57 protein-coding genes and 1 rRNA gene (1 of these 58 cut by a window edge) are annotated in these 54,808 nt (G+C 71.6%); 34 read left to right on the top strand and 24 right to left on the bottom strand.

Features of this window, described 5'->3' with window-relative positions:
* Positions 1-359: the 5' portion of a nucleopolyhedrovirus P10 family protein gene (locus MB828_RS20510; RefSeq protein ID WP_301649472.1), read on the bottom strand. The gene continues 337 nt to the left of window position 1, outside the view; only the first 359 of its 696 coding nucleotides appear in the window; it begins with the start codon at positions 357-359; its stop codon lies off the left edge, out of view.
* 87 nt (positions 360-446) lie between these two features.
* Here MB828_RS20510 and MB828_RS20505 point away from each other — a divergent pair, with 87 nt between their 5' ends.
* The 5 genes from MB828_RS20505 to amaP are packed head-to-tail and all read left to right on the top strand — an operon-like array spanning position 447 to position 2,666.
* Positions 447-911, top strand: a complete 465-nt coding sequence (locus MB828_RS20505) for an Asp23/Gls24 family envelope stress response protein (protein ID WP_301649471.1) — start codon at positions 447-449, stop codon at positions 909-911.
* A gap of 19 nt (positions 912-930) precedes the next feature.
* The gene (locus MB828_RS20500) at positions 931-1,125 is read left to right on the top strand and encodes a hypothetical protein (RefSeq protein ID WP_133026915.1); all 195 of its coding nucleotides are present in this window, start codon (positions 931-933) and stop codon (positions 1,123-1,125) included.
* Positions 1,122-1,481, top strand: a complete 360-nt coding sequence (locus MB828_RS20495) for an Asp23/Gls24 family envelope stress response protein (RefSeq protein ID WP_301649470.1) — start codon at positions 1,122-1,124, stop codon at positions 1,479-1,481. The genes MB828_RS20500 and MB828_RS20495 overlap by 4 nt, the downstream gene beginning before the upstream one ends.
* The gene (locus MB828_RS20490) at positions 1,481-2,083 is read left to right on the top strand and encodes a DUF6286 domain-containing protein (RefSeq protein ID WP_133026913.1); all 603 of its coding nucleotides are present in this window, start codon (positions 1,481-1,483) and stop codon (positions 2,081-2,083) included. Before MB828_RS20495 ends, MB828_RS20490 begins: the two co-directional genes overlap by 1 nt.
* A gap of 4 nt (positions 2,084-2,087) precedes the next feature.
* A complete protein-coding gene (gene amaP, locus MB828_RS20485; protein ID WP_301649469.1) occupies positions 2,088-2,666 on the top strand; it encodes an alkaline shock response membrane anchor protein AmaP in 579 nt (192 codons plus the stop codon).
* 32 nt (positions 2,667-2,698) lie between these two features.
* Here the strand turns inward: amaP and MB828_RS20480 are convergent, their stop codons facing one another.
* The 5 genes from MB828_RS20480 to MB828_RS20460 all read right to left on the bottom strand — a co-directional run bounded on the left by MB828_RS20480 (position 2,699) and on the right by MB828_RS20460 (position 7,487).
* A complete protein-coding gene (locus MB828_RS20480) occupies positions 2,699-3,454 on the bottom strand; it encodes an SDR family oxidoreductase (protein ID WP_133026911.1) in 756 nt (251 codons plus the stop codon).
* A 5-nt stretch (positions 3,455-3,459) separates the two neighbouring features.
* Positions 3,460-5,244 (bottom strand): glycoside hydrolase family 15 protein, encoded by a 1,785-nt coding sequence (locus MB828_RS20475; RefSeq protein ID WP_133026910.1) that lies wholly within the window; start codon positions 5,242-5,244, stop codon positions 3,460-3,462.
* Positions 5,245-5,336: 92 nt separating this feature from the next.
* The gene (locus tag MB828_RS20470) at positions 5,337-6,131 is read right to left on the bottom strand and encodes an SURF1 family cytochrome oxidase biogenesis protein (RefSeq protein ID WP_301649468.1); all 795 of its coding nucleotides are present in this window, start codon (positions 6,129-6,131) and stop codon (positions 5,337-5,339) included.
* A 49-nt stretch (positions 6,132-6,180) separates the two neighbouring features.
* Entirely contained in the window at positions 6,181-6,414 is a 234-nt protein-coding gene (locus MB828_RS20465) for a hypothetical protein (protein WP_046727968.1), read from the bottom strand.
* A gap of 92 nt (positions 6,415-6,506) precedes the next feature.
* Positions 6,507-7,487, bottom strand: coding sequence for a DEDDh family exonuclease (locus MB828_RS20460; protein ID WP_301649467.1), 981 nt, complete (start codon positions 7,485-7,487; stop codon positions 6,507-6,509).
* Between the two features lie 342 nt (positions 7,488-7,829).
* Here MB828_RS20460 and MB828_RS20455 point away from each other — a divergent pair, with 342 nt between their 5' ends.
* The 8 genes from MB828_RS20455 to MB828_RS20420 all read left to right on the top strand — a co-directional run bounded on the left by MB828_RS20455 (position 7,830) and on the right by MB828_RS20420 (position 15,538).
* Positions 7,830-8,624, top strand: coding sequence for an acetoacetate decarboxylase family protein (locus tag MB828_RS20455; protein ID WP_301649466.1), 795 nt, complete (start codon positions 7,830-7,832; stop codon positions 8,622-8,624).
* The gene (locus MB828_RS20450) at positions 8,624-9,508 is read left to right on the top strand and encodes an SDR family NAD(P)-dependent oxidoreductase (RefSeq protein WP_301649465.1); all 885 of its coding nucleotides are present in this window, start codon (positions 8,624-8,626) and stop codon (positions 9,506-9,508) included. Before MB828_RS20455 ends, MB828_RS20450 begins: the two co-directional genes overlap by 1 nt.
* A gap of 49 nt (positions 9,509-9,557) precedes the next feature.
* Complete coding sequence (locus MB828_RS20445; RefSeq protein WP_301649464.1) at positions 9,558-10,844, top strand: amidohydrolase family protein; 1,287 nt, start codon at positions 9,558-9,560, stop codon at positions 10,842-10,844.
* Positions 10,841-12,067, top strand: a complete 1,227-nt coding sequence (locus MB828_RS20440) for an amidohydrolase family protein (RefSeq protein WP_301649463.1) — start codon at positions 10,841-10,843, stop codon at positions 12,065-12,067. The genes MB828_RS20445 and MB828_RS20440 overlap by 4 nt, the downstream gene beginning before the upstream one ends.
* A 45-nt stretch (positions 12,068-12,112) precedes the next feature.
* Positions 12,113-12,826: a VIT1/CCC1 transporter family protein gene (locus MB828_RS20435; protein ID WP_301649462.1), complete on the top strand. Its 714-nt coding sequence runs from the start codon at positions 12,113-12,115 to the stop codon at positions 12,824-12,826.
* 100 nt (positions 12,827-12,926) lie between these two features.
* A complete protein-coding gene (locus MB828_RS20430; RefSeq protein ID WP_301649461.1) occupies positions 12,927-13,793 on the top strand; it encodes a sterol desaturase family protein in 867 nt (288 codons plus the stop codon).
* Positions 13,790-14,455 (top strand): lysoplasmalogenase, encoded by a 666-nt coding sequence (locus MB828_RS20425; protein WP_301649460.1) that lies wholly within the window; start codon positions 13,790-13,792, stop codon positions 14,453-14,455. Before MB828_RS20430 ends, MB828_RS20425 begins: the two co-directional genes overlap by 4 nt.
* Positions 14,456-14,491: 36 nt before the next feature.
* On the top strand, positions 14,492-15,538 hold the full coding sequence (locus MB828_RS20420) for a zinc-dependent alcohol dehydrogenase family protein (RefSeq protein WP_301649459.1): 1,047 nt from the start codon (positions 14,492-14,494) through the stop codon (positions 15,536-15,538).
* 5 nt (positions 15,539-15,543) lie between these two features.
* On the opposite strand, the gene MB828_RS20415 is transcribed toward MB828_RS20420, so the two are convergent.
* From MB828_RS20415 to MB828_RS20405, 3 genes are all read right to left on the bottom strand, one after another.
* Positions 15,544-17,007 (bottom strand): CoA transferase, encoded by a 1,464-nt coding sequence (locus MB828_RS20415; protein ID WP_301649458.1) that lies wholly within the window; start codon positions 17,005-17,007, stop codon positions 15,544-15,546.
* A gap of 54 nt (positions 17,008-17,061) precedes the next feature.
* Positions 17,062-18,600, bottom strand: a complete 1,539-nt coding sequence (locus MB828_RS20410) for a S8 family peptidase (protein ID WP_301649457.1) — start codon at positions 18,598-18,600, stop codon at positions 17,062-17,064.
* 65 nt (positions 18,601-18,665) lie between these two features.
* Complete coding sequence (locus tag MB828_RS20405) at positions 18,666-20,192, bottom strand: S8 family serine peptidase (protein ID WP_301649456.1); 1,527 nt, start codon at positions 20,190-20,192, stop codon at positions 18,666-18,668.
* A 336-nt stretch (positions 20,193-20,528) separates the two neighbouring features.
* Between MB828_RS20405 and MB828_RS20400 the strand changes: the two genes are divergently transcribed.
* From MB828_RS20400 to moaA, 3 genes are all read left to right on the top strand, one after another.
* Entirely contained in the window at positions 20,529-20,885 is a 357-nt protein-coding gene (locus tag MB828_RS20400; RefSeq protein ID WP_133026897.1) for a DUF485 domain-containing protein, read from the top strand.
* Complete coding sequence (locus tag MB828_RS20395; RefSeq protein WP_301649455.1) at positions 20,882-22,510, top strand: solute symporter family protein; 1,629 nt, start codon at positions 20,882-20,884, stop codon at positions 22,508-22,510. The genes MB828_RS20400 and MB828_RS20395 overlap by 4 nt, the downstream gene beginning before the upstream one ends.
* A gap of 163 nt (positions 22,511-22,673) precedes the next feature.
* The gene (moaA, locus tag MB828_RS20390; protein ID WP_301649454.1) at positions 22,674-23,663 is read left to right on the top strand and encodes a GTP 3',8-cyclase MoaA; all 990 of its coding nucleotides are present in this window, start codon (positions 22,674-22,676) and stop codon (positions 23,661-23,663) included.
* A gap of 6 nt (positions 23,664-23,669) precedes the next feature.
* On the opposite strand, the gene MB828_RS20385 is transcribed toward moaA, so the two are convergent.
* On the bottom strand, positions 23,670-23,903 hold the full coding sequence (locus MB828_RS20385; RefSeq protein ID WP_133026895.1) for a hypothetical protein: 234 nt from the start codon (positions 23,901-23,903) through the stop codon (positions 23,670-23,672).
* A 209-nt stretch (positions 23,904-24,112) separates the two neighbouring features.
* Positions 24,113-24,520, bottom strand: a complete 408-nt coding sequence (locus MB828_RS20380; RefSeq protein WP_430381404.1) for a DUF3099 domain-containing protein — start codon at positions 24,518-24,520, stop codon at positions 24,113-24,115.
* 190 nt (positions 24,521-24,710) lie between these two features.
* Here MB828_RS20380 and MB828_RS20375 point away from each other — a divergent pair, with 190 nt between their 5' ends.
* Positions 24,711-24,989: a GlsB/YeaQ/YmgE family stress response membrane protein gene (locus MB828_RS20375; RefSeq protein ID WP_133026894.1), complete on the top strand. Its 279-nt coding sequence runs from the start codon at positions 24,711-24,713 to the stop codon at positions 24,987-24,989.
* 113 nt (positions 24,990-25,102) lie between these two features.
* Here MB828_RS20375 and tyrS read toward each other — a convergent pair whose 3' ends face one another.
* Genes tyrS through MB828_RS20360 form a run of 3 tightly spaced genes read right to left on the bottom strand, consistent with a single transcriptional unit; the run spans position 25,103 to position 29,382 of the window.
* On the bottom strand, positions 25,103-26,371 hold the full coding sequence (gene tyrS, locus MB828_RS20370; RefSeq protein WP_301649453.1) for a tyrosine--tRNA ligase: 1,269 nt from the start codon (positions 26,369-26,371) through the stop codon (positions 25,103-25,105).
* Between the two features lie 57 nt (positions 26,372-26,428).
* On the bottom strand, positions 26,429-27,823 hold the full coding sequence (locus MB828_RS20365; RefSeq protein ID WP_301649452.1) for a metallopeptidase TldD-related protein: 1,395 nt from the start codon (positions 27,821-27,823) through the stop codon (positions 26,429-26,431).
* Positions 27,820-29,382: a TldD/PmbA family protein gene (locus tag MB828_RS20360; RefSeq protein ID WP_430381403.1), complete on the bottom strand. Its 1,563-nt coding sequence runs from the start codon at positions 29,380-29,382 to the stop codon at positions 27,820-27,822. Before MB828_RS20360 ends, MB828_RS20365 begins: the two co-directional genes overlap by 4 nt.
* Positions 29,383-29,578: 196 nt before the next feature.
* On the opposite strand from MB828_RS20360, the gene fabG reads away from it, so the two are divergent.
* The 3 genes from fabG to MB828_RS20345 all read left to right on the top strand — a co-directional run bounded on the left by fabG (position 29,579) and on the right by MB828_RS20345 (position 31,572).
* Complete coding sequence (fabG, locus tag MB828_RS20355) at positions 29,579-30,283, top strand: 3-oxoacyl-[acyl-carrier-protein] reductase (protein ID WP_301649450.1); 705 nt, start codon at positions 29,579-29,581, stop codon at positions 30,281-30,283.
* 5 nt (positions 30,284-30,288) lie between these two features.
* Positions 30,289-31,056 carry an enoyl-ACP reductase FabI gene (gene fabI, locus MB828_RS20350; protein ID WP_133026879.1) on the top strand — a complete coding sequence of 256 codons (768 nt, stop codon included), beginning with the start codon at positions 30,289-30,291 and terminating at the stop codon, positions 31,054-31,056.
* A 165-nt stretch (positions 31,057-31,221) separates the two neighbouring features.
* Positions 31,222-31,572 carry a hypothetical protein gene (locus MB828_RS20345; protein ID WP_133026878.1) on the top strand — a complete coding sequence of 117 codons (351 nt, stop codon included), beginning with the start codon at positions 31,222-31,224 and terminating at the stop codon, positions 31,570-31,572.
* On the opposite strand, the gene MB828_RS20340 is transcribed toward MB828_RS20345, so the two are convergent.
* Positions 31,550-32,242 (bottom strand): FadR/GntR family transcriptional regulator, encoded by a 693-nt coding sequence (locus MB828_RS20340; protein WP_133026877.1) that lies wholly within the window; start codon positions 32,240-32,242, stop codon positions 31,550-31,552. The two genes, MB828_RS20345 and MB828_RS20340, sit on opposite strands and share 23 nt — an antisense overlap.
* A gap of 190 nt (positions 32,243-32,432) precedes the next feature.
* On the opposite strand from MB828_RS20340, the gene MB828_RS20335 reads away from it, so the two are divergent.
* The 4 genes from MB828_RS20335 to MB828_RS20320 all read left to right on the top strand — a co-directional run bounded on the left by MB828_RS20335 (position 32,433) and on the right by MB828_RS20320 (position 34,889).
* Positions 32,433-33,686: a CynX/NimT family MFS transporter gene (locus MB828_RS20335; protein ID WP_430381402.1), complete on the top strand. Its 1,254-nt coding sequence runs from the start codon at positions 32,433-32,435 to the stop codon at positions 33,684-33,686.
* Positions 33,687-33,797: 111 nt separating this feature from the next.
* A complete protein-coding gene (locus tag MB828_RS20330; protein WP_089107830.1) occupies positions 33,798-33,914 on the top strand; it encodes an SGM_5486 family transporter-associated protein in 117 nt (38 codons plus the stop codon).
* 168 nt (positions 33,915-34,082) lie between these two features.
* On the top strand, positions 34,083-34,289 hold the full coding sequence (locus tag MB828_RS20325; RefSeq protein WP_133026875.1) for a hypothetical protein: 207 nt from the start codon (positions 34,083-34,085) through the stop codon (positions 34,287-34,289).
* 81 nt (positions 34,290-34,370) lie between these two features.
* Positions 34,371-34,889, top strand: coding sequence for a SixA phosphatase family protein (locus tag MB828_RS20320; RefSeq protein WP_301649448.1), 519 nt, complete (start codon positions 34,371-34,373; stop codon positions 34,887-34,889).
* A gap of 182 nt (positions 34,890-35,071) precedes the next feature.
* Here MB828_RS20320 and serB read toward each other — a convergent pair whose 3' ends face one another.
* Positions 35,072-36,280 carry a phosphoserine phosphatase SerB gene (gene serB, locus MB828_RS20315; protein WP_133026873.1) on the bottom strand — a complete coding sequence of 403 codons (1,209 nt, stop codon included), beginning with the start codon at positions 36,278-36,280 and terminating at the stop codon, positions 35,072-35,074.
* A gap of 325 nt (positions 36,281-36,605) precedes the next feature.
* The gene (locus MB828_RS20310) at positions 36,606-38,804 is read right to left on the bottom strand and encodes a streptophobe family protein (protein ID WP_301649447.1); all 2,199 of its coding nucleotides are present in this window, start codon (positions 38,802-38,804) and stop codon (positions 36,606-36,608) included.
* Between the two features lie 233 nt (positions 38,805-39,037).
* Between MB828_RS20310 and MB828_RS20305 the strand changes: the two genes are divergently transcribed.
* On the top strand, positions 39,038-41,596 hold the full coding sequence (locus tag MB828_RS20305; protein ID WP_301649446.1) for an FHA domain-containing protein: 2,559 nt from the start codon (positions 39,038-39,040) through the stop codon (positions 41,594-41,596).
* A gap of 104 nt (positions 41,597-41,700) precedes the next feature.
* Here MB828_RS20305 and MB828_RS20300 read toward each other — a convergent pair whose 3' ends face one another.
* The 3 genes from MB828_RS20300 to MB828_RS20290 form a co-directional block, all read right to left on the bottom strand.
* On the bottom strand, positions 41,701-42,465 hold the full coding sequence (locus MB828_RS20300) for a transglycosylase SLT domain-containing protein (protein ID WP_301649445.1): 765 nt from the start codon (positions 42,463-42,465) through the stop codon (positions 41,701-41,703).
* 298 nt (positions 42,466-42,763) lie between these two features.
* Positions 42,764-43,858: an S-adenosylmethionine:tRNA ribosyltransferase-isomerase gene (locus MB828_RS20295; protein ID WP_301649444.1), complete on the bottom strand. Its 1,095-nt coding sequence runs from the start codon at positions 43,856-43,858 to the stop codon at positions 42,764-42,766.
* Entirely contained in the window at positions 43,855-44,550 is a 696-nt protein-coding gene (locus MB828_RS20290) for an SDR family NAD(P)-dependent oxidoreductase (protein WP_301649443.1), read from the bottom strand. Before MB828_RS20290 ends, MB828_RS20295 begins: the two co-directional genes overlap by 4 nt.
* Before the next feature lie 225 nt (positions 44,551-44,775).
* Between MB828_RS20290 and MB828_RS20285 the strand changes: the two genes are divergently transcribed.
* The 4 genes from MB828_RS20285 to MB828_RS20270 all read left to right on the top strand — a co-directional run bounded on the left by MB828_RS20285 (position 44,776) and on the right by MB828_RS20270 (position 47,469).
* Entirely contained in the window at positions 44,776-45,921 is a 1,146-nt protein-coding gene (locus MB828_RS20285; protein ID WP_301649442.1) for a GAF domain-containing sensor histidine kinase, read from the top strand.
* Complete coding sequence (locus MB828_RS20280) at positions 45,914-46,555, top strand: response regulator (protein ID WP_301649441.1); 642 nt, start codon at positions 45,914-45,916, stop codon at positions 46,553-46,555. The genes MB828_RS20285 and MB828_RS20280 overlap by 8 nt, the downstream gene beginning before the upstream one ends.
* Positions 46,556-46,724: 169 nt before the next feature.
* On the top strand, positions 46,725-46,973 hold the full coding sequence (locus MB828_RS20275; RefSeq protein ID WP_132885979.1) for a chaplin: 249 nt from the start codon (positions 46,725-46,727) through the stop codon (positions 46,971-46,973).
* Between the two features lie 256 nt (positions 46,974-47,229).
* The gene (locus MB828_RS20270) at positions 47,230-47,469 is read left to right on the top strand and encodes a chaplin (protein WP_301649440.1); all 240 of its coding nucleotides are present in this window, start codon (positions 47,230-47,232) and stop codon (positions 47,467-47,469) included.
* Between the two features lie 36 nt (positions 47,470-47,505).
* Here MB828_RS20270 and MB828_RS20265 read toward each other — a convergent pair whose 3' ends face one another.
* On the bottom strand, positions 47,506-48,291 hold the full coding sequence (locus MB828_RS20265; RefSeq protein WP_301649439.1) for a hypothetical protein: 786 nt from the start codon (positions 48,289-48,291) through the stop codon (positions 47,506-47,508).
* Between the two features lie 150 nt (positions 48,292-48,441).
* Between MB828_RS20265 and MB828_RS20260 the strand changes: the two genes are divergently transcribed.
* The 3 genes from MB828_RS20260 (at position 48,442) to MB828_RS20250 (ending at position 50,801) form a co-directional block, all read left to right on the top strand.
* On the top strand, positions 48,442-49,233 hold the full coding sequence (locus tag MB828_RS20260) for an ABC transporter ATP-binding protein (protein WP_301649438.1): 792 nt from the start codon (positions 48,442-48,444) through the stop codon (positions 49,231-49,233).
* Between the two features lie 61 nt (positions 49,234-49,294).
* On the top strand, positions 49,295-49,726 hold the full coding sequence (locus tag MB828_RS20255) for an NfeD family protein (protein WP_046728006.1): 432 nt from the start codon (positions 49,295-49,297) through the stop codon (positions 49,724-49,726).
* A gap of 130 nt (positions 49,727-49,856) precedes the next feature.
* Entirely contained in the window at positions 49,857-50,801 is a 945-nt protein-coding gene (locus tag MB828_RS20250) for an SPFH domain-containing protein (RefSeq protein ID WP_133026863.1), read from the top strand.
* A gap of 114 nt (positions 50,802-50,915) precedes the next feature.
* Here MB828_RS20250 and MB828_RS20245 read toward each other — a convergent pair whose 3' ends face one another.
* The 3 genes from MB828_RS20245 to MB828_RS20235 all read right to left on the bottom strand — a co-directional run bounded on the left by MB828_RS20245 (position 50,916) and on the right by MB828_RS20235 (position 52,978).
* A complete protein-coding gene (locus MB828_RS20245) occupies positions 50,916-51,425 on the bottom strand; it encodes an HNH endonuclease (RefSeq protein WP_133026862.1) in 510 nt (169 codons plus the stop codon).
* A 168-nt stretch (positions 51,426-51,593) separates the two neighbouring features.
* The gene (locus MB828_RS20240; RefSeq protein WP_301649437.1) at positions 51,594-52,133 is read right to left on the bottom strand and encodes a YbhB/YbcL family Raf kinase inhibitor-like protein; all 540 of its coding nucleotides are present in this window, start codon (positions 52,131-52,133) and stop codon (positions 51,594-51,596) included.
* 62 nt (positions 52,134-52,195) lie between these two features.
* Complete coding sequence (locus MB828_RS20235; RefSeq protein WP_133026860.1) at positions 52,196-52,978, bottom strand: sporulation protein; 783 nt, start codon at positions 52,976-52,978, stop codon at positions 52,196-52,198.
* Positions 52,979-53,114: 136 nt separating this feature from the next.
* On the opposite strand from MB828_RS20235, the gene MB828_RS20230 reads away from it, so the two are divergent.
* Together MB828_RS20230 and MB828_RS20225 are read left to right on the top strand one after the other, a co-directional pair.
* Positions 53,115-53,765, top strand: a complete 651-nt coding sequence (locus MB828_RS20230; protein ID WP_301649436.1) for a DNA-3-methyladenine glycosylase — start codon at positions 53,115-53,117, stop codon at positions 53,763-53,765.
* A 525-nt stretch (positions 53,766-54,290) separates the two neighbouring features.
* Positions 54,291-54,808, top strand: a 16S ribosomal RNA gene (locus tag MB828_RS20225); the annotation flags it as partial.

Genomic DNA, 54,808 nt, shown 5'->3' with positions numbered 1-54,808 from the left:
TCGGTCACCACCAGCCCGAGCCGTGCCACGGCCCCCGCCAGCGCCCGGCGCAGCCGGGACGCCGCCGCCGGCAGCGGCTCGGCGGCCGTCGCCGCGAAGTCCGCCGACAGCCGCAGCGGCCCCGGCGGCAGCGCTCCGGGCGGAGCCGGTACGACGGGCTCCGCCACGTCCGCCGGATCCGCCAGGGCGATCCGGACCACGCCCAGCCGCACCCCCGTCACCTCGGCCGCCGCACGCCGCAGCACCGCGTCCGTCGCGGCCTCCGTGAGCCACGCCCCGTCGTGCGCCCCGCCCAGCGGGAGCAGCCTGCCGAAGCCCAGGGGGTGCCGCACCACGTCAGTCCATCGGTCCGCCGTCATTGCTCCAGCCTGCCGCATCACCCGGGCATGACAGGGCATCCGCGCTTACCGTGGTCGCAGGACGACGACGGGAAGGGACGCACGGCGATGACCGAGATGGCGGCGGAGCCCGAGAAGGACCCGACGGTACAGGCCCGGAAGACCGTCAGGCGAGGCGGCGGTGACCCGGCGACGCGGGGGCGGACGACGATCGCCGACGGGGTCGTGGAGAAGATCGCGGGGCTGGCGGCGCGGGACGTGGTCGGCGTGCACGCCATGGGCAGCGGGCTCGCCCGCACCTTCGGCGTGGTGCGGGACCGGGTGCCGGGCGGCTCCAAGTCCGTGAGCCGCGGTGTGAAGGCCGAGGTCGGCGAGGTGCAGACCGCGCTGGACCTGGAGATCGTCGTGGACTACGGCGTGTCCATCGCCGACGTCGCGCGCGCGGTGCGGGAGAACGTGATCGCCGCCGTGGAGCGCATGACCGGGCTCGAAGTGGTCGAGGTCAACATCGCGGTGAGCGACGTGAAGCTGCCCGAGGAAGAGGAAGAGGAACCGGAGTCCCGGCTCCAGTGACCGCTGAGGGGAGCGCAGCATGAACACGGCCGTGATCGGCATGATCGCCGGCATGGCGCTGGGCTTCGCCGGGTACTTCGGCGGGTTCGGCGCCTTCCTCCTGGTGGCGGCACTGGGGGCGATCGGTTTCGTCGTCGGCAGGTTCGCGGAGGGCGACCTGGAACTCGGGGACTTCTTCCGCGCCCGCGACGACCGGCGTGACCGGCGCCGATGACCGCGGCGAGCGACGGAAAACGCGGCGCGCCGACGGTCGTCGCGCCCGGTGAGCGCGGTGCCCTGCGGATCGCGGACCGGGTGGTGGCGAAGATCGCCGCGCAGGCGGCCCGGGAGGTGCTCGGCCCGCTGCCCCGCGACGCCGTCCCCCCGCACGCCACGGTCGTGACGGCGCACGGCACGGCCCGGGTCCGGGTCCACCTCGAACTCGGCTATCCGGCCGACATCGGCGCCCGCTGCGCGGCCGTGCGTCGGCATGTGGTCGAGCGGGTAGGCGCGTTGGTGGACACAGAGGTCCGGGAGGTCGCCGTCCACGTCGAACGGCTGCACCCGGCCCAGGCCCAGGGGAGGGCGTGATGAGCACCGGTCAGACACAGGTCATCGAGAAGCCACCCGCGACCGCGCCGCCGGCCGGCCGCGAGTCCCGTTTCTGGTCCCCGCGCCGCGCTCCCGCGGCCCTGCTCGCCCTGCTGACGCTCGTCGTCGCGGGCGCCTTCCTGTACGACATCGCGGCCGTCCGCGCCCGGCACCCCGCCATGAGCTGGCGCCGCGAGCTGGCACACCAACTGGCCGGGCGGCAACTCGACGACACCTGGGTCCTGGTGGGCGCGGGCGTCGCCGCCGCCCTGGGCCTGTGGCTGCTGGCCCTCGCCGTCACGCCGGGCCTGCGGGACATCCTGCCGATGCGCCGCACCCACCCGGACGTCCGCGCGGGGCTGCGCCGGGACGCGGCGGCCCTGGTGCTGCGCGACCGGGCCATGGAGATCTCGGGCGTACGACGGGTACGGGTACGGCTGCGCCGCGGCCGCGCCCACGTCCTCGCCGTCTCGCACTTCCGGGAACTGGACGAGGTCCGGGCCGACCTGGACGCCGCCCTCGCCGACGCGATCCGTGCCCTGGGCCTGGCCCACGAGCCCAGGCTGTCCCTGCTCGTACTGCGGCCCGGCCGGAAGGGGTGACGTCATGCTCGGCAGCGTCAACCGCGTACTGACCGGTCTCGCCGGTCTGCTGCTGCTCGTGCTGGGCGGCTCGGTCCTGGCCGTCGGTCTGGGCGCGCCGCCCCCGTCCTGGTGGCTCTACCACGGCCGTCACGACGTCCTGCTCACCACCGCCCGGCGCACCCACTGGCGGGACGCCGGCTGGTGGTGGCCGACGGTGCTGGCCGCCCTGGCCGTCGTGGTCCTGCTCGCGCTGTGGTGGCTCACGGCCCAGCTGCGCCGGCACCGTCTGACCGAGGTCGTGGTGGACACCGGGGACGGCGGGAGCGCGCTGCTGCGCGGCCGGGCCCTGGAGACGGTGCTGGCGACCGACGCGGCCCAGCAGGAGGGCGTGGCCCACGCCCAGGCGGTCCTGAAGGGCACGCGCACCGCACCACGGGTACGGGTGTGGCTCCAGCTGGAGCCGGACGTGTCCCCGGGTGCGGCGCTGGACGAACTGACGTCCCGCGCGCTGACCCACGCGCGCGAGTCGGCGGCCTTGCGGAAGCTCCCCGCGGAAGTCCGGCTGACGTCGGTCAGGCACCGCGCGGAAAGGGTCACCTGACAGCGCCGGCCGGCGGAACAGCCGACCTGCCGTCAGAACCCGTGCCGCATCCCGCCGTCCACGGGCAGCATGATCCCCGTCAGGTAGGACGCGGCCGGGGACATCAGGAACGCCGCCGCCCGCCCGAACTCCTCCGCGGTCCCGTACCGGCGCAACGGGATCTTCGACTCGTGCTCCGCCCGGGTCGCCTGCGGGTCCGCGGACATGGCGTCCAGTTCCCGTACCCGGTCCGTGTCGATCCGCGACGGCAGCAGCCCCACCACCCGGATCCCGCGCGGCCCCAGCTCGTCCGCCAGCGACTTGGCGAACCCGGCGAGCCCCGGCCGCAGCCCGTTGGAGATCGTCAGCCCGGGAATCGGCTCGTACACCGACGCGGACAGCACGAACCCGATGACACCGCCCTCCGGCAACTCGGCCGCGGCCGCCCGGGCGAGCCGCACGGCGCCCAGGAACACCGACTCGAACGCGGCCTGCCAGTGTTCGTCCGTGTTGTCGGCGACGAACCCGGCCGGCGGTCCGCCCACGCTCACCAGGATGCCGTCGAAACCGCCGAAGTGGTCACGCGCGGCCGCGATCAGCCGTGCCGGCGCGTCCGGGTCCGCGTTGTCGACGGCCAGTCCGACCGCGTTCGGCCCCAGGGCGGCCGCCGCGTCGGCGACCCCTTGCTCGTCCCGTCCGGTCACCACGACCTTCGCCCCGTCGGCGACCAGTTCGCGCGCTGCCGCGTTGCCCAGCCCCCGGGTCCCTCCGGTGACGACGTACACCCGGTCCTTCAGTCCAAGATCCATGGCCCCTATCCTGCCCGCTCGCCGTCGAAGAGTGTGAGGGCGGTGTTCACCAGCCCGATGTGACTGAACGCCTGCGGGAAGTTGCCCAGCTGACGCCGGGTCTCCGGGTCGTACTCCTCGGCCAGCAGCCCGACGTCGTTGGCGAGCCCCACCAGCCGCTCGAACAGTTCCCTCGCCTCGTCGGTGCGGCCCGTCATGTGCAGCGCGTCGGCCAGCCAGAACGAGCAGGCCAGGAAGGCGCCCTCGCCGCCCGGCATGCCGTCGACGCCGATCGCGTCGGTGTCGTAGCGGCGCACGAAACCACCGTGGCCCAGGTCGTCGCGGATCGCGTCCACCGTGCCGATCACCCGGGGGTCGTCCGCCGGCAGGAAGCCGAGGCGCGGGATCAGCAGCAGCGAGGCGTCCAGTTCGCGGGAACCGTAGTACTGGGTGAAGGTGTTGCGCTCCGGGTCGAACCCCTTCTCGCACACCTCCTGGTGCACCTCGTCCCGGAACGCCCGCCAGCCCTCCAGCTCGCCCTTCAGCTCCGGGTGCTCCTCCAGGGTGCGTACCGCGCGGTCCGCGGCCACCCACACCAGCACCTTGGAGTGCACGAAGTGGCGGCGCCCGCCGCGTACCTCCCACAGGCCCTCGTCGGGCTGCCGCCAGGCCTTCTCCAGGAAGCCCATCAGCGCGCACTGGATGGACCACATGTGCGGCTTGGTGGGCAGTCCGGCGGTGCGGCCCAGCGAGAGCGAGTCCATGACCTCGCCGTACACGTCCAGCTGGAGCTGGTCGACGGCGCCGTTGCCGACGCGGACCGGGGCCGAGTCGCCGAAGCCGCGCAGCCAGTCCAGTTCGAACTCGGGCAGCCGGCGCTCACCCGCCAGGCCGTACATGATCTGTAGGTCCGCCGGGTCGCCGGCGACCGCGCGGACCAGCCAGTCGCGCCAGTTCTCGGCCTCCTTGTGGTAGCCGGCGGAGAGCAGGACGCCGAGGGTGAGCGTGGAGTCGCGCAGCCAGCAGAAGCGGTAGTCCCAGTTGCGCACCCCGCCCATCTCCTCGGGCAGCGAGGTGGTGGCGGCCGCGACGATCCCGCCGGTCGGCGCGTAGGTGAGCGCCTTGAGGGTGATCAGGGAGCGCATCACGGCGTCCCGGTGGGGGCCGTCGTAGGTGCAGCGGGCGGCCCAGCGCCGCCAGTCGGTGACGCTGGACCGCAGTGCGTCGTACGGGTCGACGAGCGGTGGACGCCGCTGGTGCGAGGGGTGCCAGGTGAGCACGAACGCGACCTTCTCGCCCTCCTCGACGGTGAACTCGGAGTGCGTGCCGAAGTCCTCGCCCCAGGTCCGCACGGACGGGTCGCTGCGCAGCCACACCGCGTCGGGTCCGGCCACGGCGACCCGGTGCCCCCCGGAGCGGCGCATCCACGGGGTGATCGAGCCGTAGTCGAAGCGCAGCCGGAGCACGCTCTGCACGGTGACCCGGCCGGCCACCCCCTCGATGACGCGCACGACCTCGGGGACGTGCTCGCGCTGGGGCATGAAGTCGGTGACCCGGACCGTGCCGTCGGCGGTCTCCCACTCGGTGTCCAGGACCAGGGTGTCCCGCCGGTAGGCGCGCCGGGTGCAGGTCGTGGCGCCCCGCGGGGCGATCCGCCAGTGACCGTTGTCCTCGTCGCCCAGAAGCCTGGTGAAGCAGGCGGCGGAGTCGAATCTGGGCAGACAGAGCCAGTCGATGGAGCCGTCCCGCCCGACCAGGGCCGCGGTCTGCTCGTCGCCGATCAGGGCGTAGTCCTCGATGCGTCGATCCACGGGACCCGGTTTCCCGGTCTGCCGGGGGGCCAATCAGGTGGTGAGCCGGGGGAGTGACCAGGCCCGGGCACCACCGATGGATCCCGAACGCCTCAGACGGCGGCCGGTTCCGCTTCTTCGGTCCGCTCCTGTTCGGCCGCCTCCGCGCGGGTCCGTGCCTCGCGGCGCGCCAGCACGAAGAAGCCGTAGGGGACGCCCGCGGCGAACAGCCACCACTGGATCATGTACGCGTAGTTGAGCGGGGCGTCCTCCTTGCCCGGGTCGGAGATCTGCTCCGGGGTGCCGCCCTTGGGCTCGGGCGCCGTCTGCTGGATGTAGCCGCCCAGCACCTGCCTGCCGAGCCGGCGCGCCTGTTCCTCGCTGTTGATCAGCATGATCTGCCGGTCGGGCAGGCCCTTGATGTCCTTGATGCCGCTCGCCGCGGTGGTCTCGTCGGGCATCAGCCGGCCCTGGACGGTGACCCGGCCCGCGGGCGGCGCGGGGATCTTGGGGAAGGCGGTCTGGCTCGGCCCGTCCGCGGGGATCCAGCCCCGGTTGACCAGCAGCACCTTGCCGTCGGCCAGCACGAAGGGGGTGAGCACGTGGTAGCCGACCTCGTCGTCGGCGTTGGTACGACGGCGGACGACGACCTCGTGGGCGGTGTCGAAGGTGCCGGTCGCGGTGACGGTGTGGTACCGCTCCTTGCGGGTCACCGCGTGCCCCGGCTCGGTCACCTGCTCCACCGGCACAGGGTCGGCGTGCAGCGCCTCGGCCACCAGCTGGTTACGGGCGCTGCGCTCCTCGTACCGGTGCTTCTGCCAGAACCCCAGCCGGATCATGGTGGGGATGAGAAGCAGCGAGATGAGGGTGAGGATCACCCACTGCCGGGTCAACAGGAAGCGGTACACCCCACGACCGTACAACTCGGTCGTGGGGTGCGATCGGGCGGGTACCGGGTCACACGCGGTCGACGATGCCCGCCTTCCCGGCCTCGCGGGCGCAGTGGGCACCGCAGAACCACTGGTTCTCGGCCTCGACGCCCTGGCCGATGATCGACACCTTGCAGTGCTCGCAGACCGGGGCCATCCGGTGGATCGCGCAGGAGAAGCAGTCGAAGACGTGGACCGCGCCCTGCGCGTGCACCTCGAAGGTCATTCCGTAGTCATTGCCGCATACTTCACATTTAGCCATGGGCCACAGCGTGGGTGGTCGTCCGCGCGCGGGCGAGCGGGCACCGGGCGAGTCGCACGGCAATCACCCGTCCGTACGGTCCCGCCGGGCGGTCACTTCTCCGTCGCCGGCGCCACGTCCCGCAGCAGCTGCCCGAAGGCCGCCTCGTCGACGACCGGGGTGCCGAACTGGCGGCCCTTGACCACCTTCGAGGTACCCGAGTCCGGATCGTTGGTGACGAGCAGGCTGGTGAGCCGCGAGACGCTCGTGGAGACGTGCAGGCCGGCCTCCGCCGCCCGGTCCTCCAGCAGTTCCCGCTCGACCGAGGTGTCCCCGGAGAACGCCACCCGCATGCCCTGCCGGAGCGGCTTGCCGTCCTCGTACCGCCCCGGGTTCGGGTACGGGCACGCCGGGCGCTTGCGGGACGGGCGCCAGCTGGTGGGCCGGTAGCCGCCGGTCGCCTGCGGCCCGATCCGCGGCGTGTCCGACCACTCCGTCAGCGGCCGGCACTCGAGGAGCGGCAGCCGGACGTTGCCCGCCGCCGCGGCTCGCAGACTGGGCTGGAACGCCTCCGCGAGCACCCGCGCGTCGTCCAGCGCGTGGTGCGCCCGCCGCTGTACGACACCGAAGTGCGCGGCCAGGGTCTCCAGCTTGTGGTTGGGCAGCGGCAGACCCAGCTCCTTGGAGAGCGCGATGGTGCACAGCCGCTGTCGCACCGGCGCCTCGGCCTTCGCGCGCGCGTACTCCCGGGCGATCATCTGCCAGTCGAAGACCGCGTTGTGCGCGACCAGCACCCGGCCGTCCAGCCGGGCCGAGAACTCCTCGGCGACGTCCGTGAAGAGCGGCGCCCCTTCGAGCACCTCGCTCGTCAGGCCGTGGATCCACACCGGGCCCGGATCGCGCTCGGGGTTGACCAGTGTGTACCAGTGGTCCTCGACCTCGCCGCGCTCGTCCAGCCGGTAGACGGCCGCGGAGATTATCCGGTCGTCCCGGGCCAGTCCGGTGGTCTCCACGTCGACGACGGCGTACCCCTTGGGATACGCGGCCGGCCACGGGGTGCCGGGGGACACTGCGGTCGTACGGTCTTCGAGCATGGTCATTGAGGATACGGGCCCCGACCGACAGTCCGGTCCGTCAGGCCGCCCACCGCGCCCGCCCGTTCGCATGTCCTGACCGTGCGTCGCCCGACCGTGTGACTTTGTCCTGATTGCCCGTCGTGTGCCATGGGCTCCTGCCCGGATGGCCGCCGACGCGGGCACGGGCCGTTGCCCGGATCGCCGTTCACGCGGGCGCGCTCCGCTGCCCGGATCGCCTTCGCGCGGCCGCGGACCTTTGTCCGGATTGCCTTTCGCGCGGCTATGGACCTTTTCGGTGCCCGGTGCAAACGTGCACCCCGCCCGGCGCAGACGGCGGCCGACGGAAGGGCGGTACGGCGGATGGCACGCGTACGGTACGGCGCTCGGACCGAGGCGGAGATCAGGGCGGCGCGCACCACGAGACTCCCGGACGTGTGGTCCACCGGGGTGGTGGCCGTCTGGGAGACCGACCCGGACGCGGTCGCGGCGGTGCTGCCACCCCCGCTCAAGCCCACCGGCCGGCCCCTGGCCCGCGTCGGCATCAGCAGGGTCGAACTGCCCGGATACCCGCTCGGCGCGGGCTCGTTCGCGGTCGCCGCATCCCACGGCACGGTCGACGGCTGGTATCCGCTGGTCATGCCGATGACCCACGAGCGGGCCCTCACCGGCGGCCGCGAGGTCTTCGGCGAGCCCAAGAAGCTCGGTGAGGTCACCGTCGAGCGGGAGGGTCCCGCCGTCCGCGCGGCCCTCGCCCGGCACGGGGTCGCCTTCGTCGAGGTGCGTGGCACGGTCGACGGGCCGCTGCCGCTGCCCGAGCCGGCCCCGAAGACCGACTTCTACTTCAAGTTCCTGCCGGCGGTGGACGGTTCGGGTTTCGACGGCGATCCGCTCCTGGTGCACTGCGTCCGCGAGGAGAAGGTCCGCCGACTGGAGCGCGTGACCGGCGAGGTGATCCTCCGTGAGTCGGCCCTCGACCCGGTCGCCGACCTCCCGGTGCTGCGGCTGCTGGACGTCACCCTCGCCGAGAAGACCAGCGACCAGCGCGGCCGGGTCGCCGAACGGGTCGACGCCCAGGCCCTGCTGCCCTATGTGCACCAGCGCTACGACGACCCCCGGCAGGTCCACGACGCGCCCCCGGAAGGGAGCGGCAGCTGATGGAACTGCGTGCCGGACAGGTAGCCGTCGTCACCGGCGCGGCGAGCGGCCTCGGACTCGCGATGGCCCGGCGGTTCGCCGCCGAGGGTCTGAAAGTCGTCCTCGCCGACGTGGAGGCGGCCGCTCTGGAGAAGGCCGCCGACGGTCTGCGCGCGGAGGGTGCCGACGTGCACGCGCGCGTGGTCGACGTCGGCGTGCGCGAACAGGTCATGGAACTGGCCGAGTCGGCCTACGACACCTACGGCGCGGTGCACGTCCTGTGCAACAACGCCGGAGTCGGCTCGGGCGCCGAGGGCCGCATGTGGGAGCACGAACCGAACGACTGGAAGTGGGCGTTCGAGGTCAACGTGTGGGGTGTCTTCCACGGCGTACAGGCTTTCCTGCCGAGGATGATCAAGTCGGGTCAACCCGGTCATGTGGTCAACACGTCCTCCGGGGACGGCGGGATCGCGCCGCTGCCGACGGCCTCCGTGTACGCGGTGACCAAGGCCGCCGTGGTCACGCTCACCGAGTCGCTGTACGCCCACCTGAGGGCGGAGCACGCGCGCGTGGGCGCCTCGGTGCTCTTCCCGGGGCCGCACATGCTGCGCACGGGCCTGTGGGAGTCGCACCGCAACCGGCCCGGCCGCTGGGCCAAGGAACGGCCGCGCCGCACTCCGTACCGCAGCCTCGACCAGTGGGAGGCGGCGATGCGCGAGGCGGGCAAGGAGGTCGTCTTCACGCCCGTCGAGGAGGTCGCCGGGTTCGTGGTGGCCGGCATCCGCGCGGACCGCTTCTGGCTGCTGCCGGAGAGCGCGCACAGCGACGCCCAGATCCGGGCGCGGGCCCGCTCGATGCTGGACCGCACGAACCCGTCGTACCTCGAGACCTTCATCCTGGACTGACGCTTCCGTCCCGGACCGACACTTCATCCCGGACCGACAGGGGGCTGTGGTGACCGCGTACGACGACCCATACCTGATCATCTCCTCCGACTGCCACGCCGGACTGCCCACCGAGGAGTACCGGCCCTATCTGGACACCCGGTTCCACCGGGACTTCGACGAGTTCCTCGCCGGACGCGACCACCGCCGGGAGGAGATGACCCGGCTCGGCATCCGCAACGAGACGTTCGCGGCCAAGTGGTTCCAGGACAACGAGGAGGGGCTGCGCGGCGGCTGGGACACCGCGCAGCGCCTGAAGGAACTGGACGGCGACGGCGTGGCCGCCGAGGTGGTCTTCCCGGACGCCGACGCGGTCGACAGCCGTACCGCGGCACCCTTCGGAGTGGGCCTCGGCCTGTCCGGGGACCACGACCCGGAGCTGGGCATGGCGGGTGCCCGGGCCCACAACCGCTGGCTGGCCGACTTCGTGTCCGAACACCCCGAACGGCACTGCGGGGTCGCCCTGTTGCCCGTGACGGCCCCGACGGAGCAGGTGGTCGCCGAGGTGCGCCGGGCGAAGGAGTCGGGCCTCGGCGCCCTGATGATCCCGGCCATGTGGGTCGACAAGGAGCCCTACCACGACCGCCGTTACGACCCTGTCTGGGCGGCCGCCGCCGACTGCGGGATGCCGGTCCTCACCCACTCGGGCGCGGCTCCGCGCCACGAGTACGGCGAGCACCTGGGCATCTACGTCAGCGAGGTGACCTGGTGGCCGGCCCGTCCGCTGTGGTTCCTGCTCTGGTCCGGTGTCTTCGAACGCCACCCGGGGCTGCGCTTCGGCGTCGCCGAGTCGGGCTGCTGGTGGCTGCCGAACCTGCTGTGGTTCATGGACCGCCTCTACCTCGGCGCGCACGGCGGCAAGAAACTCTCCCCCTTCGCGGAACTGCGACGCCCGCCGCACGAGTACCTGGACCGGCAGGTCTTCGTCTGCGCCACCAACACCAAACGCCGGGAACTCGCCCAGCGCTACGAGATCGGCGTCGACAACATCCTGTGGGGCAGCGACTTCCCGCACCCCGAGGGCACCTGGCCCGACACCCGCGGGTGGCTGCGCCGCACCTTCCACGACATCCCGGTGACCGAGACCCGCCGGATGCTCGGCCTCGCGGCGGCCGAGGCCTTCGGCTTCGACGTGGACCGCCTCACCCCGCTGGCCCGCCGTATCGGCCCCACCCCCGCCGACCTCGGCCAGCAGGCCGACCAGGCGGCGGTGGAGGCCTCCTGGGCCCGCTCCCGCGAAGTGGGCCGGCACTGGCTGACGGACAACGACTTCCCGACCCTGGGGGTGACGCGGTGAACGACCGCTACACGGTGATCTCGGCCGACTGCCACGCGGGCGCCGACCTCCTCGACTACAAGCCCTACCTGGAGAAGCGCCACCACGACGACTTCGACGTCTGGGCGGCCACCTACGTCAACCCGTACGAGGACCTGCTCGCCGACTCGGCCGACCGGAACTGGAACTCCGACCGGCGGCTCGCGGAGCTGGAGCAGGACGGGATCGTCGCGGAGGTGATCTTCCCGAACACCATCCCGCCGTTCTTCCCGTCCGGTTCGCTGATGGCGCCCGCGCCGACGGCTGCCGAGTTCGAACGGCGCTGGGCCGGGCTGCGCGCCCACAACCGCTGGCTGGCCGACTTCTGCGCCGCCGCGCCCGGCCGCCGCGCGGGCGTCTTCCAGATCCTCCTCAACGACGTGGAGGAGGCCGTCAAGGAGATCCGCTGGTCGGTGACGGCGGGCCTGAAAGGCGGGCTCCTGCTGCCCGGCACCCCGCCCGGTTCCGGGCTTCCCGAACTCCACGCGCGCGTGTACGACCCGATCTGGGCCGTGTGCGCGGAACTCGGCGTGCCCGTCAACCACCACGCGGGCTCCGCGTCCCCGCCGCTCGGTGACGAACCCGCCGCCCGCGCGGTCTTCATGGTCGAGACGACCTGGTTCTCGCACCGGGCGCTGTGGCACCTGATCTTCGGCGGTGCCTTCCGCCGCCACCCGGAGCTGAGACTGGTGCTGACCGAACAGGGATCCGGCTGGATCCCCGGCGTCCTGGCCATGCTGGACTACTACCACGGCCGCATGCTGGCGGCGGCCACCAGGACGGCGACCGCGGAGTCGAAGTTCGGAGCCGGCCTGGCGGACTCGATGGGCGAACCGCCGTCCTCGGTCTGGCGGGACAACTGCTTCGTCGGCGCCAGCTTCATGCGCCCCCACGAGGTGCCGCTGCGCGACCGCATCGGCCTCGACAAGATCATGTGGGGCAGCGACTTCCCGCACGACGAGGGGACGTTCCCGTACACCCGGGAGGGCCTGCGCTTCGCCTTCGCCGGCGTCCCGCGTGACGAACTGACGGCGATGCTCGGCGGCAACGCGGCCCGCGTCTACGGCTTCGACCTGGACCTCCTGGACCCGATCGCGGCGAAGGTGGGGCCGACGGTGGCGGAGATCGCGGAGCCGCTGCCGGCGCCCCCGGCGGACGCGACGAGCCCGGTGTTCGCGCGGGGGGCCTCGGTACGGGTCTGGTGACGTCGGTACGGCGCTCACGGGCCCCGGGGTGCGATCCTCCCTGCTGTGACGGAACCCACGCACGACAACGAGGCCCACGGGGGCGCGCTCGGCTCCCGGCTGAACTGGCTGCGGGCGGCCGTACTGGGCGCGAACGACGGCATCGTGTCGACGGCGGGCATCGTCGTCGGCGTCGCGGGTGCCACGGCCGACCGGAACGCGCTGCTGACGGCGGGCCTGGCCGGCCTGCTCGCCGGATCCATGTCGATGGCGGCGGGGGAGTACGTCTCGGTGTCCACCCAGCGCGACTCGGAGCTCGCCGCCCTGGCGCAGGAGAAGCGGGAGCTGAAGGAGCAGCCCGAGGAGGAACTGGAGGAACTGACCGAACTGCTGGAGCGCCGCGGCCTGTCCCGGGAGGTGGCCCGCGAGGCGGCGGTCCAGCTGACGGAACGCGACGCCCTGCGGGCCCACGCGAGGGTGGAACTGGGCATCGACCCCGACGAGCTGACCAGCCCCTGGAACGCGGCGCTCGCCAGCTTCCTGGCCTTCACGGTGGGGGCCCTGCTCCCCCTCCTGGCGATCGTCCTGCCGCCCTCGGCCTGGCGGCTCCCGGTGACGGTGGGCTCGGTGCTGGCGGCACTGGTACTGACCGGCTGGGCCAGCGCCCGCCTGGGAGCGGCCGCACCCGGCCCGGCCGTGCTGCGGAACGTCCTCGGCGGGGCGCTGGCGATGGCGGTCACGTACGCGGCGGGGAGCCTGCTGGGGGCGGCCGGGGTCTAGCGCTTTGGCGGAGATCGCCAACAAGCAAGCGCGTACCGCTGGTGATACTTGTGGGTAACAACGTCTAGCCGCAGGCGACCAGCGGTTCTACGGTGCCCCCATGCCGAACCTGCCCGATGTCGTGCTGTGGTCGATACCCGCCTTCGTGCTGCTCACCGTGATCGAGGTGATCAGCTACCGCATCCATCCCGACGACGATGCCGGCGGGTACGAGACCAAGGACGCGGCCACCAGCATCGGCATGGGGCTCGGGTCGCTCGTGTTCGACTTCGTCTGGAAGATCCCGATCGTCGCCGTCTACTCGGCCGTGTACGCGCTCACCCCGCTGCGCGTCCCGGTCCTGTGGTGGACGGTCCCGCTGATGCTGCTCGGGCAGGACTTCTTCTACTACTGGTCCCACCGCGGCCACCACGTCATCCGCATCCTGTGGGCCTGCCACGTCGTCCACCACTCCAGCAAGAAGTTCAACCTGAGCACCGCGCTGCGCCAGCCGTGGACCTCGCTGACCGTGTGGCCGTTCTACGTCCCGCTCGTCGCCGTCGGCGTGCACCCGGCCGCGCTCGCCTTCTGCTCCTCCGCGAACCTCGTCTACCAGTTCTGGATCCACACCGAACGCATCGACAAGATGCCCCGCTGGTTCGAGTTCGTGTTCAACACGCCGTCCCACCACCGCGTGCACCACGCCTCCCAGGGCGGCTACCTGGACCGCAACTTCGGCGGCATCCTCATCGTCTGGGACCGGCTGTTCGGATCCTGGGTGCCTGAGGTCGAGCGCCCCGTGTACGGGTTGACCAAGAACATCAACACGTTCAACCCGATCAAGGTGGCGACGCACGAGTACCTGGCCATCGGCAGGGACCTGAAGGCGGCCCGCAGCTGGCGGGAGCGGGCCGGGCGGGTGTTCCGGGGGCCTGGCTGGGCGCCCGCGCCCGCCGTGGCACAGCCGGAGGAGTCCGTGGCCGCGTGAGAGCGACGCGCGCGCTGCTCACCGCCTTCGTCCTCACCGTCGTCACCGACCTCGGCTGCCTCGCCGCCGGCTTCCGTCCGGGGCATCTGGCCGCCAAGCCGCTGCTGATGCTCCTGCTCGCCGCGTACGCCGCCCGCTCGGGCGGCCCGCGGCCGCTCGTCGCCGCCCTGCTGTGCGGCTGGGCCGGCGACGTCCTGCTGCTCTCCGGCGCCGACCCCGCGTTCATGGCAGGCATGGCCTGTTTCGCCGCCGGACACGTCTGCTACCTGGTTTTGTTCCGCCGTCTCGGGCGGCCCCACGCGCGTGCGGGTCTGCTCGCCGCCGGCTACGCGGTGGCCCTCGTCATCCTGGTCGTCCTGCTCTGGCCCGGCCTGCCGGCCGGCCTCCGCGTCCCCGTCGCCGGCTACAGCGCCCTCCTCACCGCCATGGCGTACACCGCCGCCACCCGGCGGGGGCCGGTCGCCGGGCTCGGCGGCGCGCTCTTCATGCTCTCCGACACCCTCATCGCCACCGGCGTCGCCCACTGGCCGCAACCGCCCCGGCCCGACTTCTGGATCATGCTCACCTACGCGGCCGCGCAGTTCCTGCTGGTACGAGGCACCCTCGACGCGCGGCCCGCACCGGCCACGACGTACCGTGAGATGCGCTCGGCCACCCCCTGAGCGCAGCCACGACACCGCACGAGAAGGACCCTCGCCATGCGCGCCACCACCATCCACGCCCCGTACGACATGCGCGTGGAGGACGTGCCCGAGCCCGTGGTGCAGCTGCCCACCGACGCCGTCGTACGGGTGCTGCGCGCCTGCATCTGCGGCAGCGACCTGTGGGCGTACCGCGGCGAGGCGGCCCGGCAGCCGGGCCAGCGCATCGGGCACGAGTTCCTCGGTGTCGTCGAGGAGACCGGCTCCGAGGTGGCCACCGTGCGGCGCGGCGACCTGGTGGTGGCCCCCTTCATGTGGTCCGACGGCGTCTGCGACTACTGCCGCGAGGGCCTCACCACATCCTGCGAGCACGGCGGTTTCTGGGGGTCCGTGGGCTACGACGGCGGCCAGGGCGAGGCGGTCCGCGTGCCGTTCGCCGACGGCACCCTGGTCCAGCTGCCCAAGGACGCGGCCTCCGACGAGCACCTGCTGTCCGCCCTGCTCACCCTCTCCGACGTGCTCGGCACCGGCCACCACGCGGCCCTGGGCGCCGGTGTCCGTCCCGGCGCCACGGTGGCCGTCGTCGGGGACGGCGCGGTCGGCCTGTGCGCCGTGCTGGCCGCCAGGCGGCTGGGTGCCGAGCGGATCATCGCGCTCGGCCGGCACGAGGTCCGCACCGACATCGCGCGCCGCTTCGGCGCCACCGACGTGGTCGCCGAACGCGGGGACGCCGCCGTGGCGGCCGTCCGCGAACGCACCCGCGGCCAGGGCGCGCACGCCGTCGTCGAGGCCGTCGGCACCGAGCAGTCCATGCGGACGGCCGTCGAGATCACCCGCGACGGCGGCGCCATCGGCTTCGTGGGCGTACCGCACGGCAGCGGCACCGGACTGGACCTCGGTGTCATGTTCGACCGGAACATCGCGCTGCGCGGCGGTGTCGCCCCGGTCCGCGCCTACATCCCCGACCTGCTGCCGGACGTCCTCGACGGCACGGTCGACCCGTCGCCGGTCTTCGACCTGACCGTCGGCATCGAGGGCGTGCCCGACGGCTACAAGGCGATGGACGAGCGCACCGCGCTGAAGGTGCTCGTCACCAACGGCTGACGCGGTCATGCCCAGCGGGCGGCGTCCGAACCCCACGGCACCGGCGGCCGTGCCCAGTCGGCCGGGCCGCCCGCGAAGGACAACGGCGGTCGTGCGTACCGCAGTCGGCCCAGCGCGCTGTCCCTCTCCGCGAGCCAGGCGTCCGGCCCCTCGTACGCCTCACCGGCCTCACGGGCCTCACCGACTTCACCTGTCCCACCGGTCCCACCGGCTTCACCGGTCCCATCGGTCTGGACCGCCTCGTCGGCCTCCGCGCCCGGCTCCGGTCCCGGCTCCGCCATGAGCCACCGGGCGGTGCGTGCCAGGGCCAGCCGTACGAACCTGCCGCCGCCGTCGTACGACTGCTCGGTCAGGGCTCGCAGCACCCCGGCCGCCAGCAGGTACCCGCTGCCGTGGTCCAGCGCCTGCGCGGGCAGCGCGCCCGGACGGTCCGCGGACCCCTCGGCCCAGGCGATGCCGGTGGCGGCCTGCACCAGGCTGTCGAAGCCGCGCCGGCCGCCCCACGGCCCGTACCCGCCCCACGCCGAGACCTGGGCCACGACCAGCCCGGGCCGCCGTTCCGCCAGCGCCTCGGGTGCGAGTCCGAACCGGTCCAGGGCGCCCGGCCGGTATCCGGTGACCACGACGTCGGCCGAGGCCAGCAACTCCTCGAAGGCCGCCCGGTCCGTCGTCAGGTCGAGCCTCGCCGAGCGCTTTCCGAAGCCGGTGTCGGCGTGCTGGTCGGGGAGTTCGGGCAGCCACGGCGCGTCCAGGCGCAGCACGTCCGCGCCCAGCAGAGCCAGGGTGCGGGTCACGACCGGGCCGGCCAGCACCCGGGTCAGGTCCAGGACGCGGACCCCGGCCGCCGGCAGCAGGGGGGAGGTGCCGGCGGCGAGCGGCGCGAGCACGCGCGCGTCCGCACCGTCCAGGCGGCCTCGTTCGACCAGCGGCCGCGCGGCCACCTCTGCGGCCTGCTCGTGCGCCGCCCACTCCTCGGGGGAGCGCAGGGCCACGGCGAGTCCGCCCGCGGCGTGGACGGCGTCCTCCACCGCCACCGCGGTCCGTTCGGCGACCCGCGCCGCGACGTCCTCCGGGGAGGCGTTCTCCGGCAGCCCCAGCGCGGTCAGCAGCCGGGCCCTGTGATGCGGGTAGTTGGCGTGCGTGCGCACCCAGCCGTCGGCCGTGCGCCAGAACCGCGACAGCGGGGCGAACGGAACCGGCGCCCGCCCGTCGACCAGCAGCCGCCGCTCGCTCGTGAACGCCGCCGCCACCGCCCCGTCGTCCACCCGGACCGCGGGCACCTCAGCCCTTCCGGTCCGCCGCGCCCCCAGCTCGGCGGCGGCCAGCGCGCACGCGCCCACGCACGCGCGGGCCAGCCGTCGTACGGGCAGACGGGCCGGGAGCGTGCCCGCGCGGGCCACGGTCGTGACCCGCGCGAGCAGTGCCGGGTCGCCGCCCAGCACAGACCATGCATAGTTGATCGATGTCATGACTGCACTATGCATGATTGATTGAATCAATATGAGTCGGCCGGGCCGACGGAGCTACCTGCTCACCGCCGCCAGCGCGTCGGCGATGCCCCACCCGTAGAAGCCGTTGCGGTTCTTCGAGCCCTCGCACACCGCGTCGACCTTGCCGTCGCCGTTGATGTCGTACGGGTCGGTGCACGGGGTGGCGGTCGCCTCGGCGTACAGCAGGGCCTTCACCAGGGCGGGGGAGGCGTGCGGATGGGTTGACTTGATCAATGCGGCGACGCCGACGACATGCGGGGTCGCCATCGAGGTGCCGGCCATGTAGCCCCACCGGCCGCCCGGCAGCGGGCCCAGGATCAAGCCACTGGTGGCCGGAGGCTGCGGCGCCTGGTAGGCCGTGGAGTCGCCACCCGGGGCCGCGATGTCGATGACCCCGAGGCCGTAGTTGGAGAACGACGACTTGAGGCCCTTGGCCCCGGTCGCCGCGACCGTGACGACACCCGGCAGCTGGGTCGGGATGTCGAAGCACTTGTGCGGGTCGATCACCCGGTCGCTGGGGGTGCCGTCGTTCGGTGAGACCGGGTCGGTGATCGAGTCGGCGGCCAGGTCGTAGCTCTCGTTGCCGGCCGCGGCCACATTGACGGTGCCCTTGTGCTCCGCGAACCGGGAGGCCCGCGTGATGGCGTCGACGAGCGCCTTCTGGTCCGGGTCGTCGGTGCAGTTGAAGTACCAGGGGTCGGTGTAATAGCTGTTGTTGGTGACGTCGATGTGGTGCTCGGCCGCCCACACGAAGCCGCACACCACGGCCTCCGTGTAGAAGTACCCCTGCGAAGTGGCGACCTTGATGCCCGCCACCTTGACGCCCGGTGCCACACCGGTGATGCCGATGCCGTTCTTCGCGCCCGCGATCTCACCCGCCACGTGTGTTCCGTGCGGGCTCTCCGCCGCACTCGGCCGCCAGGCGCCGTACGTGGTGTCCGGCTTGCCCGAGACGCAGTTGGTCGACTGCGCGGCGGAGAAGTTCGGGGCGATGTCCGGGTGGGTGTCGTCGACGCCGGTGTCGATGACGGCGACGGTCACCTTGGAGCTGCCCAGGGTCTTCTCGTGCGCCTTGTCGGCCTTGATGGCGGGCAGGTCCCACTGCAACGGCTCCAGCGGGTCCTGACCGTCGGTCGCCTGCGCGTCCGCCTGGGCCACCTGCTCGGAGCTGAGCACCTGGGGGGTGCCGACGTCGGTGGTCGACTGGGCGGGGAGCGGCGCGTTGCGGGTGGCCCCGGCCGAGTCCACGCCCGGCACCTTGCGGATGGCCGTGGCGAAGTCGGCGTTCGACGAGTGGACGACGATCACGCCGATCTCGTCGTACGCGATCACCACCGAACCGCCGGCCCGTTCGACCGCCTTCTGGACCCGCTCCGAAGTGCCGTGTCCGGGGCGGACGTTGACGACGTAGCTGAGGGAGGGTCCGTCAGCGGCGGCGGCGCTGAGGGAGGTGGTGCCACCGGTGTCGGCCGCCGACGCCGACACGTCGGGCAGGAACGCGAGGGCGGTGGCCATCGCCATGCCGAGCGGGACGGCGAGGACGCGGCGGTGACGCGGCTGGAACACAGTCATGCGGAAGAGCCTCCGGTTCGTTCGCGGAACGGACGTGCCGTGCGGGAAGTCCTGGCGGCCGGTGGTCACTTGACCGCGCGCAGCGCGTCGACGACACCGGAGCCGTAGAAACCGTTGACGTGCTTGCCGCCCACGCAGACGGCGTCCACGACACCGTCGCCGTTTCCGTCGTAGGGGCCCGCCGGGCAGCCCGGGTTGTCCGCCTCGGCCTTGAGCAGGGCCTGCAACCGGGCCGGAGTGGCGTGCGGATGGGCGGACTTCAGCAGCGCGGCCACCGCGGCCACGTGCGGGGACGCCATCGAGGTGCCCTGGAGGAAGCCGTACTGGCCGTTCGGCAGGGTGGACAGGATGCGGCCGTTCTTCGACGGCGTGTCCGGGATCTGGTACTTGTCGCCGCCCGGCGCCGCCACGTCGACCACGCCCAGGCCGTAGCTGGAGTAGTACGACTTGGTGTTGCCGACGCCCACGGCGCTCACGGTGACCACGCCGGGCAGCTGGGTCGGCACGTCGAAGCACTCGTGCGGGTCGACCGTACGGGTCGTGGCCGTCGAGTCGTCGGGGCTGGAGGCGTCCGTCAGGGCGTGCGCGTCGAGGTCGGCGTTGGAGTTGCCCGCGGCGGCCACATTGAGTGTGCCCTTGCGCTGGGCGTACAGCTGCGCCCTGTTGACCGCGTCGACGATGGCACGTTGATCGGGGTCGTCCATGCAGTTGTACAGCCACGGATCAACGTAGTAGCTGTTGTTGGTGATCTCCACGCCGTGGTCGGCGGCGAACACGAAGGCGCAGACGACGCTCTCGGGGTAGAACAGCTGTGTCGAGTCGGGCTGGGCCACGGTGATGCCGGCCACCTTCACGCCCGGTGCCACACCGGCCACGCCGATGCCGTTCCGGGCGGCGGCTATCTCACCGGCGACGTGCGTGCCGTGGTAGTGGTCGGCGTCCGCCGGCCGCCAGGCGCCGTACGTGGTGTCCGCCCTGCCGCTCACGCAGTTGGCGGACTGCGCGGCGGAGAAGTTCGGGGCGATGTCCGGGTGGGTGTCGTCGACGCCCGTGTCGATGACGGCCACCGTCACCGAGCGGCTCCCCGGATCGATCGCGGCTGCCTTGTCGGCGCCGATCGCCCGCAGGTCCCACTGGTCGGCCTCCAGGGGCTCCTGGCCGGCCGCCGCGCTCTTCTCGGCCTTCGCCGCCTCGGCCTTCGACAGGACCTGCACGGCGCCCTCGTCCGTGGTCCCGGTGGCGCTCAGCGGGGCCGTCCGGGTGGCGCCCGCCGACTGCACCCCGCGCACCGCGCGCATCGCCGTGCCGAAGTCCGGGTCCGCCGAGTGCGCGACGATCACGCCGATCCTGTCGTACGAGGCGACGACCGTGCCGCCGTCGCGGGCGATCGCCCGTCGTACCGACTCGATCGTGCCGTGGTCCGTCCTGGTGTTGACGACGTAGGCCAGGTTCGGGCCGTCCGCCGCCCGCGTCACCGACGCCGTCAACGGGGTCGCGGCAGCCGCCGCCGGCAGCAGGCCGAGCGAGGCGGTCAGCGACAGGACGGCCGGTACGGCCAGCGCCGCCGTGCGTCTGGAACGCAGATGAGCCATGGGGTCTCCACATCATCCGGAACATCAACCGAGAACGGGCCCGCCCGGACGGCGGACAGGCCGCTTGGGCAGGTACATGACGGGTGGTGCAGGGTGAAGCTATCTCCCGCACTGACCGGCCAGCAATGACCGGAGACGAGCCGTGCGATCGACTTCCGAAAGAACCCGGGCGAGTTGAACCCGGCCACGCGTGGCGCCGTGACCTTGGACAGGGAGCCGCAGCAGGATCGAGGCCCCCTGTCGGACTCACCCACCGAAGTCTTCCCGTCACTCCCGGTGGTTGATCCACATGTCTGTGAGGTCAGAATCCGCATGTCCGTATCGCGAGGAGAGCCCGTGGCCACCGAGACACCACCGCCCTCGAACACAGAGACCCGGCACCCTTCCGGCGAGGAGTTCGCCGAGGTGCAGCAGAGTCCGGAGTTCGCCGAACTGCGGCACTCCCACCGCTCCTTCGCCTTCCCGCTGACCTTCGCCTTCATCGCCTGGTACCTGCTGTACGTCCTGCTCTCCAGCTACGCGGACGGGTTCATGGGCACCAAGGTCGTCGGCAACATCAACGTGGCCCTGGTGCTCGGCCTCGCCCAGTTCCTCACCACGTTCCTCATCGCCTGGTGGTACGCCCGGCACGCCGCCGCCAAGCTCGACCCCAAGGCCGAGGCCATCAAGACCCGGATGGAGGGCGGCGCATGAGCCCCGCACGGCACACCACCCTGCTCGCGGCCGGCGAGGCGAGCCAGCACCGGACGCTGATCATCACCCTGTTCGCGGTGTTCGTCGCCGCGACCCTGGTCATCACCGTCTGGGCCGGCCGCCAGACCAAGGACACCGCCGACTTCTACGCGGGCGGCCGCCAGTTCACCGGCTTCCAGAACGGCCTCGCCGTCTCCGGCGACTACATGTCGGCCGCGTCCTTCCTCGGCATCGCGGGCGCCATCGCCCTCTTCGGCTACGACGGCTTCCTCTACTCGATCGGCTTCCTGGTCGCCTGGCTCGTGGCGCTCCTCCTGGTCGCCGAACCGCTGCGCAACTCGGGCCGCTACACCATGGGCGACGTGCTCGCCTACCGGATGCGCCAGCGCCCGGTCCGCACGGCGGCCGGCACCTCCACGATCGTCGTGTCGATCTTCTACCTGCTGGCCCAGATGGCCGGAGCGGGCGTCCTCGTCTCCCTTCTCCTCGGCATCACCAGCGACGGCGGCAAGATCGGCATCGTCGCGCTGGTCGGCGTCCTGATGATCGTCTACGTCACCATCGGCGGCATGAAGGGCACCACCTGGGTGCAGATGGTCAAGGCCGTCCTGCTGATCGCGGGCGCCCTGCTGCTGACCTTCATGGTGCTGGCCAAGTTCAACTTCAACATCTCCGACCTGCTCGGCAAGGCCGCCGACAACAGCGCCAAGGGCTCGGCCTTCCTGGAGCCCGGCCTCAAGTACGGCGCCACCGGCACCAGCAAGCTGGACTTCCTCTCCCTCGGCATCGCCCTGGTCCTCGGCACCGCGGGCCTGCCGCACATCCTGATCCGCTTCTACACCGTGCCCACCGCGAAGGCCGCCCGGAAGTCGGTGCTCTGGGCGATCGGCCTGATCGGCGCCTTCTACCTGATGACCCTCGCCCTCGGCTTCGGCGCGGCCGCGCTGATCAAACCGGACGAGATCATCGCCTCCAACAAGTCCGGCAACACCGCCGCCCCCCTGCTCGCCCTGCACCTGGGCGGCGTCGACTCCAACTGGGGCGCGATCCTGCTGGCCACCATCTCGGCGGTGGCCTTCGCGACGATCCTCGCGGTGGTCGCCGGCCTCACCCTGGCCTCGTCCTCCTCCTTCGCCCACGACATCTACGCCAACGTCATCAAGAAGGGGCAGGCCACCGAGAAGCAGGAGCTGGGCGCGGCCCGCTGGGCCACCGTCGGCATCGGCGCGGTCTCGATCGTCCTCGGTGCCCTCGCCCGCGACCTGAACGTCGCGGGCCTGGTCGCCCTCGCCTTCGCGGTCGCCGCCTCCGCCAACCTGCCGACCATCCTCTACAGCCTCTTCTGGAAGCGGTTCACCACCGCCGGAGCCCTCTGGTCGATCTACGGCGGCCTGGTCACCGCGGTCGGCCTGGTGCTCTTCTCGCCGGTGGTGTCCGGCAAGGAGACGTCGATGTTCCCGGACGTCGACTTCCACTGGTTCCCGCTGGAGAACCCGGGCATCATCTCGATCCCGGTCGGATTCCTCCTCGGCGTCGTGGGCACTCTGCTGTCCAAGGAGGTCCCGGACGCCACCAAGTACGCGGAGCTGGAGGTGCGGTCCCTGACCGGCACCGGAGCGCACTGAGCCTTCGTACGACCGGCCGCGTCGACGGGATCGTAGGGTCCTACGACGCGGCCTCGTCGTACCTCGTGGCATCGGGCCCCTCACGATGTCAGTGCCGTCACGTAGGCTCACAGGTGACGGCGGAGAACTGGTCCGGAAAGAGGGAAAGAGGGAGGGGGCCCACGTGCTCGTCGACACCTACGGCCGAGTGGCCACCGACCTGCGAGTGTCGCTGACCGACCGGTGCAATCTGCGCTGCACGTACTGCATGCCCGAGGAGGGCCTGCAGTGGCTGGCCAAGCCCGACCTGCTCACGGACGACGAGATCGTCCGCCTGGTCGACATCGCCGTGCGCCTGCTGGGCGTCGAGGAGGTCCGCTTCACCGGCGGCGAGCCGCTGCTGCGCCCGGGCCTGGTCGGCATCGTGGAGCGGGTGGCCGCGCTGCGCCCCCGCCCCCGGATGTCCCTGACGACCAACGGCATCGGCCTGCGGCGCACCGCGTCGGCCCTGAAGGCGGCCGGCCTCGACCGGGTCAACGTCTCCCTGGACACCCTCCGAGCGGACGTCTTCAAGACCCTCACCCGCCGCGACCGCCACCAGGACGTCCTCGACGGCCTGCGCGCGGCCCACGACGCCGGCCTCACCCCGGTCAAGGTCAACACGGTCCTGATGCCCGGTCTGAACGAGGACGAGGCCCCCGACCTGCTGGCCTGGGCGGTGGCACACGACTACGAACTGCGCTTCATCGAACAGATGCCGCTGGACGCCCAGCACGGCTGGAAGCGGGACCGCATGGTGACGGCCGGCGACATCCTCGCCTCGCTCCGCACCCGCTTCGAGCTCACCCCCGAGGGCGCCGACGACCGCGGCTCGGCCCCGGCGGAGCGCTGGCTGGTGGACGGCGGGCCGCACCGCGTCGGCGTCATCGCCTCCGTCACCCGGCCGTTCTGCGCGGCCTGCGACCGCACCCGTCTCACCGCCGACGGCCAGATACGGACCTGTCTGTTCGCGCGGGAGGAGACCGACCTGCGCGGCGCGCTCCGCTCCGGCGCGCCGGACGAGGAGATCGCCCGCCGCTGGCGGCTGGCGATGTGGGGCAAGAAGGCGGGAGCGGGTCTTGACGACCCCGCGTTCATCCAGCCCGACCGGCCCATGTCCGCGATCGGCGGCTAGGGCCGGCTACTCGGCCGACTCCCACTCGGGCAACGGCACGACGTCCTTGAGGAAGCCCCGCACCCCCAGGAACTGCGACAGGTGCTCCCGGTGCTCCTCACAGGCGAGCCAGGTCTTCCGGCGCTCGGGCGTGTGGATCTTCGGGTTGTTCCAGGCCAGCACCCACACCGCTGCGGCACGGCAGCCCTTCGCGGAGCAGACGGGGGAGCCGGGTTCAGAGGCAGGGGCGTTCGGGATCACATCGACGACCCTAACCCCTCAAAAGGCGACGCCGAGCAGCCACGGGGGGAGCTGCCCGGCGTCGGTCTGTCGCTCCGACGGGGGATGCGGAGCGCGTACGAAGTATGTCATGGGTCACCCTCGACCCGGCACTGGAACAGCACGATTGATCTGAGCTTTTCTTGAGCTTTGTGGGTGGTGGCCGTCCGGTTGTGCGGCGTTCCCGATGCTCAGACCGACTCCGGGCGCTCCTGGGTGTCATGGCTGTCCTCGGCCCGCGGCGGCGTGATCATCAGCCGGGTGGGTGCGACGCCGAACGTCGACGGCAGCGACGGCGGCCTCTCTCGTCCCGCGTTGGCGATGACGACCGCCACATAGGGGAGCAACGCGCCGAGCACCAGCGCCACGACGGCCACATACCGTTCGACGTTCCACAACGTGGCCGCGAGGATCACGGACAGGGTGCGGATCGTCATCGAGATGACGTACCTCCGCTGCCGGCCGCGCACGTCCTCCGCGAGGCCCGTACGGGCCCCGGTGATCCGGAACACCTGGACGTTGCCGTCCCCGCGCTGTTTCCGCGTCACAATCCACCATCCGCCCGCATCGGACTCTCCCCGCCCGTTCCCCGTCCGCACCCGCTCGGGGAACCGGGCCAGGACACTCTCCACGGTACGCCGCGCCTGCGCCGCCTTCGAGACCGGGGCGCCCACCTGCCTGCGTGAACGCCCTGCGCCGTACCGCGTACGGGGGCACCGACATGCGCCGTACGGCCCCCGGGCCGAAACTTGGCGTAATGCTCACGTCGAGCCGTACGAGGAGGCAGCCATGGGCTGGTTGTGGGCGATCATCGTGGGATTCGTGCTGGGTCTGATAGCGAAGGCGATCATCCCCGGCAAGCAGCACAGCCCCCTCTGGCTGACGACGATCTTCGGCATCCTCGGGGCCATCGCGGGCAACGCGATCGCCCGGGCCTTCGGGGTCGCGGCGACGCCGGGCATCGACTGGACCCGTCACCTCTTCCAACTGGTCGCCGCGATCATCATCGTGGCGCTCGGCGACATGGCGTACATGGCGACCCTGGGCAAGCGAAAGTACCGCGCCTGAGAAGCGCCCCGTCAGGGGCGCTGGGGGTACCCCCAGCCGGAGGCTGGGGGAGGAACTGCGCGACCAGCCACGACCGACCGGCACTCCACAGCGCACCCGCACCCCCAGGGCGCTCACGAACCCACGACCTCCACGGCCGCCAGGTTCTTCTTGCCCCGCCGCAGCACCAGCCACCGCCCGTGCAGCAGCTCGGCCTCAGCGGGAACCGCGTCCTCGGCGGTCACCTTCACGTTGTTCACGTAGGCGCCGCCCTCCTTCACGGTCCGCCGCGCGGCGGACTTGCTGGCCACCAGCCCGACCTCGGCGAACAGGTCGACCACCGGACCGAGCCCGGCCACCCGGATGTGCGGGACCTCGGACAGCGCCGCCGACAGCGTCCGGTCGTCCAGCTCCGCCAGCTCGCCCTGCCCGAACAGCGCCCGGGACGCGGCGATCACCGAGGCCGTCTGCTCGGCCCCGTGGACCAGCGTGGTCAGCTCCTCGGCCAGCGCCCGCTGCGCGGCCCGCGCCTGCGGACGCTCCTCGGTCTGCTTCTCCAGGTCCTCGATCTCCTCGTGCGACCTGAAGCTGAAGATCCGCAGGAACTTGGAGACGTCCCGGTCGTCAGCGTTCAGCCAGAACTGGTAGAAGGCGTAGGGCGTGGTCATCTCCGGGTCGAGCCAGACCGTGCCGGACTCCGTCTTGCCGAACTTGGTGCCGTCGGCCTTGGTGATCAGCGGTGTGCCCAGCGCGTGCACCTCGGCGTCGGGCTCGACCTTGTGGATCAGATCGGTGCCCGAGGTGAGGTTGCCCCACTGGTCGCTGCCGCCCGTCTGCAGCGTGCAGCCGTACCGCCGGTACAGCTGGAGGAAGTCCATGCCCTGGAGGATCTGGTAGCTGAACTCCGTGTAGCTGATGCCCTCCTGGGACTCGAGGCGTCGGGCCACGGCCTCCTTCGCGATCATCTTGTTCACGCGGAAGTGCTTGCCGATGTCCCGCAGGAACTCGATGGCCGACAGGCCCTGCGTCCAGTCCAGGTTGTTGACCATGACTGCCGCGTTCGGACCCTCGAAGTCCAGCAGCGGAGCGATCTGGGCGCGCAGCCGCTCGACCCACTGGGCGACGATCTCGGGGGCGTTCAGCGTGCGCTCGGAGTTCGGCTTCGGGTCACCGATCAGGCCGGTGGCGCCCCCGACCAGGCCCAGCGGGCGGTTCCCCGCCTGCTGGATCCGGCGCATCGTCAGGATCTGCACGAGGTTGCCGAGGTGCAGACTGGGCGCGGTCGGGTCGAAGCCGCAATAGAACGTGACGGGACCGTCCGCGAACGCCTTGCGCAATGCGTCCTCGTCGGTGGAGAGGGCGATGAGCCCCCGCCACTTCAGCTCGTCGACGATGTCCGTCACGGTTCTCGTATCTCCTTGGACGATGTTCGGGCGGTCGTGCGACCACCGGCTACGAGGTTATACGCCCTGGCTGACAGAGCTCATATTGAAGTCGGGCACCCGCAGCGCGGGCATCGCAGCCCTAGTGAACCAGTCGCCCCACTCCCGCGGCAGCGTCTTTTCCGTGCGCCCGGCCTCCGTGGCCCGGCCGAGCAGGTCCACCGGCGACTCGTTGAACCGGAAGTTGTTCACCTGCCCCGTGACCTGGCCGTTCTCCACCAGGTACACGCCGTCCCGGGTCAGGCCGGTGAGCAGCAGCGTCGCCGGGTCGACCTCGCGGATGTACCAGAGGCAGGTCAGCAGCAGCCCGCGCCCGGTGTCCGCGACCATCTCCTCCAGGGAGCGGTCCGTGCCACCGTCCAGGATCAGGTTGCCGCCCGCCGGCGCGACCGGCAGCCCGGTGAGGCCCGCGGTGTGCCGGGTGGTCGTCAGGTTCCTCAGCTCGCCGCCCGCGATCCACTCCGTGGAGCCGACCGGCAGCCCGTTGTCGAAGACGGACTGGTCGCCGCCGGAGGAGTGCGCGACGACGAACGGCGCGGACTCCAGACCCGGCTCGTTCGGGTCGCTGCGCAGGGTCAGCGGCAGCTCGCTCAGCCTCTCGCCGATCCGGGTGCCGCCGCCCGGCTTGGAGAACACCGTCCGCCCCTCGGCCGCGTCCCGCCCGGACGCCGACCACAGCTGGTAGATCAGCAGGTCGGCCACGGCGGTCGGCGGCAGCAGCGTCTCGTAACGGCCCGCCGGCAGCTCCACCCGGCGCTCGGCCCAGCCGAGCCGTACGGCCAGCTCCGCGTCGAGCGCGCCCGGGTCGACGTCCTTGAAGTCCCGCGTGGACCGGCCGGCCCAGGCCGACCGGGTACGGTCCGGCGACTTGGCGTTCAGCTCGAGGGTGCCGTTCGGCTGGTCGTGCCGCAGCCGCAGTCCCGTCGAGGTGCCCACATAGGTCGACACCAGCTCGTGGTTGGCGAAGCCGTACAGCTCGCGGCCACCGGCACGCGCGCGTGCGAAGGCCTCGCCGAGCGCCGGGGCGAAGTCCGCGAACACCGCGGAGGAGGTCTCGGCGGGCGCGTCCGTGAAGTCCGGCGCCTCCGGTACACCCGTGACCAGCGGCTGAGCGTCCTCGGCGGGCCCGGCTCCGCGCGCGGCGGCCTCCGCGGCCCGGACCAGCGGCTCCAGGTCCTCCGGCGTCACGGCCGACCGGGACACCACACCGGAGGCGGTGCCCTCCTTGCCGTCCACGGTCGCCACCACGGTGAGCGAACGCCCGCGGGTGACACCGTTCGTGGTGAGCGCGTTGCCGGCCCAGCGCAGGTTGGCGGTGGAGTGCTCGTCGGCGATGACCACACAGCCGTCGGCCCGGGACAGCTCGAGAGCGCGCTCGACGATCTCGTGCGGCTTGGTGCTACGGGCGCTCATCGACCGGCCTCCTGCGTGGTGTTGAGGATGTTGACGCCCTTGAAGAGGGCCGACGGGCAGCCGTGGGACACGGCGGCGACCTGCCCCGGCTGGGCCTTGCCGCAGTTGAAGGCGCCACCGAGGACGTACGTCCCCGGGCCGCCGACGGCCGCCATGGAACCCCAGAAGTCGGTGGTCGTCGCCTGGTAGGCGACGTCACGCAGCTGCCCGGTGATCCGCCCGTTCTCGATCCTGAAGAACCGCTGGCCGGTGAACTGGAAGTTGTAGCGCTGCATGTCGATGGACCAGGAGCGGTCGCCGACCACGTAGATCCCGCGGTCGACCCCGCCGATCAGGTCCTCCGTGGCCAGGCCCGCCGGGTCCGGCCGCAGCGACACGTTGGCCATGCGCTGGACGGGCACATGCCCGGGGGAGTCGGCGTACGCGCACCCGTTGGAGCGGTCGAAGCCGGTCAGCCTCGCGATCCGGCGGTCCAGCTGGTAGCCGACGAGCGTGCCGTCCTTGACCAGGTCCCAGGACTGGCCCGCGACGCCCTCGTCGTCGTAGCCGATGGTGGCGAGGCCGTGCTCGGCGGTGCGGTCGCCGGTGACGTTCATCAGCTCGGAGCCGTACTTCAACTTGCCGAGCTGGTCGAAGGTGGCGAAGGAGGTGCCGGCGTAGGCGGCCTCGTAACCGAGCGCGCGGTCCAGTTCGGTGGCGTGGCCGATCGACTCGTGGATGGTCAGCCACAGGTTGGACGGGTCGACCACGAGGTCGTAGAGCCCCGCCTCGACGCTCGGCGCCCGCATCTTCTCGGCCAGCAGCTCCGGGATCTGCTCCAGCTCGGTGTCCCAGTCCCAGCCGGTACCGGTGAGGTACTCCCAGCCGCGGCCGACCGGCGGCGCGATGGTCCGCATCGAGTCGAACTCGCCGCTCGACCCGTCCACGGACACGGCGGTCAGCTGCGGGTGCAGCCGCACCCGCTGCTGGGTGGTCACGGTCCCCGCCGTATCGGCGTAGAACTTGTTCTCGTGCACGGTGAGCAGCGAGGCGTCGACGTGGTTGACCCCCTTCGCCGCCAGCAGCCGCGCGCTCCACTCGGCGAGCAGCGCCGACTTCTCCTCGTCGGGCACGGTGAACGGATCGATCTCGTACGACGAGACCCACGTCCGGTCCGGGTGCACCGGCTCGTCGGCCAGCTCCACCCGCTCGTCCGAGCCCGCCGCCTTGATCACCTGGGCGGACAGCTTCGCCATGGCCACCGCCTGCGACGCGACCCTGGCCGCGGCGTCGAGGCTCAGGTCCACCCCGGAAGCGAAGCCCCAGGTGCCACCGTGCACCACTCGCACCGCGTACCCGAGGTCGGTGCTGTCCGAGGACCCGGCGGGCTTGGCGTCCCGCAGCCGCCAGGACGCGCTGCGCACCCGCTCGAACCGGAAGTCCGCGTGCTCGGCCCCCAGCGCCCGCGCCCGCGCCAGCGCGGCGTCGGCCAGGGGCCGTAGCGGAAGTGCCGTGAAGGTCTCGTCGATGGTATGGGGCACCGAGGTCTCCCTGCTGTTGTGGCCTGTCCGTCCGATCATGTCGCGTCCGCGGCCGTACGGACCACAGGTTTCGGGGCGGCGCCGGACCTTTCTGTAGGGACCCGACAGCGACACCCCCGAGCCACTGTCGGTGCCCGCTTGCCCGTCGGGATGGCCGGACCGATAGGTTTTCGATGAAGCCGCCTGTCACGCAGCTGTCCGGGCGGGTGGTCAGACCGAACGAAAGGGTGATCTGTTGAGCCGCTCGGTTCTCGTCACTGGAGGCAACCGGGGCATCGGCCTCGCCATCGCCCGTGCTTTCGCCGACGCAGGCGACAAGGTGGCCGTCACGTACCGCTCGGGCGAGCCGCCGGCCGGCTTCCTGGCCGTCAAGTGCGACATCACCGACTCCGAGCAGGTGGAGCAGGCCTACAAGGAGATCGAGGACGCGCACGGCCCGGTCGAGGTACTGATCGCCAACGCCGGCATCACCAAGGACACGCTCCTGATGCGGATGTCCGAGGAGGACTTCACCTCGGTCATCGACACCAACCTCACCGGCACCTTCCGGGTGGTCAAGCGTGCCAACCGCGGCATGCTGCGGGCCAAGAAGGGCCGCGTCGTCCTCATCTCCTCGGTCGTCGGCCTCTACGGCGGCCCCGGCCAGGCCAACTACGCCGCCTCCAAGGCCGCCCTGGTCGGCTTCGCCCGGTCGCTCGCCCGGGAACTGGGCTCGCGCAACATCACCTTCAACGTCGTCGCGCCCGGCTTCGTCGACACCGACATGACCAAGGTGCTCACCGACGAGCAGCGCGCCGGCATCGTGGCGCAGGTGCCGCTCGGCCGGTACGCGCAGCCCGAGGAGGTCGCCGCGACGGTGCGGTTCCTGGCCTCGGACGACGCCTCGTACATCACTGGAGCCGTCATCCCTGTTGACGGCGGACTGGGAATGGGTCACTGATCACCATGAGTGGAATCCTCGAGGGCAAGCGCATCCTGATCACGGGTGTGCTGATGGAGTCCTCCATCGCCTTCCACGCGGCCAAGCTGGCCCAGGAGCAGGGCGCGGAGATCATCCTCACCGCGTTCCCGCGGCCCACGCTGACCGAGCGCATCGCCAAGAAGCTCCCCAGGCCCACCAAGGTCATCGAGCTCGACGTCACCAACGACGAGCACCTCGGCCGCCTTGCCGACCTGGTCGGCGAGGAGCTCGGCGGCCTCGACGGCGTCGTGCACTCCATCGGCTTCGCCCCGCAGGACGCGCTCGGCGGCAACTTCCTGAACACGCCGTTCGAGTCCGTGGCCACCGCCATGCACGTCTCGGCGTACTCCCTGAAGTCGCTGACCATGGCCTGCCTGCCGCTGATGCAGAACGGCGGCTCGGTCGTCGGCCTCACCTTCGACGCCCAGTACGCCTGGCCGCAGTACGACTGGATGGGCCCGGCCAAGGCCGCCCTGGAGGCCACCAGCCGCTACGTCGCCCGCGACCTGGGCAAGCAGAACATCCGCTGCAACCTCATCTCCGCGGGCCCGCTCGCCTCCATGGCCGCCAAGTCCATCCCGGGCTTCAGCGACCTGGCCGCGGTCTGGGACCACCGCTCCCCGCTGGAGTGGGACCTCAAGGACCCGGAGCCGGCCGGCAAGGGCATCGTCGCCCTGCTGAGCGACTGGTTCCCGAAGACCACCGGCGAGATCATCCACGTGGACGGCGGTCTGCACGCCATCGGCGCCTGACCGGCGGCGTCACAGGGGCCCGTCTTCCCGCGAGGGGGAGGCGGGCCTCACCCGTCCGGCCCACCGGCCGGGCCGCCGCCGCCCGCTCGGCGCACCCTGGAATCGCGTCGGATCACGCGTCCACCCCGCGATGACCCTCCCCAGCCCGGCCGAGGAGGTCCCCTTGTGCGCCTGTCCCGCAGCCTGGCCCCGGCGGCCGCGGCCCTCGCCCTGGTGCTCGCCCTGCCGTACGACGCCGCTTCCCACGCGCGCGTGCCGAGCGGTCACCCACCCGCCCCGCAGCTGTTCGGCGCGTCCTGCCGGACGACCGTCCAGGGCTCCCGTGTGGTGGCCTACTGCCACAACCCCTACGTCGCCACCGACCGGGTGCAGCTGCACATCGAGTGCGCCGAGTGGTGGGACATCGACACCGACGGCGCCCCCGCCGACGCCGGCCCGGCGAGCACCGTACGGCTCTCCGGACGCTGCTGGAAGGACGTCCGCGCGGTGTGGATCAGCCACCTTCAGGTGAGCTGAACCGGCCCGGACGGCACTGGAACGGGTAGCTCCCCGCCTCCTTCGCCGCCGCGTCCGCGTCGCCCGCGCGGATCGCCTCGACCAGCCGGGCGTGGTCCATGTACGTCTCCGGTGTCAGCTCGGCACCGACGTCCGCGCGCAGCCAGTCCCGCAGCACCTCGCCCAGGTCGGCGTACATCGCCGTCATCACGTCGTTGTGCGAGGCGGCCACCACGGCGAGGTGGAAGGTCGCGTCGGCCGTCACGAACGCCTCCGTCTCGCCCGACTCCCAGGCCCGCTCCCGGCGCACCAGCAGCGCGTCCAGCTGCCTGAGGTCCTTGTCGGTGCGCCGGGCGGCGGCCAGCCGGGCCGCCGACGACTCCAGCGTGGAGCGCAGCTCGGCGATGTGCCGGGGGTCGGCGTCGGCGAACCGGCGGTGCATCACACCCGCCAGCTCACTGGTGGCCACGACGTACGTGCCGGAGCCCTGGCGGATGTCCAGCAGCCCGTTGTGCGCCAGCGCGCGGACGGCCTCCCGGACGGTGTTGCGGGCCACTCCCAGCTGCTCGACCAGTTCCGGCTCGGTGGGGATGCGCGAGCCGACCGGCCACTCGCCGGAGGCGATCTGGTTCCGCAGCTCGGCGATGACCTGCTCGGACAGCGCCGACCGGCGCGGATGGCTCAGAGGCATGGCACACCTTCGCACGCGAGGACCGGGCGAGGGCGGTCGGGCCTGCCCGGAGGTGGACAACCAATCATCCCATGATTCTATGATGGGTCTCATGGCAGGCGAGGAATCCCGGACGACAACACCAGCCCCGACACCCCCGGCACGCACGACACCCCCGGCACGCACGACACCCGCGACATCCGCAGCACCCATGACCACAGGCCCCACGGCGCCCGACCGGAGCCCCGCTCGCTCCACGCGCGCGTGGACCACACGGCTCTTCGTGGTCGGCATCCTGCTGGCCGCGGTCAACCTCCGCCCCGCCATCACCAGCCTCGGCGCGCTCTTGGCGGATGTCCGCGACGGGCTCGGCATGAGCGGCAGCGTGGCCGGACTGCTCACCTCCGTCCCCCCGCTCTGCTTCGCCGTCTTCGGGGTCATGGCCCCCCGGCTGGCCCGCCGCTTCGGACCGCCCGCGGTGGTCTGCGCCGGCATGGTGGCCATCACGGCCGGCCTGCTGATACGGCCGTACGCCGGAGGCACGGCCGGGTTCCTGGCCGGCAGCGCGCTCGCGCTCATGGGCATCGCGGTCAGCAACGTGCTGATGCCGGTCATCGTCAAGCGCTGGTTCCCCGACCGGGTCGGCTCCATGACCGGCCTGTACTCGATGGCGCTCGCCGCCGGCACCGCGATCGCCGCCGCGGTGACCGTGCCCATGACCGACGCGCTGGGCGGCGGCTGGCAGACCGGCCTGGTCGTCTGGGCGGCCCTCGCGGCGGCCGCCGTGCTGCCATGGGTGCCGCTGGTGCGCGACCGGGGCCCGGCCGCGCCGGCCGACGGGACCCGCGCGCGTGCGGAGCAGGAGCGGCCCGCGCTGCGGATCACCCGGAGTCGTACCGCCTGGGCGCTCGCCGTGTTCTTCGGGCTCCAGGCCACCGCCGCCTACATCACGATGGGCTGGATGGCCCAGATCTTCCGGGACGCCGGAGTGTCCGCCGGCACGGCCGGGCTGCTGCTGGCCGTCACCATGGTGATGGGCGTGCCGCTGGCCTTCGTCATCCCGCGGGTGGCCACCCGGCTGCCGCACCAGGGCCCGATCGTGATCGTGCTGGGCGTCTGCGGCCTCGCCGGATACGCGGGTCTGTACCTCGCGCCCGCCGCCGGCGCCTGGGCCTGGGCGCTGCTGCTCGGCGTCTCCAACTGTGCCTTCCCGCTGGCCCTCACCATGGTCGGGATGCGCTCCAGGACCGGCGCGGGGGTGGCCCAGCTGTCCGCCTTCGCCCAGAGCACCGGCTACCTCATCTCCATCCCCGGCCCGCTGCTGGTGGGCGTGCTCTACCAGAGCAGCGGCGGCTGGGGCGTGCCGATCCTGCTCATGGTCGTACTGATGGTCCCGCAGATGGCCGTCGGCTGGCTGGCGGGCCGCGACCGCACGGTGGAGGACGAGGTGAGCCCGCCGGCCTGACGATGCGCCGTGGGGGTGGCCTCTGAGCCCGCCGGCCTGACGATCCGCCGTCGGGGTGGCCCCTGGCACCCCGCGCGGCCCGCGTCCTCCGGCAGGTGCCAGACTGGGCCCATGCCAGTGCTCGACCCGAACCCCCAGAACGGCCAGAAGAAGATGCTGATCGTCTTTGGCTCGTTCTTCGCCATCTTCATCGTCATCGCCGTCATCGCGACCCTCGCGTCCCCCTGACCGCCGCCCCGCCCGGCGACGGTGGGGCTAGCCCCACCATCCCCTAGGGGGTGAGGGTCAGGGTGAAGTGGGTGGGTCACCGGATGGGTCGGCGACCGCGGATTCCGTAGTTTCGAGGTGTGGCCGCGAGGGGCGGTCACCCGAGGACGGAGACCAGCGGAGGCGACCATGCCCGCCCGAACGCACACCCGGCCCCACCCGGCCACCCCGGGCAGCGTCGACATCAGGCTTCCCTGGTGGGCGCTCGCCCTGCCCGCGCTCGCCTTCGTCTCCCTGCTGCTGCTGATACTGAACCCGGCGGACGCCCACGCGGCCACCGGCGACCCGGCCGTCACCCACCTCGTCGAGCGAGTCCGGGAGATCGTCTCCCGTTAGCGCGCCCGCGCTGCCGGACAGGGCGAAGCCGCATGTCAACTCCCTGCGCCCGATGGCCTGTTTCATGCGAAGCTGGGTGTCATGAGCGTCGCAGAATCCCGCAGGATCGTCTTCTTCCGCCATGCGAAAGCCGACTGGCCACAGGTGACCGACCACGAGCGACCGCTCGCTGACCGGGGCCGCACGGACGCCGCCGTCGCCGGACGCAAGCTGGCGGACAGCGGCATCACCTTCGACCTGGCCCTCTGCTCCACCTCCGTGCGCACCCGGGAGACCTGGAAGCTAGCCGTCCACGAGCTCGCGCACCGGCCGAAAACCGTCTACGAGGAGCGGGTGTACGAGGCCGCGCCAGGCGAGCTGATCGCCGTGCTCAACGAGGTGCCCGACGACGTACAGAACGTGATCCTCATCGGCCACAACCCCGGCGTGCACGGGGTGACCGAGATCCTGGCCGGCACGGCCGAGAGCGACGCCCGCGAGCGGATGAACCGCCGGGGTTTCCCCGCCGCCGCCTTCGCCGTCGTCACGTTCGAGGGCTCCTGGAAGGCCCTGGAGCCCGGTGCGGCCGCGCTCACGGACTACTGGGCGCCGTCCGAATGAGACCGGCTCCCCGCCGCCGTACGACCACCTGAAGCCGACGCGACACGGTCGGGGCCCGGCACCGGACCGCGACAAGGGCAGGGCCCGGTACCCCGGTACCGGGCCGCGACAAGGTCAAGGGCCCGGCACCGGATCCCCGGTGCCGGGCCCCTTCGTCCCTCGTGCCCTGCTCGGCCGGCCGATCAGTCCTCGTCCTGGGTGTCCGCCGCCTCGACCTCTTCGCGGGTGACGCCCAGCAGATACAGGACCGTGTCCAGGAACGGGAAGTTCACCGCCGTGTGCGCGGCCTCGCGCACCACCGGCTTGGCGTTGAAGGCGACCCCGAGCCCCGCCGCGTTCAGCATGTCCAGGTCGTTCGCACCGTCACCGATGGCCACCGTCTGCGACAGCGGCACACCCGCCTCGGCCGCGAACCGGCGCAGCAGCCGCGCCTTGCCCGCCCGGTCCACGATCTCGCCGGTCACCCGGCCGGTCAGCTTCCCGTCGACGATCTCCAGCGTGTTGGCCTGGGCGAAGTCCAGCCCCAGCCGCTCCCGCAGATCGTCGGTGACCTGGGTGAAACCGCCCGAGACCACGCCGACTTGGTAGCCGAGCCGCTTCAGCGTACGGATCAGGGTCCGCGCACCGGGGGTCAGCCGCACCTCGGCGCGCACCTTCTGCACGACCGACTGGTCCAGCCCCTTCAGCAGCGCCACGCGCGCGTGCAGAGACTGTTCGAAGTCCAGCTCGCCGCGCATCGCGGCCGCCGTCACCTCGGCGACCTTGTCCTCACAGCCGGCATGCGCGGCGAAGAGCTCGATCACCTCGTCCTGGATGAGCGTCGAGTCCACGTCCATGACGACCAGCCGCTGGGCCCGCCGGTGCAGGCCCGCCGCGACGACCGCGATGTCCACACCGAGTTCGGCCGCGTCGGAGGCCAGGGCGGTGCGCAGCGGCTCGGTCTCCACGCCGGACACCGCGAACTCGACCGCCGTCACCGGGTACTTGGCGAGCCGGAAGATACGGTCGATGTTGCCGCCGGTCTTGGCGATCCGGGCCGCGATGGCGGCCGTCGACTCGGCGGTCAGGGGGTGGCCGAGGACGGTGACCAGGGAACGGCCGAGACCACGCGGGCGGTTGTCGCCGCGGCCGGAGATGATCTCCGCCTGCATCTTCATCGACTCGGCCCAGCTGTGCACGGTCGCCCTGAGGTCGCCCTCAAGACCCGCTGGGGGCTGGGTCACGAGCGCGCACAGCACCAGGCGGCCTCGCGTCACGACCTGCTCGATGTCGACCACGTCGACCATGTACGCGGCAAGAGTGTCGAAGAGGCCGGCCGTGATGCCCGGCCTGTCCTTGCCGAAAATCTTGACGAGGAGAGTGGGGACCTCGGAGGTCTGCGGATCGCTCATGGTGTGACAACCGTAACCGGCACGCAGTGCCTGTGGCGCAGGTGGTCCGCCTGACGGACACGGAACAATAGGTGTCGGGCCGGTGTCGGACGCTTTGCTTCCGGGCGACGGGCGAACGTGCGTGCGATGACCGAGCGGCCGGGGCCCACCGTGCTCGTCGCGCCGTCGCCCACGGTTTCCGGCCCGGTTGCGCGGTTGCGCGCAGTACGGACACCGCGTGCGCGCCGCGCACGAGCTCCCGCCCGAGCTCCCGCCCGAGCCGCCCGCGCCCTCGCGTCCCGCCCGCGCTCCCTGGGCGCCCCCGGGTGCCTCGCGCACGCCGGCCTCATCGTTTCGGCCGCCTGGGCGGCGGCGGGGGAGGGGGCGGAGGAGGTGGCGGCGGTCCGGTGTTCGGGCCGTCCGGGGCGCCGTCGCCCCGGCGCGGCGCCGGACGGGCCCGTGGGGAGCGGGGCGGAGGACCGAGCGGCCGGGCCATCGTGGGGGCGCCGTACACGTCGTCCGAGCCGGGCGGTACCTCGGAGGAGTCCCCGCCGGTCCCCGGCCGCGTCTCCTCCGAGGACCGGTGGCTGCCCGCCTGCGGGCCGTCGGCCGGTTCCGGTGCGGCGGGCGATCCCCGGCGCCCTGGCGCGGCCGGGGCATCCGGGGCATCCGGGGACGCCGCTCCCGGCTCAGGGCCCCGGCCTCCAGGCGCCGGACGATCGTAGGGGCCGGGTACGCGCGGTTCCCGCGCGGCGCCGTACCCCGGCCCGGCCCCCGCTCCCTGCTCCGGCCTGCGAGGCGCCCGCTGCCATTCGGGCCAGGCCCCCCAGCCGTCTCCGCTCTCCCGCAGCCCGTCCGGCATACGGAGGTAGGGGTTGGTGCCCGGATTCGGCGGCCGGTAGGGGCTGCCCGGCGCATACGGCCCCGCCGTCCCGCCGCCGGGCCCGCCCGGAGCCCCCGCCGCCCCCGGGTACGCCGTCCCGCCCGGGGCCCCCGCCGTCTCCGGGTACGCCGGCCCGCCGGCCCGGCCCGTTCCGCCGGGCTCCGCGTTCCCCAGAGCCAGCGGTGCCGCCCGCGACCCCGCCGCCCCGGTCGCCCACGCCAGCAGCCCTCCCGCCGCTCCCGCGGCCGCGCCCCAGGCCGCCCCGAGGAGCAGTGCCATCCCCGACTGCCCGTGCAGTTCGATCCCCGCACCGAACGCGTCGAAGCCCAGCACCGACAGCGAGGCGTCCACCGAGACGCCCGTCAGCCAGGCCAGCAGCGGGAGCGTCAGCGCGGTCGCGATCCCCAGCCGCACGGCACACCGCCCGGCGAACCCGAGGGCACCCCGGCCGGCACCTCCCCCCGACCCCGCGGCGCCCCCCTGCTCCGCGCCCCCTCGCCCCACGGCATCCCGCCCGGCCCGTGTCCGCCCCACCGGTGTCCGTACCGCCGTGAAGACCCCCGCCAGCAGCATCAGCAGTGCCGCCGCGACCCCCAGCAGCCATACCCGGCCGTCCAGTTCGGCCAGGTGTCCCAGGGTCACCGACCGGTCGGAGCCCGAGGTGAGGAAGTCGTCCAGGGGATGGGGCAGGAACGCGGTCAGGACGCCCGTCGCCCTGCCGTCGAAGGGGACGAGGAGGCCGATCGGGAGGCCGAGCCAGACGCCGTTCGGGGCGCCGAGCAGGGCCGCTCCCGCGACGCGCGCCGGATGCGGGTCGCCGACGGCCGCGTAGGCCGCCGCCGCCCACCCCGCCGCCACGGCCACCAGCAGGACCGTCACCAGCGCCGAGGCGGCCGGACGTACCACCCTGTGCACGCCCTCCCAGCCGCGGGGCAGCGGAGTCCGGCGCGACGCCAGCAGGGCGATCAGCAGGATGCCGGCGCACCACGCGAGGCCCCCGGCCAGCGTCGCCGCCGTGTCCACGCGGAACCCGACCGCCGCGTCGGCCTTCACCAGGTCGCCGAGGCGGTCCGGGAGCAGCCCGCCGACATCCCCGATGCCGGGGATGTTCAGACCGCCTCCGCCGCCCCCTCCGCCTCCGCCCGCCCCCGTCAGCCCGTCCAGCCCGAGTGCGCCGCCGTCGATGGTCACGACCGAGTGCCCCGCCCACGCCAGTCCGCCCAGCGTCGCCACGAAGAGCACGACCACCGAGCCCGCGCGGGCCAGCAGTTCGGCGGGCGCGACGACAACTCCGGCCGTGCGCAGGGACCGTAAGAAGAACCATGACAAAAGGAGCGCACCGACCAGGCTCACGCCCAGTGGCGTGATCTCGATGGCTGTCGTCGCTTTGGCACCCTTCAGTCCGAAAGCGGACAGATCTCCGTTCGGTGTGACCGAACCACCCGCCCCGAGTGCCACAACCGCCGCTGTCATCGGGCCCAGGGAGCCCGCCGCGTCGGCCCGCAGCAGGTGCAGACCGAGCGCCGCCGTGCCCGCCATGCCGATCAACGCCCAGCTCACGGCGGCGATCGCGGACAGCAGGATGTCGACCCACGGCAGCCGCGCGCCGCCGCGCGCGCTCTCGACTCCGGTGCCGGACGTACCGGACGTGCCAGAACCCATGGCAGACCCCCCGATCCGCGGAACGCCCCGGGCTGCCCCGTCGCGCTTGTCCTCCTCGCGTGGATTACCACTCTCCGGCCCGTTTTCAACCCCGTCAACGGAAAGAGTCGAAGCGCTCGTACGAGGCCCCCACAGGGCCCGACTTTCGGTCAGAGGGCGGAGCCTGAAATAGTTCCCGACGATGTTCGACATCCCTAGACTCCCTGTGATGGGGGTAACTCGGGGGACTACTCATGGGGCTTGGCGTGCCGGAACTCGTACTGGAATCAAACGGACGTACCTGGACGCTCGAACCGTCCAGGTCATACACCCTCGGACGCGATCCGCAGGGGGACATCGTGTTCGACGACGCCAGGGTCTCCTGGCGGCACGCCACGATCAGCTTCGACGGCCGTAGTTGGGTCATCGAGGACCACGGCAGTACCAACGGCACCTTCGTGCAGAGCCAGCGCGTCCAGCGCATGGAGATCGGCCCGGGCTCCGCCGTGCACCTCGGCAACGCGAACGACGGACCGCGCCTGGGACTCTCCGGCGCCGCGACCGCCGTCGCACCGCCGCAGCAGCAGGCCGCGCCGCAGGCCGCCGCGCCGGCGGCGCAGCCGTACGCGGCGCAGGGCGCGGGCGGCGCGGGCTGGTCCCAGCCGCCCGCGCCACGGCAGGAAGCGGCACAACAGGGCTGGCAGCAGGCCTCGTCGGGGATCCCGCAGCAGCAGGGCGCCCCGGCCGCGGCCTCCGGTGGTGGCGTGGGGGCGCCGCCGGCCTACGGCGACCGCAGCCCGACCACGTTCCACCAGTTCTCCATCGGCCGGGTGATGCGCATCGGCCGTGCCCTGGAGAACGAACTCGTGGTGTCCGACCTCCAGGTCTCCCGCCACCACGCCGAGTTCCACTCCACGCCCGACGGCCGTATGGAGATCCGCGACCTCGGCTCGCACAACGGCACGTACGTCAACGGTCAGCCGATCGCCAAGGGCGGCAGCGCCCTGCTCGGCCCGAACGACATCGTCGGCGTCGGCCACTCCACGTTCCGGATCGTCGGCGACCGGCTGGAGGAGTTCGTCGACACCGGCGAAGTCTCGTTCTCCGCACGCCACTTGACCGTCACCGTCGACGGCGGCAAGCAGATCCTCAAGGACGTCTCCTTCGGTGTCCCGGAGAAGTCCCTGATCGCGGTCATCGGTCCGTCGGGCTCCGGCAAGTCGACCCTGCTGAAGGCGCTCACCGGCTACCGGCCCGCCAACGAGGGCGAGGTGCTGTACGACAACCGCAACCTGTACAAGCAGTTCGCCGAGCTGCGCCAGCGCATCGGTCTGGTCCCGCAGGACGACATCCTGCACAAGGAGCTGACCGTCAAGAGGGCCCTCAAGTACGCGGCCAAGCTGCGTTTCCCCGCCGACACCACCGGCCAGGAGCGCGACGACCGCATCGAGGAGGTGCTGCGCGAGCTGAAGCTCGACATCCACAAGGACAAGAAGGTCACCTCCCTGTCCGGCGGCCAGCGCAAGCGGGTCTCGGTCGCCCTGGAGCTGCTCACCAAGCCGTCGCTGATCTTCCTCGACGAGCCCACCTCGGGCCTCGACCCGGGCATGGACCGCGATGTCATGCAGCTGCTGCGCGGCCTCGCCGACGACGGCCGCACGGTCCTCGTGGTCACCCACTCGGTGGCCGAGCTGGCGCTGTGCGACAAGCTGCTGGTGATGGCGCCGGGCGGTGCCGTCGCCTACTTCGGCCCGCCCGAGGAGGCGCTGAACTTCTTCGGCTACGACTCCTGGGCCGACGTCTTCTCCGCCTTCGAGAACTACCGCGACTACGACTGGGCGGGACGCTGGAAGGGCTCCCAGCACTACCAGATGTACGCCGCGGACATCGACGCCATAGCCCCGCAGGCCGTACAGATGCCGCCGATGCAGGTGATGAAGCCGAAGAAGCCGCAGAGCTGGGGTTCGCAGCTGCTGACCCTGGTGCGGCGGTACGCGGCGGTCATCGCCTCCGACAAGGGCTTCCTGGCGCTGACGGTGATCCTGCCGGCGGTGCTCGGCGCGGTCAGCCTGCTGATCGACAGCGACAAGACCCTGCTGGTGAACCCGGTCAACCACAAGACCGGCATCCCCGTGCCGAACGGCACGGCGACCACGGTCCTGCTGATCCTCGCGGTCGGCGCCTGTTTCGCGGGCGCCGCGAACTCCGTCCGTGAGCTGATCAAGGAACGGGTCATCTACGAGCGGGAGCGCGCGGTCGGCCTGTCCCGGTCGGCGTACCTGATGTCCAAGGTGGTCGTGCTCGGCGTGATCACCGTGCTGCAGGGCCTGATGGTCGGCCTGATCGGGTTCTCCAGCCGCACGATCCCCGACCAGGGCGTGGTCCTCGGCCACTCCGTCCTGTTCGAGCTGTGCATCCCGATCATGGGGCTCGGCTTCACCTCGATGATGTTCGGCCTGGTCATCTCCTCGCTGGTGAAGACGTCCGAGAAGACCATGCCGCTGCTGGTGATGTTCGCGATCATCCAGGTGGTGTTCACCGGCTGCCTGTTCACCCTGAACGGCGCGGTCGGGGCCAACCAGCTCTCGTTCCTGATGCCGTCCCGCTGGGCGGTGGGTGCCGCCGGCGCCACGCTGGACTTCAACAACATCGCGCCCAACACCGACGACCCGACCAGCAAGGACCCGCTGTGGGCGCACACGGCCGGCGCCTGGGGCATGGACATGGTCGTGCTGCTCGTCCTCGGCGTGGTCTGCGGCTTCCTGGTCGCCCGCTTCCTGCGCCGCCACGAGCCCGAGGTCATGCGCAAGTAGGGCCGCACCGGTCGCGCGGCGGCCCCCGCGTGCGACGCCGAAGGGCGGCACCCCACAGTGGGGTGCCGCCCTTCGGCGCGCCGGTGCTGAGGTCCGCGCCTGCCTCAGTACGCGCTGTTGACGTTGTCGATCGAGCCGTACCGGTGGGCCGCGTAGTTGGCGGCGGCGGTGATGTTGGCGACCGGGTTGTAGATGTCCCAGGACGTGCCCGCCACGTGGTAGGCGCTGAAGGTCGGCGGGATCACCTGGAGCAGGCCCTTGGAGGGGATGCCGTTGATGGCGTTGATGTCCCAGTTGTTGATGGCCATCGGGTTGCCGGAGGACTCCCGCATGATGTTGCGGTGCAGGCCGCTGTAGGAGCCCGGGATGCCCTTGGCCTTCATGATGTCGAGGGCCTGGCGGATCCAGCCGTCGAGGTTGTTGCTGTAGGTCTTCGCGACGACCTGCTGGACCTGCGGGCGCTGCGCGGCCCGGCTCACGGCCTGCTGGGCGGCGCGCGCCTTGGCGGCCTTCGTCGCGGCGGCCTGCTTCGCCACCTGGGCGGCGACGTGCTTCACGTGGGCCGCGTGGGCCTGCTTCACGTGGGCGACGTGCAGGGTGTGGGCGCTGGCCGCCTTCTGCTTGGCGGCGATGGCCTCGACCTTGAGGTTCTGGAGGGCGAGCTGGTCGGTGACCGAGCCCTTGACGTCCTTGATCTGCTCGGTGCCGTAGACCACCTTGGCCGCGGTCTCGGGGGACCCGGTCACGGTCGTGTCCGCGCTGCTGGGCACGGCGGAGAAGGCGATGGAGGCGGCGCCGAGGGCGGCGACACCGGCGAGCGCGATCTTGTGATGCTTGGTCAGCGCGGGACTGTGGGTGTTCTTGGGCATGGCAGTGGACCTCTTCGAATAGCGCGGAGGTCGCTCGTTGTCCGCGGGAGGAGACCGGCTCCTCCTGCACGAACACCGCGGGGGGAACCCGCGGTGCTGAGCGACGGCAGCCATTCTTAGCGGCCGCAAAATCCCGAGGCAAAGGTGTGACGTACGACCCCGGGTAGTAGGGCCCGTAAGGGCAAAACGGGACAGACTGGGCCGTCTGTCCCGTTCGTGCGGGGGCTGTTTATCTCCTATGTCCGTTCGTACGTGATGTGCGCCCTATGTGCGGCCTCACATCGGACCTACAGGTTTCTCACGATGAGTTGCTGTCGCAATGCTCTGTGTGAGGCCTCTCCTCCGGCAGGATGAGGTGCACGTCCCCGAACTCGTGCCACAGGTAGAGCCCGCGCAGCGCCTCCTCGTAGCTGCGGTCGACCGCCGGCCGCCCCGCCACCGCCTCCAGCATCAGCAGATGCGAGGCCTCCGGCTCGTGCAGCCCGGTCAGCAGCCCGTCCACCACCCGCACCCCGCGCTCCGGCGTCACGACGAGCTCCGTCCACCCCTCGGCCGCCCGCACCGCCCCGTCCGCCCCGGCGGCCGACTCCACGGCCCGTACGGCGGTCGTCCCGACCGCCACCACCCGCCCCGCGCCCGCCTTCACCGCGTTGATCAGCCGGGCCGACTCCGCCGGCACGGCGAACCGCTCCGCGTACGGCGGCTCGTGCGCCTCCGCCGACGACACCCCCGTGTGCAGCGTGACCGGCGCGAACTGCACCCCCCGGCTCACCAGCTCCGCCACCGTCCGGGCGGTGAAGGGCCGCGCCGCGCTCGGCATCTCCGCACTCCCCGCCCCGTCGGCCGACGGCAGCGCGAACACCGTCTGGTAGACGGACAGCGGCTGGTCCCGCTCCGTGTAGGAGTACCGGACGGGCCGCCCGTGCTCCCGCAGCACCCCTCGTACGTCCGCCGTCGTCCGCGCCCACCACAGCCGCTCGCCCCGTGCGCTCAGCGGTTCCTCCAGGACCAGCAGCCCGCCGCCCGGCAGCCGTACCTCGCTCCCCGCGTGCGTACCCGTACGCGCGCGCGTGGTCCCTCTCCCGTCCGGCTCCCGCAGTTCGACCGCCCACCGGCCGTCCCCGTGCGCCGCGTCCCCGCGCGTGGAGAAGTGCACCACCACGCGCGCGTGCCCGACCCGCCCGTCCACGGCGGCCGCCAGCGTCGGCGAGGTGTTCACCACCAGCAGGTCCCCGGCCCGCAGCAGACCGGGCAGCTCGGCGAAGCCGTGGTGCGACACCGCCGTGCCACGCGACACCAGCAGCCGTACGGCGTCCCGGTCGAGCCCCGGCCCCCGCTGCTCGGCCGGCACCCGCGCGGACAGCTCCTCCGGCACCCTCAGCACGGTCGTCATCGCCCCGCCACCAGCGCGGGCGCCCCGTACCGCCCACTGGCGGGCCGCTCGTCGAGCAGCCGCAGGAACGCCGGTACGACCGACTCCGGCGCCGGCCGCGGACCGTCGTCGTCCGGTACGGCCGCCGTGTACAGCTCCGTCGCCATGTCCCCGGGATCCACCGCCCACACCCGCAGCCCCGGCTCCTCCACACCGAGCACCGCCGCCAGCTGGTCCAGGGCCGCCTTCGAGGCGCCGTAGCCGCCCCAGGTCTCGTACGCCTCGGAACCCGCGTCCGAGCTGACCGCGACCACCGCGCCCACCGGTGACTCCCGCAGCAGCGGCAGCGCCTCCTGGACCAGGCCCAGCGCCGCCACCACGTTCACCTCCAGCGCCCGCCGCAGTCCCTCCAGGGGCAGCTCACCGAGGCGTACCAGGGGCTCGGCGCCCAGCGCGCTGGCGTTGCTCACCAGCAGGTCCGCCCCGCCCAGCGCCCGCGCGGCGGCCACCAGCTCCGCCCGGTGCCCGGCGTCCGTGACGTCCCCGGGCAGCGGCGCCACCCGCACCCCGTGCCCCGCCAGGGCCTCCGCCGCCTCCTTCAGGTGCCCGGCACCCCTGGCGTCGAGCACCAGGTCCCAGCCCCGCGCCGCCAGCGCCTCGGCCAGCGCCCGCCCCAGCCCCTTCGAGGCCCCCGTGATGATCGCTACCGGCATGACAACCGTCCCCTCGGCTCCGTCCGCCCTGGTCGGCGGTGACCCCAACGTAGGAACCGGCCCGCCCCGGCCGCCTCGGACGCGGGCCGCAACCGCACGGGGTCCTTCGGACTAAGCCGACGGTCGGGGCCCCGGGCCCTAGGACCCCGGGCCTACGCCCACCGGCCCCGGCGCTGCCCCCAGCGCCCGATCCCCGGTGTCGGAGCCCGCCGGTACCGTGAGGGCATGAGTCACGGTCCCCGGTCCGGCCTCGCCGCGGTCAGTGCCGCGCTGCTGGCCATGAGCAGGCATCTGGAGGTGCGCGACGTCCTCAAGACGATCGTCGCCTCCGCCCGCGAGCTGCTCGACGCGCAGTACGCCGCCCTGGGGGTCCCCGACGACCACGGCGGCTTCGCCCAGTTCGTCGTCGACGGCGTCACCGACGCCCAGTGGAAGGCCATCGGCCCGCTCCCGCGCCAGCACGGCATCCTCGCCGCCATGCTCCACGAGGCGAAGGTCGAGCGGCTGGCCGACGTCCGCGAGGATCCCCGCTTCGAGGGCTGGCCCTCCGCCCACCCCGAGATGTCCGACTTCCTGGGACTGCCGATCCGCGACGGCGAAGAGGTCATCGGCGCGCTGTTCCTCGCCAACAAGAACTGTCAGAAGCCCGAGGGCGGCTGCGGCTTCACCGCCGAGGACGAGGAACTGCTCTCCATCCTCGCCCAGCACGCGGCCATCGCCCTCACCAACGCCCGGCTCTACGAGCGCAGCCGCGAACTGACCATCGCCGAGGAGCGCTCCCGGCTCGCCCACGAACTCCATGACGCGGTCAGCCAGAAGCTGTTCTCCCTGCGCCTCACCGCGCAGGCCGCCGCCGCCCTGGTCGACCGCGATCCGGGCCGCGCCAAGGGCGAGTTGCAGCAGGTGGCCGCGCTGGCCGCCGAGGCCGCCGACGAACTGCGCGCCGCCGTCGTCGAGTTGCGGCCCGCCGCCCTCGACGAGGACGGCCTGATCGCCACCCTGCGCACCCAGGTCCAGGTCCTCGACCGCGCCCACACCGCGCGCGTGACCTTCGCCGCGAGCGGCTTCCGCGCCCTGCCCGCCGCGCAGGAGGAGGCCCTGCTCCGGGTGGCCCAGGAGGCACTGCACAACGCACTGCGGCACTCCGGCGCCGAGCACGTCGACGTGACCGTGAACCGGCGCGGCGGCGGCGCCGTGCTGCGGGTCACGGACGACGGCACCGGCTTCGACCCGCACCTCACCCGCCGTGCCGGACGCCACCTGGGCCTGGTCTCCATGCGGGACCGCGCGGACGGCGTCGGCGGCACCCTGACCGTGGAGTCGGCGCCCGGCAAGGGCACCGAGATCGAGCTGGAGGTCCCCGGTGGCTGACGCAATCAGGGTGCTCCTGGTCGACGACCACCAGGTCGTCCGACGGGGCCTGCGCACCTTCCTGGAGGTGCAGGACGACATCGAGGTCGTGGGCGAGGCGGCCGACGGCGCCGAAGGGGTCGAACGCGCGCAGGAACTGGCCCCCGACGTCGTCCTCATGGACATCAAGATGCCCGGCATGGACGGCGTGGACGCCCTGCGCAGGCTCCGCGAACTCGACAACCACGCGCGCGTGCTGATAGTCACCAGCTTCACCGAACAGCGCACGGTGGTCCCGGCCCTGCGCGCCGGCGCCGCCGGGTACGTCTACAAGGACGTCGATCCCGACGCGCTCGCCACCGCCATCCGCTCGGTGCACGCCGGGCACGTCCTGCTCCAGCCGGAGGTGGCCGGCGCCCTGCTCTCCCAGGAGGAGGCCCACTCCGGCCAGGGCCGGGGCGGCTCGCTCACCGAGCGGGAGCGCGAGGTGCTCGGGCTGATCGCCGACGGCCGCTCCAACCGGGAGATAGCCCGTGCGCTGGTGCTGTCCGAGAAGACCGTCAAGACGCACGTCTCGAACATCCTGATGAAACTCGACCTCGCCGACCGCACCCAGGCCGCCCTCTGGGCCGTTCGCCATGGCGTGACCGGCTGAGACGCCCTCCGCAACGCTTCACCGACGGCAACATGGAGGGTCGTCCTCCGGGCTGAGATTCATACCGTCGTGGGAATGTCACCCGGACGGCGCATCCTCTCCCGGCCGCCGCCGTTCTTCAGTGCGTGCCGCGGCGACCGCCGTGGCGATCGCCAAGGAGGCTCAAGAAGTGAAGAACCTGAAGAAGGCAGCGGCCGTGACGATGGTGGCCGGCGGGATCGTGGCCGCGGGCGCGGGGATGGCCTCCGCCCACACCGGCGGCGCCCACGCCGACGGCCGCGCCCAGGGCTCTCCCGGCGTCGTCTCCGGCAACGTCATCCAGGCCCCGGTGCACGTGCCCGTCAACGTCGTCGGCAACAGCGTGAACGTCATCGGCGTGCTGAACCCCGCCTTCGGCAACCTCGGCCTCAACCACTGAGACCGCGCCGCATCCGCGGCATCGACCTCCGGCCTCTCCGGGCGCTCCCGGGGAGGCCGGTCGGCTTTTCCACCCGGTGATCTGTCCACCTGGTGATCTGTCCACCGGGTGATCTCTCCGCCCGGTGATCTTTTCGGTCCAATGATCCGAACGGGCAGTCACGCGCCCCGGTCCGTGCCACCGGCGGGCCCACCGGCGTTGATCAGGCACGGCCCACGGTCGGGCCGGACACGCACACGCAGGAGGAACCCTTCCCATGAACATCGCCAAGAAGGCCGCCGTCGCCATGACCGTCGCCGGTATCGCAGCGGGTGCCTCCGCCGGTGCCGCCTTCGCCGACGCCACCGCCACCGGCGACGCCGCGAACTCCCCGGGCGTCGTCTCCGGCAACGTCATCCAGGTCCCGGTCAACGTCCCGGTCAACGCCAGCGGCCTCTCCGTCAACGTGATCGGCCTGCTGAACCCGGCGTTCGGCAACCACGCCACCAACAAGTAGCGCGGGAAGGTCCGGGGGCGCCGGCCCCCGGACCGCCTAGCGGCCCCGCTCCCGCTCCTCCACGACGGAGTCGTACGCCGCGACCAGGGCCCGCCGGGCCGTCCGCTCCACCGGCCGCAACGCGGCACCCCGCGCCGCCATCTCCGAGGCGCTCACCGCACCCCCGTGCCCGTTCTCGTACGCCAGCGAGACCAGCAGCCCCACCCGCTGCGCCAGCTCCAGCACCCGCACCGCCCGCGGCGGATACCCCGGCGCCAGCACCTCCCGGCCGCGCTCCGCACGCGCCCGGTACGCGTCGATCGCCGCCTCCGCCACCGGCCCCGACCCGGCGACGTCCAGCTTCGACAGCACCTCGGTCGCGTCCCGCAGCGCCTCCGCAAGCTCCCGCTCCGCCTCCCCCAGCGACGGCACGTCGGCCGGCGGCGCCTCCCGCACCGGCAGAACGTGCCAGACCACCTCGACATGCACGTCACCGGCCGGCCCGGCCTCGTGCACCTCGGGCACCAAGCCGAACGCGGCGCCGTGGCAGACCACCGCCTCCTCCGCCTCCAGCGCCCGCGCGTTGAACTCCGGCGGCCCGCTCAGCCCCAGCGGATGCCCAGGGGCCGGCAGCGCGACCCGCAGCGCGGTCGCCCCGAGCGCCCGCAGCCGCCCCAGCGCGAGGGTGAGCCCGACCGGAGCCGGCTCACCCGGCAGCCCCTCCACCCGGTGCACCGCGTCCTCGCCGACGATGGCGAGCACGGCTTCATCCGGAGAGACAAGTCCGGCCAATAGGGCATTTCCCCAAGCGGCGAGGCGTCCTGAACGCGGTTCCGTGAGCATGCCCCCACCCTAAGGACCGGACCGATGGATTGGAGCGCCGCACTCGTGGCGTAGATTTCATAAGGGCTGCGCCCACCCGTGCCGCCGCCCGAGCCACAGGCGTACGCGACAGCCGAGACCGGCCACACTGCAAGGGGAGACAACGCGCTCATGAGCGATGTTCTGGAGCTTCAGGACGTATCCGTGGTCCGGGAGGGCCGGGCTCTGGTGGACCAGGTCTCCTGGTCGGTGAAGGAGGGCGAGCGCTGGGTCATCCTCGGCCCCAACGGCGCCGGCAAGACCACCCTCCTGAACATCGCCTCCAGCTACCTCTACCCCAGCAAGGGCACCGCCACCATCCTCGGCGACACCCTCGGCAGGGTCGACGTCTTCGACCTGCGCCCCCGCATCGGCGTGGCCGGCATCGCGATGGCCGAGAAGCTCCCCAAGCGCCAGACCGTCCTGGAGACCGTGCTCACCGCCGCCTACGGCATGACCGCCCACTGGCAGGAGGAGTACGACGAGGTCGACGAGCAGCGCGCCCGCGCCTTCCTCGACCGCCTCGGCATGACCGACTACATCGACCGGAAGTTCGGCACCCTCTCCGAGGGCGAGCGCAAGCGCACCCTGATCGCCCGCGCCCTGATGACCGACCCCGAACTGCTGCTCCTCGACGAGCCCGCCGCGGGCCTCGACCTCGGCGGCCGCGAGGACCTGGTCCGCCGCCTCGGCCGGCTCGCCCGTGACCCGATCGCCCCCTCCATGATCATGGTCACCCACCATGTCGAGGAGATCGCCCCCGGCTTCACCCACGTCCTGATGATCCGCCAGGGCAAGGTGCTCACCGCCGGCCCGCTGGAGCTCGAGCTGACCTCCCGCAACCTCTCCCTCTGCTTCGGCCTCCCGCTCGTCGTCGAACAGCTCGGCGACCGCTGGACCGCCCACGGACTGCCCCTGTCCTGACGGGCGTTGACGCGGCAAAGCACCCTGTCGGGTTCGGTACCCCCGGCCCTACCATGACGATGTGAACAACATCGACGCATGGGTGTGGTGGCTCGTCGTCGCAGCCGCGCTCGGCATCCCGCTCGTGGTGACCGCGATGCCGGAGTTCGGCATGTTCGCGGTCGGCGCCGTGGCCGCCGCAGGCACCGCAGGACTCGGCGCGGGCGTCGTGCTCCAGGTACTCGTCTTCGTCGTCGTCTCCGTCGCCCTGATCGCCGTCGTACGGCCCATCGCGAACCGGCACGCCCTCCAGCGCCCCGGACTCGCCACCGGCGTGGACGCGCTGAAGGGCAAACAGGCCGTCGTCCTCGAACGCGTCGACGGCGCGGACGGACGGATCAAGCTCGCCGGCGAGATCTGGTCGGCCCGCTCCCTCCACCCGGACCGTGCCTACGAAGTGGGACAGGAAGTGGACGTCGTGGAGATCGAGGGGGCCACGGCGATAGTCATCTGACCTCGTAAGACTCAACTGAACAGAAGAGTCCCCGAGTTGCGCGTGCGTCTGTCAGACTCATCCAGCAAGATCTTCAACAACCATAAGATCTGCCGAAGCGCCGAGGCGGAGAAGGGTACGGGGAGCGACGATGGAACCGGTCATCATCGTCCTGGTCATTCTGGTGGTGTTGGTCTTCATCGCCTTGATCAAGACGATCCAAGTCATCCCACAGGCGAGCGCCGCCATCGTGGAGCGCTTCGGCCGCTACACGCGGACTCTGAACGCCGGCCTGAACATCGTGGTCCCGTTCATAGACACCATCCGCAACCGCATCGACCTGCGTGAACAGGTCGTACCGTTCCCGCCGCAGCCGGTGATCACCCAGGACAACCTGGTCGTGAACATCGACACGGTCATCTACTACCAGGTCACCGACGCCCGCGCGGCCACCTACGAGGTCGCCAGCTACATCCAGGCCATCGAGCAGCTGACCGTCACCACGCTCCGCAACATCATCGGCGGCATGGACCTGGAACGCACGCTGACCTCCCGTGAGGAGATCAACGCGGCCCTGCGCGGCGTCCTCGACGAGGCCACCGGCAAGTGGGGCATCCGCGTCAACCGCGTCGAACTCAAGGCGATCGAGCCGCCGACCTCCATCCAGGACTCGATGGAGAAGCAGATGCGCGCCGACCGTGACAAGCGCGCCGCGATCCTCACCGCGGAAGGCACCCGCCAGGCCGCCATCCTCACCGCCGAGGGCGAGAAGCAGTCCCAGATCCTGCGCGCCGAGGGTGAGGCCAAGGCGGCGGCACTCCGCGCGGAGGGCGAGGCCCAGGCGGTCCGTACGGTCTTCGAGGCGATCCACGCCGGCGACCCGGACCAGAAGCTCCTCTCCTACCAGTACCTCCAGATGCTCCCGAAGATCGCCGAGGGCGACGCCAACAAGCTCTGGATCGTCCCCAGCGAGATCGGCGACGCCCTCAAGGGCCTCTCCGGCGCCATGGGCAACTTCGGCCCCCTGGGCGGCGGCTCGGGCGGCGGCGGCAACATCCCGGCCCAGGAACGCCGCGAAAAGCCGAACATCGACTAGGGCGCCTCAAAACAGACGTTCCCCGCGCCCACGTAAGGGGCGCGGGGAACTGCGCGACAAGCCACGACGCAGCCGCAGCCGCAGCCGCGAGACGGCGATCCACCCGGCAGAGGACTAGGCGGCCACATCCCCCGCCAACCACTCAGGCAACGCCGCGTAGTCCTCGGCCCCCATCGCCAGCAGCATCGCATCCCGCGGCGTGGGCTCGAACGGCAGCCGCAGCAACGGCATCCCCGCCTCCTCGGGCGTCCGGTCCGCCTTCCGGTGATTGTCCTCCGCGCACGAGGCCACCGTGTTCAGCCACGAGTCGGTGCCGCCCTGCGCCCGGGGCACCACATGGTCCACGGTCGTCGCCCGCCGCCCGCAGTAGGCGCATCTGTGCCGGTCCCTGACCAGCACTCCCCGTCGCGACCAGGGCGCCTGTCTCCGGAACGGCACCCGTACGTACCGGCACAGCCTGATCACCCGCGGCGCAGGTATGTCCACGTCCGCACCGCGCATGCGCAGTTCGGGGTGGGCCTGCTCGACGACGGCCTTGTCCTGCAACACCAGGACAACGGCGCGGTTCAACGTCACCGTGGACAGCGGCTCGAAACTCGCGTTCAGAACCAGCGTGTCACGCATCCAGCCCACCTCCCATGTGCACCGTGCCCACCCCCGGCGGGCTTGGATCAACTTTGGACGGGCGCGCCGAGATGGACAACGCAATAAAAACTGCCCGCCTCTGATCACTTCCAAGACCAGAGGCGGGCAAACGTTCAATGAACGCTCGACTGATTTTCGCGAGCCGGGTCAGCCCTCGGCGGGAACCGCGTACTCGCCGACCAGCTGCGCACGCGCGATCGCGTGGAACCGCAGATTGAACCCGACGACGGCGGGCGACACGTCGGCATCCGGACCGAGCTTCTCCTGGTCCACCGCGTACACCGTGAAGACGTACCGGTGCGGTCCGTCCCCGGGCGGCGGCGCGGCACCACCGAAGTCCTTCGACCCGTAGTCGTTGCGCACCTGCACCGCGCCCTCGGGCAGCCCCTCGAACTTGCCACTGCCCGCACCCGCCGGCAGCTCGGTCACCGAGGCCGGGATGTCGAACACGGACCAGTGCCAGAATCCACTGCCCGTCGGCGCGTCCGGGTCGTAGCAGGTCACGGCGAAGCTCTTGGTCCCGGCCGGGAAGCCCTCCCACCGCAGCTGCGGCGAGGTGTTGCCCTTGGCGTAGACCTGAGCGTCCTTGAGCGCCGCCCCTTCCTCGACGTCTTCGCTCGTCACCCTGAACGACGGCACGGGCGGGTGGAAGTCATGGGGGAGAGGTCGCCGCTTGAGCTCGGTCACCTCGGTACCTCCTGATCCATAGGGTCGATGCGGATCGAGTACGGAATCCGTGGTTCCCGAGCCTAGAACCAGTTGCGCTTGCTGCCGACCTCGGACAGCCACTGGTTGAGATACGCCGCCCAGTCGGTCCCGTGGAAGTCGTGCAGACCCACCTGGAAGGACCGGAAGGTGTCGCTGCCCTCGCTGAACAGGCCGGGCTTCTTGTCCATTTCGAGGACGACGTCCATGGCGTGCCCGTCCGCGACGAAGCTCAGCTCCACCTGGTTCAGACCCCGGTACTGGGACGGCGGGTGGAACTCCACCTCCTGGTAGAAGGGGAGCGTCTGCCGGGTACCCCGGATGTGCCCCTTCTCCAGGTCCGCGTTCTTGAAGCGGAAGCCCAGCTGGATGAAGGCGTCCAGGATCGCCTTCTGCGCCGGCAGCGGATGCACGTTGACCGGGTCGAGGTCACCCGAGTCGACCGCCCGCGCGATCTCCAGCTCGGTCGTCACCCCGATGTGCATCCCGCGCAGCGCCTGCCCGTCGATCATCGTGACGGGCGTCTCCCACGGGATCTCCAGCCCGAACGGCACCGCGTGCACCGCCCCCGCCTGGAGCTCGAAGGCACCACCGAGCCGCACCTTGCCGAAGTCGATGTTCTGCTTGTACTCCTCGTCGCCGTGCTCCACCTCGACCCGGGCCTGGAGTCCCACGGACAGCCCCTGGATCTCCTGGTTCACCGACCCGCCCTGGATCCGCACCTCGCCCTGGACAACGCCGCCCGGTACGACGTTGCTCTCGGTGAGCACCGTCTCGACGGACGCCCCACCGGCACCCAGGCTCGCGAGCAGCTTCTTGAAGCCCATGACTCTCCCTTTACGTACGGACCTTTGATCCCTACAAACGCGATCCGGTCGCGACCGGTTCCGGCCCACACCCTGGCAAGCGGACGATTCCTTGACCAGCCCTTGGAATCCGCGGCCTGGACTAGGCTCGGACGCCATGATCGTGCCCCCGGACCGTACGCCACTCCCCAGGAGCTTCTTCGACCGCCCTGTACTGGAGGTCGCCCCCGATCTCCTCGGCCGCACCCTCGTCCGCACCACCCCGGAGGGACCGATCGCGGTGCGCCTCACAGAGGTGGAGGCGTACGACGGCCCGAACGACCCGGGATCGCACGCCTACCGTGGCCGCACCCCCCGTAACGAGGTGATGTTCGGTCCGCCCGGACACGTGTACGTCTACTTCACCTACGGCATGTGGTTCTGCATGAACCTGGTGTGCGGACCGGAGAGCAGGGCGAGCGCCGTCCTGCTCCGGGCCGGCGAGGTCCTGGAGGGGGCCGAGCTCGCGCGCAAACGTCGACTTTCGGCCCGATACGACCGCGAACTGGCCAAAGGCCCGGCCCGCCTGGCCACCGCTCTGGACGTCACCCGCGCCCTGGACGGCGTGGACGCGTGTGCCGCCGGTGAGACACCGCTGCGGATGCTGACCGGCACCCCCGTCCACTCCGACCAGGTACGGAACGGTCCCCGGACCGGAGTCGCCGGCGAAGGAGGGAACGGGGACGCCCACCCTTGGCGGTTCTGGATCGCCAACGACCCGACGGTGAGCCCCTATCGGGCCCATGTACCCCGCCGCCGCTCAAGTTGACGCGGCTCTGGAAGGTGCGTAATGTATCCCGAGCCGCTGAACCGGGTACGGCAATCGCCAGCAGTCGGAAGCGGCCACCCACTACCTACGACTTCCCCCTGACGGGGTCGAATTCTGCATGCCCGCATGCCCGAATTCGAACTCGCGGAGCTCGATTATGAGTCTCGACGGGAATCGGCTAACGTAGTGAATGTCGAAAGGCCGACGGGCGAGAGCCGGAAAGCCCCAGACAATCCCGCCGACCGGGAATCGGACGCCGAAAGGATCTGATAGAGTCGGAAACGCAAGACCGAAGGGAAGCCCGGAGGAAAGCCCGAGAGGGTGAGTACAAAGGAAGCGACCGTTCCTTGAGAACTCAACAGCGTGCCAAAAGTCAACGCCAGATATGTTGATACCCCGTCTCCGGCCGACATCGGCTGGGACGTGGTTCCTTTGAAGAAAAAACACAGCGAGGACGCTGTGAACGGTCGGATCATTCCTCCGATCGTTCCGCTCTCGTGGTGTCGTCCCGATTACGGGAAAACATTCACGGAGAGTTTGATCCTGGCTCAGGACGAACGCTGGCGGCGTGCTTAACACATGCAAGTCGAACGATGAACCACTTCGGTGGGGATTAGTGGCGAACGGGTGAGTAACACGTGGGCAATCTGCCCTTCACTCTGGGACAAGCCCTGGAAACGGGGTCTAATACCGGATAACACTCTTGCAGGCATCTGTGAGGGTTAAAAGCTCCGGCGGTGAAGGATGAGCCCGCGGCCTATCAGCTTGTTGGTGAGGTAGTGGCTCACCAAGGCGACGACGGGTAGCCGGCCTGAGAGGGCGACCGGCCACACTGGGACTGAGACACGGCCCAGACTCCTACGGGAGGCAGCAGTGGGGAATATTGCACAATGGGCGAAAGCCTGATGCAGCGACGCCGCGTGAGGGATGACGGCCTTCGGGTTGTAAACCTCTTTCAGCAGGGAAGAAGCGAAAGTGACGGTACCTGCAGAAGAAGCGCCGGCTAACTACGTGCCAGCAGCCGCGGTAATACGTAGGGCGCA

The organism is Streptomyces arenae (genome assembly GCF_022343545.1).
GTDB lineage: Bacteria > Actinomycetota > Actinomycetes > Streptomycetales > Streptomycetaceae > Streptomyces > Streptomyces humi.
This window is presented reverse-complemented; position numbering and strand designations above follow the sequence as displayed.

What these genes read in the sequence shown, in the direction of transcription:
- MB828_RS20505 (WP_301649471.1), top strand. Translation starts at nt 447, where the DNA reads ATGACCGAGATGGCGGCGGAGCCCGAGAAGGACCCGACGGTACAGGCC.
- MB828_RS20500 (WP_133026915.1), top strand. Translation starts at nt 931, where the DNA reads ATGAACACGGCCGTGATCGGCATGATCGCCGGCATGGCGCTGGGCTTC.
- MB828_RS20495 (WP_301649470.1), top strand. Translation starts at nt 1,122, where the DNA reads ATGACCGCGGCGAGCGACGGAAAACGCGGCGCGCCGACGGTCGTCGCG.
- MB828_RS20490 (WP_133026913.1), top strand. Translation starts at nt 1,481, where the DNA reads ATGAGCACCGGTCAGACACAGGTCATCGAGAAGCCACCCGCGACCGCG.
- amaP (WP_301649469.1), top strand. Translation starts at nt 2,088, where the DNA reads ATGCTCGGCAGCGTCAACCGCGTACTGACCGGTCTCGCCGGTCTGCTG.
- MB828_RS20480 (WP_133026911.1), bottom strand. Translation starts at nt 3,454, where the DNA reads ATGGATCTTGGACTGAAGGACCGGGTGTACGTCGTCACCGGAGGGACC.
- MB828_RS20465 (WP_046727968.1), bottom strand. Translation starts at nt 6,414, where the DNA reads ATGGCTAAATGTGAAGTATGCGGCAATGACTACGGAATGACCTTCGAG.
- MB828_RS20460 (WP_301649467.1), bottom strand. Translation starts at nt 7,487, where the DNA reads ATGCTCGAAGACCGTACGACCGCAGTGTCCCCCGGCACCCCGTGGCCG.
- MB828_RS20455 (WP_301649466.1), top strand. Translation starts at nt 7,830, where the DNA reads ATGGCACGCGTACGGTACGGCGCTCGGACCGAGGCGGAGATCAGGGCG.
- MB828_RS20450 (WP_301649465.1), top strand. Translation starts at nt 8,624, where the DNA reads ATGGAACTGCGTGCCGGACAGGTAGCCGTCGTCACCGGCGCGGCGAGC.
- MB828_RS20430 (WP_301649461.1), top strand. Translation starts at nt 12,927, where the DNA reads ATGCCGAACCTGCCCGATGTCGTGCTGTGGTCGATACCCGCCTTCGTG.
- MB828_RS20420 (WP_301649459.1), top strand. Translation starts at nt 14,492, where the DNA reads ATGCGCGCCACCACCATCCACGCCCCGTACGACATGCGCGTGGAGGAC.
- MB828_RS20415 (WP_301649458.1), bottom strand. Translation starts at nt 17,007, where the DNA reads ATGACATCGATCAACTATGCATGGTCTGTGCTGGGCGGCGACCCGGCA.
- MB828_RS20410 (WP_301649457.1), bottom strand. Translation starts at nt 18,600, where the DNA reads ATGACTGTGTTCCAGCCGCGTCACCGCCGCGTCCTCGCCGTCCCGCTC.
- MB828_RS20405 (WP_301649456.1), bottom strand. Translation starts at nt 20,192, where the DNA reads ATGGCTCATCTGCGTTCCAGACGCACGGCGGCGCTGGCCGTACCGGCC.
- MB828_RS20395 (WP_301649455.1), top strand. Translation starts at nt 20,882, where the DNA reads ATGAGCCCCGCACGGCACACCACCCTGCTCGCGGCCGGCGAGGCGAGC.
- MB828_RS20375 (WP_133026894.1), top strand. Translation starts at nt 24,711, where the DNA reads ATGGGCTGGTTGTGGGCGATCATCGTGGGATTCGTGCTGGGTCTGATA.
- MB828_RS20365 (WP_301649452.1), bottom strand. Translation starts at nt 27,823, where the DNA reads ATGAGCGCCCGTAGCACCAAGCCGCACGAGATCGTCGAGCGCGCTCTC.
- MB828_RS20360 (WP_430381403.1), bottom strand. Translation starts at nt 29,382, where the DNA reads ATGATCGGACGGACAGGCCACAACAGCAGGGAGACCTCGGTGCCCCAT.
- fabI (WP_133026879.1), top strand. Translation starts at nt 30,289, where the DNA reads ATGAGTGGAATCCTCGAGGGCAAGCGCATCCTGATCACGGGTGTGCTG.
- MB828_RS20340 (WP_133026877.1), bottom strand. Translation starts at nt 32,242, where the DNA reads ATGCCTCTGAGCCATCCGCGCCGGTCGGCGCTGTCCGAGCAGGTCATC.
- MB828_RS20335 (WP_430381402.1), top strand. Translation starts at nt 32,433, where the DNA reads ATGACCACAGGCCCCACGGCGCCCGACCGGAGCCCCGCTCGCTCCACG.
- MB828_RS20330 (WP_089107830.1), top strand. Translation starts at nt 33,798, where the DNA reads ATGCCAGTGCTCGACCCGAACCCCCAGAACGGCCAGAAGAAGATGCTG.
- MB828_RS20325 (WP_133026875.1), top strand. Translation starts at nt 34,083, where the DNA reads ATGCCCGCCCGAACGCACACCCGGCCCCACCCGGCCACCCCGGGCAGC.
- MB828_RS20320 (WP_301649448.1), top strand. Translation starts at nt 34,371, where the DNA reads ATGAGCGTCGCAGAATCCCGCAGGATCGTCTTCTTCCGCCATGCGAAA.
- serB (WP_133026873.1), bottom strand. Translation starts at nt 36,280, where the DNA reads ATGAGCGATCCGCAGACCTCCGAGGTCCCCACTCTCCTCGTCAAGATT.
- MB828_RS20310 (WP_301649447.1), bottom strand. Translation starts at nt 38,804, where the DNA reads ATGGGTTCTGGCACGTCCGGTACGTCCGGCACCGGAGTCGAGAGCGCG.
- MB828_RS20305 (WP_301649446.1), top strand. Translation starts at nt 39,038, where the DNA reads ATGGGGCTTGGCGTGCCGGAACTCGTACTGGAATCAAACGGACGTACC.
- MB828_RS20300 (WP_301649445.1), bottom strand. Translation starts at nt 42,465, where the DNA reads ATGCCCAAGAACACCCACAGTCCCGCGCTGACCAAGCATCACAAGATC.
- MB828_RS20295 (WP_301649444.1), bottom strand. Translation starts at nt 43,858, where the DNA reads ATGACGACCGTGCTGAGGGTGCCGGAGGAGCTGTCCGCGCGGGTGCCG.
- MB828_RS20290 (WP_301649443.1), bottom strand. Translation starts at nt 44,550, where the DNA reads ATGCCGGTAGCGATCATCACGGGGGCCTCGAAGGGGCTGGGGCGGGCG.
- MB828_RS20285 (WP_301649442.1), top strand. Translation starts at nt 44,776, where the DNA reads ATGAGTCACGGTCCCCGGTCCGGCCTCGCCGCGGTCAGTGCCGCGCTG.
- MB828_RS20270 (WP_301649440.1), top strand. Translation starts at nt 47,230, where the DNA reads ATGAACATCGCCAAGAAGGCCGCCGTCGCCATGACCGTCGCCGGTATC.
- MB828_RS20265 (WP_301649439.1), bottom strand. Translation starts at nt 48,291, where the DNA reads ATGCTCACGGAACCGCGTTCAGGACGCCTCGCCGCTTGGGGAAATGCC.
- MB828_RS20260 (WP_301649438.1), top strand. Translation starts at nt 48,442, where the DNA reads ATGAGCGATGTTCTGGAGCTTCAGGACGTATCCGTGGTCCGGGAGGGC.
- MB828_RS20250 (WP_133026863.1), top strand. Translation starts at nt 49,857, where the DNA reads ATGGAACCGGTCATCATCGTCCTGGTCATTCTGGTGGTGTTGGTCTTC.
- MB828_RS20245 (WP_133026862.1), bottom strand. Translation starts at nt 51,425, where the DNA reads ATGCGTGACACGCTGGTTCTGAACGCGAGTTTCGAGCCGCTGTCCACG.
- MB828_RS20235 (WP_133026860.1), bottom strand. Translation starts at nt 52,978, where the DNA reads ATGGGCTTCAAGAAGCTGCTCGCGAGCCTGGGTGCCGGTGGGGCGTCC.
- MB828_RS20230 (WP_301649436.1), top strand. Translation starts at nt 53,115, where the DNA reads ATGATCGTGCCCCCGGACCGTACGCCACTCCCCAGGAGCTTCTTCGAC.